Genomic DNA, 56,231 nt, shown 5'->3' with positions numbered 1-56,231 from the left:
GTGTTCGTCTTCGAAGTGCGGGGAGGGGCAGGGACCGATGCGCGAGCGGGAGCGGAGCAGATCGTCCGGAGACTGAGCGAAGACAGTACCGGCAAGGTGCTCACGCGGGCGCTCACAGCGATTGAGAAGGGGCTGGAGAAGGCCTCCGCGCAGCCGCGTATCCCGCCCCGACTCCTCGACGCGTGGGAGCAGGAACTCCTGAACGTCGCAGCTCCTCAACCTCTCGATCGCGGGTCGCATGCTCCGGAGCGGGCGAGGGAGATCGCGCGCGCGGTCACGTCTCCTGAGTCGATTCTTCCGCGGAACCGTCAGCGACTGCGGGCGGATCGTCGGCGCCCGAGCCGGCGGATAGTGACGACGGTCGTGACGCTCGCCGACGCCTCGAAGGAGTCCTCCAGGATCGCGTTCGCGCGGATCACGGCGGGGGTCCGGCGGCGACGAGGGCATAGCACGGGTGCGGCAGGGGATGCCGGAACGCGGTCGCACTCGCGGCGACGTCCGTTCATCCTGGCGGCAGCCCTGGCCGCCGTCGTGCTCGCCGCGGGGTTGCTCTGGCCGGAGGGTGGCGATCCGGGCGAGGCTGCTGATGCTCGAGAGCGGAGTGCGGAGGAACCGACCTCTACCGCTTCAGGGGGTGAGCCATCGGCGTCGCCCGCGTCGGAGGATGCCGGAGAGGGCGAGGGCGAGGAAGCCAAGGGACCCGAGGCGAAGACGGCCGCGGATGAGACCAGGGCGGCCGAAGATCCGAACAGGAGCAGCTCGTCGGGGGGAGACGATCCCGTGGCTGCAGCGGCTGCTTTGCTCACCACGATCACGGCATGCCGCACGCGGTCCGACTCCGTGTGTCCCGAGGCCGTGGCTTCAGGGTCTGACGGTGTGGTGAATGAGCTCAGGGCGGCGGAGGGGACCGCCGTCGAGCTGGTCGACGAGTACGGGGACGTCGCCGTGGTGCGGCTCGAGGTCGATCATGCGAAGGAGGAGACGGGAGGAGGCGATCCGCGAGAACCGGCGCACGTGATGGTCGTGCTCATCCGCGTTCAAGAGAAATGGCTGGTCCGCGACGTCTATGACGTCGCGGACCAGCCATGAGATGCTCTCTCGGGTCAGGCGCCGAGCTGAGCGGCGAACTGCGCCGACTCGAGGCGGGCCTTCACCGCACCCAGGAACCGTGCGGCATCCGCACCGTCGATGATCCGGTGGTCGTACGAGAGCGCGAGGTACACGTACGAACGGATCGCGATCGCATCCGCACCGCCGACCTTCACGAGACCGGGACGCTTGACGACCGTGCCGGTGCCAAGGATCGCGGACTGCGGAAGGAAGACGACAGGAGTGTCGAACAGCGCGCCTCGCGAACCGGTGTTGGTCAACGTGAACGTGCCTCCGGCAAGCTCGTCAGGCTTCAGCTTGTTGTCGCGCGTGCGGGCGGCCAGATCGGCGATCTCGTGCGCGATCTGTGCGATGTTCTTCGAGGCCGCGTCGCGGAGCACCGGCGTGAGCAGACCGCGCTCGGTGTCGACCGCGATCGACACGTTCTCGCTGGCCGGGTACACGATGTTCTCGCCGTCGACCGTCGCGTTCACGATCGGGAACGCCTGCAGTGCCTCGGCGGTCGCGAGCGCGAAGAACGGCAGGAACGACAGCTTGTCGCCGGTCTTCTCGAGGAAGGAGGCCTTCACACTGTCGCGGTAGTCTGCCAGCGCTGTGACATCGACCTCGACCACCGTGGTCAGCTGAGCGGTCTGCTGCATGGACTCGACCGCGCGCTTGGCCAGAACCTTGCGCAGGCGCGACATCGGCTGCGTGGTGCCGCGCAGCGGAGACACCTCGAGCGGTGCCGGTGCCGGCGCCGATGCGGCTGCTGCAGCGGGTGCCGCGGCGGTCTCCGCGGCCTTGAGGACGTCTTCCTTTCGGATGCGGCCACCCACACCGGTTCCGGTGACGGATGCGAGGTCCACGCCCTGCTGTGCGGCAAGGCGACGCACCAGGGGCGTCACGTACAGGTTGTCGTTCTCGGTGGGCAGCGCGAGCTTCTGCGCAGCCGGAGCAGCGGCAGGTGCCGGAGCGGCGGCGGGTGCCGGAGCGGCGGCGGGTGCCGGAGCGGCGGCCGGTGCGGCGGCGGGTACCGGTGCCTCGGCAGCCGGTGCCTCGGCAGCGGGTGCCTCAGCGGCCGGCGCAGCGCCGGAACCGACACGAGCGAGGACAGCGCCGACAGCCACGGTCTCATCTTCGCCGGCGACGATCTCCTGCAATACACCGGCGACCGGCGACGGGATCTCGGTGTCGACCTTGTCGGTCGAGATCTCCAGGAGTGCCTCGTCGACGGCGATGGTGTCGCCGACCTGCTTGAGCCAGCGGGTCACGGTGCCTTCGGTGACGCTCTCGCCGAGCTCGGGCAGCACGATGTCGGTCGCGTCTCCGGCGGGAGCGGATTCTGCAGCCGGCGCCTCCGCGGCGGGTGCGGGGGCCTCCGCGGCAGGTGTGGCCGCAGCAGGTGCGGATTCCGCGGGCGCGGCCTCGGCCTCGGCGGGCGCGGCCTCAGCGGGTGCAGCCTCGGCGGCAGCAGGAGCGTCTCCCGCAGGGGCCGATTCGCTGCCATCACCGATTCGCGCGAGAAGCGCACCGACCTCGACGGTCTCGTCTTCGGCCACGAGGATCTCCTCGATCACGCCGGAAACAGGGGAGGGGATCTCGGTATCGACCTTGTCGGTCGAGATCTCGAGCAGGCCCTCATCCGCCTGCACGGTGTCTCCCACCTGCTTGAGCCAGCGGGTGACCGTACCCTCTGTGACGCTCTCGCCGAGAGCGGGGAGGACGACGGATGTGCTCATGACTGAGTCTCCTTCAAGAAGTTGTATGACGCTTGTCTAGCTTAGTGACTCGGGCACCGGTTGGTGCTCAGAGGGCGTGCAGGGGCTTGCCGGCCAGTGCAAGGAAGGCTTCGCCGAGTGCCTCGCTCTGGGTCGGGTGGGCGTGGATCAGGGGGGCGATGTCCTCGGGGTGGGCCTCCCAGGCGACAGCGAGCTGCCCCTCGGTGATGAGCTCGCCGACGCGATCGCCGAGCAGATGCACGCCGAGAACAGGGCCGTCCTTGAGCTGGACGACCTTGACGAGCCCGCTCGTCCCGATGATCTCACTCTTGCCGTTGCCGGCGAGGTTGTATTCGTACGCCGCGACCGCGTCGGCGCCGTGCTCGGCGATCGCAGCCTCCTCGGTGACACCGACCGAGGCGACCTCAGGGCTCGAATAGGTGACCTTGGGGATCTGTACGTCGGGGATGTTCGCGGGGGACAGACCGGCGATCCGCTCGGCGACAGCGATGCCCTGCTGGAACCCGCGGTGCGCGAGCTGCAGGCCGGGAACGATATCGCCCACAGCCCACACCCCGGGGACGCCGGTGCGCAGGTTCTCGTCGACCGTCACGAAACCACGGTCGAGGGTGACGCCTGCCTCCTCGAATCCGAGGTCGGCGGTGACGGGGCCGCGCCCGACGGCGACGAGCAGGTAGTCGGCCGTGAACTCCTTGCCGTCTTCGAGCGTGACCGTGACGGAGGAGTCATCCTGCGTCGCCGTCTGGAAGCGGACACCGAGCGAGTACTGGATGCCGCGGCGACGGAATGCGCGCTCCAGGCCCTTGCTGAGGGCGATGTCCTCGTTCGGGACCAGGTGCGGCAAAGCTTCGATGATCGTGACCTCGGAGCCGAAAGAGCGCCACACACTGGCGAACTCGACGCCGATGACACCGCCGCCGAGGATGAGGACGCGCTCCGGGATGACGTCGAGTGCGAGCGCCTGTTCGCTGGTGAGAATCCGCCCGCCGATGTCGAGGCCGGGAAGTGAACGGCTATAGGAACCCGTCGCGAGCACCACGTCGGCGCCGACGTACACATCGTCGCCGACACTGACGCTGCGATCGGCGTTCAGCCGGCCGAGACCGGCGACGGTGGTGATGCCGCGAGCCTTGACGAGTCCCTCGAGACCCTTGAACTTCTTCGCGACGATGCCCTCGCGGTAGGCGCGGACACCTGCGGGGTCGATGCCCTCCAGTGTCGCCGTGACTCCGACGGAGGCGGCATCGCGAACGTGCTCGGCGACCTCTGCGGCGTGCAGCAGTGCCTTGGTCGGGATGCAGCCGCGGTGCAGGCACGTGCCGCCGACCTTGTCCTTCTCGACGAGTGCGACGGACTTGCCGAGTTCCCTCGCACGCAGAGCCGCGGCGTAGCCGCCGCTGCCGCCGCCCAGGACGACGACGTCGAAGGTGTGGGTTGTCATGTGTCATGCCTCCTTGTGGGATGCTGCGGCGAAGGCGACGATCGATCGGACCATCGCCCCCGTGGGGCCCTTCTCCGTGAAGCCGTACGGCGATCCGCCGTGCTCGCCGGAGCCGGCGATGTCGAGGTGGACCCAGGGGATGCGCGGTGCGTCCTCGGCCTCGGAAGTGCGGCCGACGAAGCGGCGCAGGAACAGGCCGGCGAACGAGGCGCCTCCCATCCGGTCACCCATGTTCGCGTTCTGCAGGTCGGCGATGGGGGAATCGAGCGACTCCTCCATGTAGGTCGGCAGCGGCATGTGCCAGGCGGGCTCGTCGACCTGCTCGGCCGCGGCGAGGAACTCGGCGACGGTGTCATCATCGCCGAAGACGCCCGTGTGGCGGTGCCCGAGGGCGGCGACGATCGCACCGGTGAGAGTGGCGACGTCGATGATCACATCCGGCTGCTCGCGACTCGCGGCGACCAGGCCGTCGGCGAGCACGAGCCGGCCTTCGGCATCGGTGTTCTGGACCTCGACGGTCGTGCCGTCGAGGATGCGGATGACGTCGCCCGGACGGAGGGCGCGCCCGGAGGGCATGTTGTCGGTGATGCAGAGCCAGGCCGTCACATGAACCGGGAGCTGCAGCGCGGCGATCGCGCGGAGCGCCGCGAGAGAGGTGGCCGCTCCCGCCATGTCGAATTTCATCCCGACCATCGATGCCGCGGGCTTCAGCGACAGGCCGCCCGTGTCGAAGGTGATGCCCTTGCCGACGAGGGCGATGTGGCGCTTCGCTCCGACGGGCGAGTAGTCGAGACGAACCAGCCGCGGCGGCCGGTCGGAGCCCTGTCCGACACCCAGGATGCCTCCGAAGCCCTTCTCCGCCAACTCCTTCTCGTCGAGGATCTCGACCGTGACGGCGAGGTCGGCGACGCTGTCGGCGGCACTCTGCGCGAGCTGCGCGGGGCTCTGCCACTCTGCGGGCACATTGACGAGGTCTTTGATCAGCGCCACAGCATCGCCGATGGCCTGGGCGTGTGCGGCCTCCGCATCGGTGAGCGCCGCGTGGAGGGTGACCGCGGTGGCACGGGTCTTGCCCTTCTCGGAACGGTATCCGTCGAAGCGGTGACCGCCGAGGACGGAACCCTCGGCCGCCGCAGCGGCGAACCCCTCGAGACCGTCGGCGAGACCGAGCGCGACGTGGTCGAATCCGGTGAGGGAGCGCAGCGCGGCACCGGCTGCATTGCGGACGGCGGCGGCGTCGGGCTTGTCGCCTGCTCCCACGACCGCGAACGGCACAGCGGCGACCTCGGGGAGGTGCACGCGGGCGAATGATCCGGTGGAGCCGGTGAATCCGATACCTGCTAGCGCGTCGGCCAGGCCCGGGTAGGAGGACAGCGATTCCGCAGACTCGGGAAGAGCGGCGACGACGAGCACTGCGGCATCTGCAGCGCTTCCGGGGAACTGAGCGGTGGTGTGCGAGAGCACGGGAAGCGTCATGTCTTCCATCCTAGGATCTTCGCCGCAGCATGGTCGTCCGCCGCCCATGGGAGTGTTCGCTCTCAGCATGATGCGTCGCGCCCCGGTATCCGGACCTGCTCGTAGCATGGAGGCATGCCCTTCTCCGGTGAGATCCACGAACGTGTCGCGAATGCGCCGACAGTGCCGCACGGCCTGCCCCTGGTGGTTCTCCTCACCGGTTTCACCGATGCGGGCAGCGCTGTCTCCGGGCTCATCGACCACCTGCGCGAGACCGCGTCGCCCGAGCCGATCGTCGTCTTCGACAACGATGCACTGCTGGACTATCGCGCTCGACGGCCGGTGATCTCCTTCGACCAGGATCACCTCACCGAGTTCCGTCCGCCCCGGCTCGAGCTCTCCCTCGCGACGGATGCCTTGGATCGGCCCTTCCTCCTCCTCGCCGGCTATGAGCCGGACTTCGCTTGGAACGCATTCGCGAGCACGGTGCTGGATCTGGCCGCGGAGTTCGATGTTTCCGGGCTCCACTGGGTCCACTCGATCGCCATGCCGGTGCCGCACACCCGTCCGATCGGCACGACGGTGAGCGGCAACCGTCGCGACCTCACGGTTGCGCATTCGGTGTGGAGGCCGCGGACCCAGGTGCCGGCCACTGCCGGGCACCTGCTCGAGTTCCGTTTCATCGAGCGCGATGAGCGCGCGGTCGGGTTCGTGCTGCTGGTACCGCACTATCTCGCGGAGACGGAGAATCCCGATGCCGTGATCGCCGCCGCCGAGAAGCTCATGGCCTCGACGGGCCTGGTACTGATGCTCGACGCGGTGCAGGAGCGGCGTGAGGACTACCTGACGCGCGTCGGGGAGCAGGTCGCGGGGAACGACGAGCTGCAGCAGATGGTGCACAACCTCGAGCGTCGCTACGACGCCTACATGGCGGGGCGCAACCCCGACGACGATTCCTATGACGAGGGCGGATTCAGCGAGCGCGACCTGCCCAGCGCCGATGAGCTGGCGGCCGAGCTGGAGCGCTACCTCGCCTCTCGTCCGTCCGGCGACGAGGACAAGCCCGGTCGCGGTTGAGATCGATACGGGAGAACTTCGTCGGAATGCGTCCGCATCGCCACACGTGTGCGATACTAGGACTCTGACCCGTTGTCAATCAGTGTTTTCGAGCGCTGGACTTGACAAGGGTCTTACTAGTGTCCGAAATGTCCCGGGGCTACACAGCAGCTCCGTGAAAGGCGAAACGTGACTCCTGCCACGACGAAGAACACCCGGACGAAGAAGGCTGCCGAAGAGACGACCGCCGACGCTCCGGTCGAGGCCGATGCGCCCGAGAAGCCCGCGCCGCTGAGCGCGGCGAAGCGTGCTGCCGCGAAGCGCGCCCCCGTCAAGAAGAAGAAGGCCGAGGACGTCGTCGAAGAAGACGAGGCTCCTGCCGTGGCCGCTGTCGACGACGACGAGGACGAAGACGCCAAGCCGAAGTTCACCGAGCCGCTGCCGACCGGCGCGATCGTCATCTCGTCGAACGATGATGAAGACGTTCCCGTCTACTCGACGCAGATCACCGGTGCTACGGCTGACCCCGTCAAGGACTACCTGAAGCAGATCGGAAAGGTCGCGCTCCTGAACGCGGCCGAAGAGGTCGAGCTCGCGATGCGCATCGAGGCGGGTCTGTTCGCCGAAGAGAAGCTGTCGGCGATGTCGGCGGCCGAGAAGACGAGCCAGCTCGGACTCGACCTGCAGTGGGTTGCCCGCGACGGCCAGCGTGCGAAGAGCCACCTGCTCGGCGCCAACCTCCGTCTCGTCGTCTCCCTCGCGAAGCGCTACACGGGCCGCGGCATGCAGTTCCTGGATCTGATCCAGGAGGGCAACCTCGGTCTGATCCGTGCCGTCGAGAAGTTCGACTACACCAAGGGCTTCAAGTTCTCGACCTACGCCACCTGGTGGATCCGTCAGGCGATCACGCGTGCGATGGCCGACCAGGCCCGCACGATCCGCATCCCGGTGCACATGGTCGAGGTCATCAACAAGCTCGCCCGCGTGCAGCGTCAGATGCTGCAGGACCTCGGTCGCGAACCCACTCCGGAAGAGCTCAGCCGCGAGCTGGACATGACACCGGAGAAGGTCGTGGAGGTGCAGAAGTACGGCCGCGAGCCCATCTCGCTGCACACTCCGCTCGGCGAGGACGGCGACAGCGAGTTCGGTGACCTGATCGAGGACACCGAGGCCGTGGTTCCGGCAGACGCCGTGGGATTCACCATGCTGCAGCGTCAGCTCGAGCAGCTGCTCGACTCGCTCTCCGAGCGCGAAGCAGGCGTGATCCGCATGCGCTTCGGTCTGGGCGACGGTCAGCCCAAGACCCTCGACCAGATCGGTGACACGTTCGGCGTGACGCGCGAGCGCATCCGCCAGATCGAGTCGAAGACGATGGCGAAGCTGCGTCACCCGAGCCGTTCGCAGTCCCTGCGGGACTACCTCGAATGAGCCAGGCGAACGACGGCAAGGCTCTCGAGGCGAGCGTCGACGGCAAGAGCTATGCGCGCATCCCGCTGCGCACTCGTGTGGTCATGCCCGAGGACGACATCGATGCGATCATCACCGAGTACGCCAAGGACGCGGTGCAGCCGGGCGACCTGCTGTTCGTGACCGAGAAGATCGTGGCGATCACGCAGGGGCGGTCATACCGTCTCGATGAGATCAAGCCGCGCAAGCTCGCGCTGTTCCTGTCGAAGTACGTCACTCGCACGCCGTACGGCATCGGGCTCGGCATGCCGGAGACGATGGAGATGGCGCTGCGGGAGTGCGGTACGCCGCGCATCCTGTTCGCATCTGCCGTGGCGGCGGTCACCAAGGCGTTCGGTCGCCGCGGTGACTTCTATCGCATCGCGGGAGACAAGGCCCGCGCGATCGACGGACCCACCAAGCACACGATCCCGCCGTACAACGAGGCGGTCGTGCTCGGACCGAAGGATCCTGACGGTGTCGCAGCCCGCCTCAAGAAGCTCATCGGCGGTCACGCGGAGGTCGCGGTGGTCGACATCAACGATCTCGGGGGCAACATCCTCGGTTCGACGCTCGACAAAGACGGTGAGCGTCGTCTGGTGAAGATCCTCGGCGACAACCCCCTCGGCCAGGGCCTCGAGTCCACGCCGCTCGGAATCGTCCGCGCGATCTGATCCCTCGGAACACATGAAGAAGGCCCCGGATGCTCGAGCATCCGGGGCCTTCTTCGTGTCTCAGAAGCCGATGACCTCGCGGTAGCGGGGCTTGTGACCGGTGCGGATGCCGGTGACACTGGGCTTGTTCTCATAGACGCCGGCGCCCCAGTTGCCCTCGACGAGTACGGGGCCGTCGGGGGACACGACGATGTCCCAGCCGACGTACTGCACCTGCGGCACGACGCGGGCGACCTCGTCGATGAAAGCCCGCACCTCTTCCATGTACGGCAACTGGAAGTCGGCGATGCGGAAACCGGAGTCGGGGTGCGTCTCGTGCACGTGCCCGTGCGAATCGTAGCCGGCGCCGATGGCGTGGCCGTTCTCGTCGAGCATCGTGTAGAAGCCACCGAAGGTCATCTGATCGCTGACCTCGCCGCGTCCGAACTTCTGCGCCATCGCGAGGATGTGCGCCTTCTCGCCATCGAAGAACGCGGTGATGCGGGTGGTGTTCACGGTGCCGGGGCACACGGCCGCCAGGGCATCGTGCTGACGGATCACCTCTTCGATGAGCAGTTCGCCGCGCTCCAGCAGTCCGCGGTGGAACTCGTCCCAATCGTCGACATCGGCGGCGTGGTAGCGGTGCACACCCGTGCCCGCCTGCCCCACCGGCTCCTTCGTCACGATCGTGCCGAGGCGTTCGGTGAGTTCACGGACGGCCTGAGCGTTGCCCTCTTCGACGACCATCCACTCGCGCTTCAGGAACGCGGAGAACTGCTTGTCGAACTCGACCTTGTCCTGGAAGATCCAGCGGTAGTCCGGGTGGTCGTACCGCTGCGAGAGCTGGTTCGACACCGGGTGCGTCATGTACGTCTCGCGTTCGGCCTTGGTGAGCATCGCGAAGTCGTAGTCGATGTAGTCCTGGAATCCGACGTTGTGGCGGGCGGCGGACCACAGCATGTCCACGACGATGCCGGGCACAGCCTTGTGGTGCTGCTCGGAAGCCTCTTTGGCCCGTTCCACCACCGATCCGACGTCGATGCGGCGGGCACGTCCCAGCAGGTAGCGGATGCGGGGCGTGAGGGAAAGACGAGACATGTGGCTCCTGGGTCGGGGTCCCCTTCAGTCTACGGGGGCGCGGCAGGTCGACCTGGGAGTCGGCGGCTAGGGTGGAAGACGTGTGGGAAACGACTTCCAGCTCGCTGCCGCGGGCGATGATCTCCCGGTCTGCGCTGGCCACGGCGGCCTCGGCGGCGGTCCGAGCCGGCGGCCGCATCGCCGACCTCCGTCGTGATGCCTGGGGGCACGGCGTGCTCGCCGTCGCCCAGGCTGTGACGGCCGCGGGCGCGGAAAGCGTGCGTGTCGATGTGCCGGGCGAAGTCGAAGCGCTCCAGCTGGAAGGGATCGTCGGAGTCACGACCGGAGAGCCCGACATCGACCCCGCTCTGCTGTACGGGCTGCCCGGTGCAGCAGGGGCTTCCTCGACGAGTCCGGTGATGCGGCTGACGGGTCGAGTCCTGTCGACCAAGCCTCTGCGCGCAGGGGACGCCGTGTCGTACGGGTACACATTCCGTTCCCAGACGGCGACGACCGTGGCGCTGGTGACCGGTGGCTACGCTCAGGGCATCGTGAGGGCGCTCGGGAACCATGCCCACGTCGAGATCGACGGGTCGGCCAGGCCGATCGTCGGACGCGTGGCGATGGACGTCTGCGTCGTCGACCTCGGGGGAGCGGCCACGGAGGTCGGGTCCGAGGTCACCTATTTCGGCGGCGACGGGCCGCTCGCCGACGGCATCGCACGGTGGGCCGAGGTCACCGGGATGGAGCCGGCGGAACTCATCACCGTCGCCGGATCGCACGCCGTCCGGGGGTGGGAGGCATGACCCGCCCGGAACTCCGGCTGAGCAGCAGCAGCCTTCGCGCGAACATCGCAGTGGTGCGTCGACGCATCTCTCCCTCGAATCTCATGTTGGTGCTGAAAGACGATGCCTACGGCCACGGCCTCGCTTGGGTGGTCGACACCGCGCTGCAGGAGGGCGTCGAATGGTTCGGCAGCTACGACATCCGCAGCGGGCTCGCAGTACGTCGGGTAGCTGGAGGAGATGTCAGGATCTTCGCCTGGGCGACCTCGACCGATGACGAGATCGACGAGGCGCTGCTGCACGACATCGATCTCGGCGTCGGCACGATCGAGTATCTGCGGCGGATCATCGCCCGTGCCGCGGTCGTGGGCGCGAGCGCCCGTGTCCACCTGAAGATCGACACCGGACTGCACCGCAACGGCGTTCTGCCTGCGGACTGGGCGACGGCCGTCGCCGAGGCGCGCGAGGCGGAGCGGAACGGCCTGGTGGATCTCGTGGGCGTGTGGAGTCACATCGCCGAGGCGAGCGATGCCGAGGACGACGCGGCCCAGGTGGTCTTCCTCGATGCCGTGCGGATCGTGGAGGAGTCGGGTCCGTCGCCCGTCGCGGTGCACCTGACGGCGTCCGCAGCCTCCTGGTGGAGGCCCGAGCTTCGCGGAACCGTGTCGCGCATCGGCGCGTTCTGCTACGGCATCCGTTCCGCAGACGGGCCCGAGCTCGAGGGGATCGTGCCCGTCGCGAGCCTCGTCGCCACCGTCACCGAGATGACGGACGACGGGGTATACATCGGCATCGGAAGCTTCGACGGCCTTCCCTCGACGCTGACCGGTGCGTCGGTCGGCACGCCCGCTGGCGCCAGAGTACTTCGTTCAGTGGGCCACACCGCATCGGTGGTGGAAGGGTGGCCCGGTGTGCGCGTCGGCGACGAAGTCGTGCTGTTCGGCGCAGGACCCCAGGGGGAGTCGTCTGCCACAACCCTCGCCGAGCGTATCGACACGGTGGGCGAGGAGATCCTCACCCGGCTGACCGCTCGGGTCCGCCGGGTCGTGCGGGACTGACGGCGTCAGACCGCCTGGATCAGGCGAGCAGTCTCGTCGTGCCAGCTGGTCGCGATGCTGCGGAGCTTCTCTTCGTACTTGCGGCCGTGGTGGGCGCAGAACAGGAGCTCGGAGCCGTTCACCTCGGCGGCGATGTACGCCTGAGCGCCGCACGAATCACAACGATCCATTGCCGTCAGACGGAACTCGATGGTGGAGGTGTCACGTTCGGTCGTTGCATTCATCTCGGTGCCTCCTCGGGTGTCGGCTTCGCTTGCTGATTTGGTCAATACAACCACGCTGCACCTGTGGGCATGCCCGGTTTGCGGCGTGTTTCGCTCAGCGCGTACGGGACGGGCACGGACTGGACGCGTACGGGGAGTGTCTGCGGCCGGAGTACAGGTCGCGAGAATAGACTCAGAGATTGTGAATGCCGAGTATTCTGCCCACCATCTCCAGGTGCTTGAGGGGCTCGAAGCTGTCCGCAAGCGCCCGGGCATGTACATCGGGTCGAACGGTTCGCCGGGCCTCATGCACTGCCTCTGGGAGATCATCGACAACTCCGTCGACGAGGCGGTGGCGGGCAACGGCACGAAGATCGACATCATCCTGCACGCCGACGGCAGCGTCGAGGTACATGACCGGGGCCGCGGCATCCCCGTCGACGTCGAGCCGCGCACCGGCCTCACCGGCGTCGAGGTCGTCTACACCAAGCTGCACGCGGGCGGAAAATTCGGCGGTGGCTCCTATGCCGCCTCCGGCGGCCTGCACGGCGTCGGCGCGTCGGTCGTGAACGCGCTCTCGGAACGCCTCGACGTCGAGGTGGATCGTGGGGGGAAGACGTATGCGATGTCGTTCCATCGCGGCGAGCCCGGCATCTTCAAGGATTCTGGCGAGAAGCGCCCCGACGCCCCGTTCACGCCGTTCCAGGACAACAGCGAGCTTCGCGTCATCGGCAAGGCGCCTCGCGGCGTCACCGGGACCCGCGTGCGGTACTGGGCCGACCGTCAGATCTTCACCAAGGACGCGGCGTTCCAGCTCACCGAGCTTGAGACGCGGGCGCGCCAGACGGCCTTCCTCGTCCCGGGGCTCGAGATCGTCGTCAAGGACGAGCGGGCTGCCGGTCAGGTCGTCCCGATTCCTGATTCCGAGGGCGAGACCACCACCCTCGGCCCCGTCGAGACCTCCTACCTGTACGAAGGCGGCATCTCGGAGTTCGTCGAGTATCTGGCGACCGATCCTCCTGTCACGGACACGTGGCGCATCCAGGGGGAGGGGACGTTCAAGGAGACCGTTCCTGTCCTGCAGGCCGACGGTCACATGGTCTCCACCGAGGTGGAGCGGACGTGCGCCGTCGACATCGCGCTGCGCTGGGGCACCGGATACGACACCCGCGTTCGTTCATTCGTCAACATCATCTCCACCCCCAAGGGCGGCACCCACCAGCAGGGGTTCGAGCAGGAGCTCCTGAAAGTGCTGCGGACGCAGGTCGAGCAGAACGCGCGCCGACTCAAGGTCGGCAACGACAAGCTCGAGAAGGACGATGTCCTAGCCGGCCTCACGGCGGTCCTCACGGTCAACGTTCCGGAGCCGCAGTTCGAGGGCCAGACCAAGGAGATCCTGGGTACGCCGGCCGTGCGGGCGATCGTCGCCCAGGTGATCCGCAAGGACCTGGGGGAGCGCTTCAGCTCGACCAAGCGTGACGATAAGAACCAGGCGTCGCAGTTGCTCGACAAGATCGTCTCCGAGATGAAGGCCCGCGTGTCTGCGCGCGCCCACAAGGAGACGCAGCGTCGGAAGAACGCTCTCGAGTCGTCGACGCTGCCGACGAAGCTCGTCGACTGCCGCACGAACGAGGTCGAGCGCAGCGAGCTCTTCATCGTCGAGGGCGACTCGGCACTCGGGACCGCGAAGAACGCACGCAACAGCGAGTTCCAGGCCCTGCTGCCGATCCGGGGAAAGATCCTCAACGTGCAGAAGGCCTCCGTCGGCGACATGCTGTCCAATGCCGAGTGCGCGTCGATCATCCAGGTGATCGGCGCCGGCTCCGGCCGGACGTTCGATCTCAGCGCCGCGCGCTACGGGAAGATCATCCTGATGAGCGACGCCGACGTCGACGGCGCGCACATCCGCACGCTGCTGCTGACGTTGTTCTTCCGCTACATGCGACCGCTGATCGAGGACGGTCGCGTTTTCGCCGCCGTTCCGCCGCTGCACCGAGTCATCGTCATGAACCCGGGGTCGAAGCCGAACGAGACGATCTACACCTACAGCGAGCAAGAGATGCACGCGCTGCTGACGAAGCTCCGCAAGGCCGGCAAGCGCTGGCACGAGCCGATCCAGCGCTACAAGGGTCTCGGGGAGATGGACGCCGAGCAGCTGGCCAACACGACCATGGACCGCTCCGGCCGTCTGCTGCGTCGCGTGCGCATGGAGGATGCCGAGGCCGCAGGCCGTGTCTTCGAGCTCCTGATGGGCAACGAGGTGGCCCCGCGCCGCGAGTTCATCATCGATTCGTCCGACCGGCTGTCGCGCGAATCGATCGACGCCTGACCCCGATCGGGTGAAGAAACGGGAGAGGGGCCGCGGATCGCCGCGGCCCCTCTCCCGTTCTCAGACGAGTGTGCGGCCGATGCTGCCGATCACGCCGTCGATGGGCTGACCCGAGGCGTCACGTCGTGCTCCGGCTTCAGGGAGCTTGCGCACGGCGCCGGTCGGGTCGACAGCCAAAGGCGGGTTCGGCCCCACCCAGGCGACGGTGAGCCGATCCTCGCCCTTCAGGAACGAGTGCGCGCGCACGCCGCCCGTGGCGCGGCCCTTCGCCGGATACTCCGCGAACGCCGACACCTTCGCGCGTCCCGGGTCGGTGCCGGGCAGGATGCTCTCGCCACCGGAGACCGTTGCGACGACAACCTCCGCTGCGGGATCGACGACGCCGAAGAACAGCACCGTTGCACCGGAGCCGAGCTTGACTCCGGCCATGCCGCCTGCCGGTGCTCCCTGAGGGCGCACGTTCGCGGCGGGGAAGTGGAGCAGCTGCGCGTCGCTCGTGACGAACACGAGATCGGACTCGTCGGTGGCCTCCGCTGCACCCACGACCGTATCGCCGGGCTTCATGCTGATGACCTCGAGATCGGGGCGCGCCGGCAGCGACGTCGGGACGATGCGCTTCACCGTTCCCTGCGCCGTGCCGAGCGCGATCGGCGTCTCGCTGTCGAAACGCACGAACCCGAGGATCCGCTCGTTCCTGGTCGTGATCCCGAGGTAGTCGCGCAGCGGTGTCCCCGCAGCGAGCTGAACGGAGGTCGCGGGAACGGAGGGCAGGTCGACGGGGGAGAAGCGCACGACACGGCCGAGGCTGGTGAGAGCCCCGATCTCCGCACGGACCGTCGTCTCCACCGTCGTCAGGATCGCGTCGTGCTTGCTGCGACGTGCCGGAACGGTCAGCTCCTGCCCCTCGCCGAGGTCGACCCGCACGGCGCGGCCCGTGGTGGACAGCACGAGGACCGTGGGCGCGTCGGCGATCTGCAGATCGACCGCTCCCTTGGTCGCTCGCGGCTTGGGCGGGGCGGCGTTCATGAGCAGCGTCCGGCGCGGCGTGCCGTACGCGTCGGCCGCCGCATCCAGTTCCTTGGCGACCACGCCACGCAGGAGCACCGGGCTGCCGAGCAGTTCGCGGAGGGCGGCGATCTCCGCCAGCAGCGCATCGCGTTCGGTCTCGAGTTCGATCCGCGAGAACTTGGTCAGGCGGCGCAGTCGCAGCTCGAGGATGTACTCGGCCTGCAGCTCGCTCAGGTCGAACACCGAGCGCAGGCGCGTGCGCGCCTGCTCCGAGTCGTCGGAGGAGCGGATGACCTGGATGACCTCGTCGATGTCGAGGATCGCGATGAGCAGGCCCTCGACGAGGTGCAGACGCTCTTCACGGCGCGCGAGGCGGTAGCGACTCCGCCGCGTGATCACCTCGAGGCGATGGCCCACGTAGACGCTCAGCATCTCCTTGAGGCCGAGGGTGCGCGGCTGGCCGTCGACGAGCGCGACGTTGTTGATGCTGAACGAGTCCTCGAGCGGCGTCAGACGGTACAGCTGCTCGAGCACGGCGTTCGGGTCGAATCCCGTCTTGACGCCGATCGCGACGCGCAGCCCGTGGTTGCGGTCGGTCAGGTCGGTGACGTCGCTGATCCCCTGCAGCTTCTTCGCCTGCACGGCGTCACGGATCTTCTCGATCAGCCGCTCGGGGCCGACCATGTACGGCAGCTCGGAGACGATGATGCCGGTGCGGCGCGGACCCAGCGGCTCGATGGAGGTCTTGCCCCGGACCTTGAGCGCTCCGCGTCCGTTCGTGTAGGCGTCCTTGACGCCGTCGAGACCCATCAGGATGCCGCCGGAGGGGAAATCGGGACCGGGGACGAACTCCATCAGATCTTCGGTGGTGGCGTCCGGGTTCTCGAGCAGATGCGTCGCCGCTGCCACGACCTCGATGAGGTTGTGCGGTGCCATGTTCGTCGCCATGCCCACGGCGATACCACTGGCGCCGTTGACGAGGAGGTTCGGGAAGGCAGCAGGGAGCACGGCCGGCTGCTGGAACTGGCCGTCGTAGTTCGGGATGAAGTCGACGACGTCTTCGTCGAGGTTCTCGGTGAGTGCGAGCGCCGCCGCCGCGAGCCGGGCCTCGGTGTATCGGGCGGCAGCCGGGCCATCGTCGAGAGATCCGAAGTTGCCGTGGCCGTCGATCAGGGGCACGCGCAGCGCCCACTCCTGCGCGAGACGAACCAGCGCGTCGTAGATGGCGGAGTCGCCGTGAGGGTGGAGCTTTCCCATGACCTCGCCGACGACGCGTGCGCTCTTGACGTGGCCGCGGTCGGGGCGGAGACCCATCTCGGCCATCTGGTACAGGATGCGGCGCTGCACCGGCTTCAGACCGTCGCGGGCATCGGGCAGAGCGCGGGAGTAGATCACCGAGTACGCGTACTCGAGGAACGAACCCTGCATCTCGGCGGAGAGGTCGATGTCCTGGATGCGCTCCTCGACGGGCTCGGGCGGCGGGGTTTTCGGCATGGACTTCCTGAGGGCGTACGGGAGCCTGTGTCAGACTGGCTCGGATGTCCCTCATGCTACCGTCCGCCTCGCCCAGTGCCCGGAGCGTCGTCGGGGTGGCGGACGACCTGTTCGCCGCGCTCCGAGGCGAGTCCGAGGTGCTGCCGCGTGCGGAATCCGTGGTTCTCGTCGTCGTCGACGGTCTCGGGGCGATCAGCCTCCGTGCCCACGCAGGGCACGCCCGCTCGCTGACGGCCGGGATGGCGAAGAAGGACGTCGCGCAGTCGGTGTTCCCCTCGACCACGGCCGCTGCGCTCACCAGTATCGTCACGGGCGTGTGGCCGGGTGAGCACGGCCTCGTCGGCTACCGGGTGCTCGATTCGAGCCGCGACGTGCTGGTCAATCAGCTCAGCGGCTGGGAGACCGACGGGATCGACCCGCTCACCTGGCAGCCGGTGCCGACCATCTTCGAACGCGCCGGTCATGACGGACACGAGAGTTTCGCGGTCGGGTTCGCCGGCTACGCACACAGCGGATTCACGAAGGCCACGCTCCGGGGCGCGGAGTTCGTCGCGGCGACGACGGCGACCGCGCGCATCGAAGCCGCGTACGCGCTCGCGCAGGCCCACCCCGGGTCGCTCGTCTACTGCTACCTTCCCGAGGTCGACAAGGCCGGCCACAAGCACGGCATCGCGTCGCGCGAGTGGGTCGCGGCACTCGAAGATATCGATGCCGCCCTGGCCGCTCGGGTGCCGCCGGGGGTCGGCGTGCTCGTCACTTCGGACCACGGGATGGTCGATGTGGCCGTCAATCGACAGGTCGTGCTGGAGGAGGTGCATCTGCGGGACGTGCGTCATGTCGGCGGCGAGCCGCGGATGCTGCATGTCTATCTCGAATCCGACGCCGACACCGCCGCGGTCACCGCCCGGTGGCGGCGAGACCTGGAGGGCGTCGCGGACGTCGTCACCCGGGATGAAGCCATCCACGCTGGACTGTTCGGGCCGACCGTCACCGCAGCGGCGTCGGCCCGGATCGGCGATCTGCTGGCCGTCGCCCGCGGTGCGTGGGCCGTCTATGACGGGACCGCTGCGGACCAGCGCGGGCGCGGCATGATCGGGCAACACGGAGCACTCACGCCCGAGGAGCGGCAGGTTCCGCTGATCAGGCTCGGCGCTTTCGCGCGCTGAGACAGCGAACGAGGAACGGTCGGGGAGCCGTTACTCGTCGGCACCGGTGTCGTCGGCGCCGGTCAGTCACTCGTCGGTGCGGGCTCCGAAGACGATCTCGTCCCACGAGGGCATGGCATTGCGGCGGCGACGGCGGCCGCCGGAGTCTGCGGGGTCGGACGGGGCGGCCTGGGCGGAAGGCTGCTCCGGCTCGGGTTCATCGTCGGGCTGCTCGAGCGCGTCGAAAAGTGAGATCGGGTCGGAGTGGTCGGCCTCGTCTGCGTCGTCGAGCAGGGGAGCCGTCTCGCGCTGGCCGCGACGGCGGCGGAGCGCCTCCAGCAGGTCGGCGGTCTCGGGGCTCGTGTTCTGTGCGGAGGGAGCGCGCTTGATGGCGGCATCCTGCGCGGCGATGTCGGAGCGCTCCGGGAGCGAGGGGTCTTCGAACTCCGCCTCGGGCGCAGGCAGTAGGCGCGGACCGAAGGCGCCCGAGTCGAACCGACTCTCGTCCTTGTACGGGGAGTTGATGCGTTCCGCGTCCACCGCACGCAAGCGCGGGATGAGACCTTCGGGCAACGAACCCTGTCGCGAGAGCTGGGTGGCGTCGGCGTTCAGCGGCGAGAGAGCACTGCGGCGAGGGTCGAAGCTCCAGCGGGCGTCATGGTCGACGTCATTCGCCGTGAACTCGAGCTTGATCGTCCAGCTGGAGTCTTCCTTCCAGCTCGCCCATCGCTCCGCCGTCGCTGCGACCTCGGCGAGCTTCGCGCGGACCGCGGCGCCGAAGGTCGGCTGGGCGTCGGGTTCCACCTCACTGCCGATCAGCACGGGAACCGCGAGTGCCTGGCCGATGATGTGCTCGCGCTCGGCAAGGACCGGACCCTCGAAGCGGGCGACGTCGTCGACGCTGATTCCCAGCAGCTCGGCGACCTCGGGAGCGGTGAGTCCGGCGCGGATCTGCGCCTGGATGTCGCGCGGGCTCGCGGCGAGCTTCTGCGCGGTGGGCTCTGCCTGGCGGGTGGCGCGACGGATCTCACGCTGCAGCACGTCGTCGATGGGCAGCGAGAACCGCTCGCCCGACTCGGTCGCGAGTACGAGGACTCCTGCTTCTGTGCCGACGATGGTGACGTTTTCCATGCGAATGCCCCTCTGATGGGTGTCCGTTCATGGTGTCACGCATGCGGCGTCCGGGCCGGGAATACCCTGGGCGTGCCGTGAGTTTGCTCTGTCGCACGGACCGCATTTGCGTTATGTCTCCGGGTCGTGCAAACTATGGCCGCCGATACCCGACGGCGCACCACCCACTCGCACCATGAAAGTGGAGATCTACCGCATGGCAACCGATTACGACGCCCCCCGAAAGAGCGAAGACGACTCCGAGTCGATCGAAGCCCTCAAGGAGCGTGTGCCGGACAAATCTTCCGGCTCAAGCGGGGACGAAGACTCCGACAACCCGTCGAACTTCGACCTTCCGGGTGCCGACCTCTCCGACCTCGAGCTCGACGTCGTCGTGCTGCCCGCGCAGCAGGACGAATTCACGTGCATGAGCTGCTTCCTCGTGAAGCACCAGTCACAGCTCGACCACGAGGGCGCATCCGGGCCCATCTGCAAGGAGTGCGCTGCGTAAGCAGTCCTCCGAGCGACGTCTCACGCGCCCCCGACCGTTCGGTCAGGGGCGCGCTGTCGTATGCGGGCGGTGCCCGTCAGGAACGCGTGGCGCGGTCAGGGACGGGCTGCACCCCGCAGGAGCGGCCGCGTCGTCAGGAACGCGCAGCGCGGATTGCCGCGGCCAGGCGGTCGGGGGTGCGGCTCGAGATGGTCCAGGAATCGACCGGGTCGTCCGCGTCGAGATTCGGAACGACGACGATCCCGTCGATCCCGCCGCGGATCAGGTGCCAGCCGCGTGCGGGAAGACCGGGACCGCGTGCCTGTCGGGCTTCCTCTCCGTCGAGTGCCAGCGGGTCGCCCAGATGTTCGACGTCGATGTGGGCGCGACCGGCACGCAGCGTACGGCCCTCCACCGACACGACCGGCGTCGCCGCGATGAAACCGAGCACGAGCAGTGCAGAGACGGCGGCGCCGACGATCAGCGCGACGGTCGACCCGATGGGCACGAAGACGAGAGACACCATCGGCCCTGCCACCGCGACGGTGACCAGCAGCCAGAGGCTGGGCGAGAGTCGTTCGCGGTAGTGGACACGTGCGTCTGTGGCGGGGTTCTGCATTAGCCTCATGGGGTGACCGATTCCGTTGATGTCCCCATTATCGCTGCAGTGGTGCCCGGATACGCACATCCGGGCGATGCCGGCGCCGATCTGGTCGCGGCCGAGGCTGTGCATCTGGAACCGGGCGAGCGCGCTCTCGTGGCCACCGGAGTCCGGATCGCGCTTCCCGACGGATATGCCGCTTTCGTCGTTCCGCGCAGCGGGCTGGCGGCCAAGCACGGGATCTCCATCGTGAACTCGCCGGGGACGGTCGACGCCGGGTACCGGGGCGAGATCAAGGTGAGCCTGATCAACACCGATAACAGGAGCGCGTACGATGTGGCCGTCGGCGATCGCATCGCACAGCTGATCATCATGCCGGTGACACGCGCCACGTTCATCCCGGTGGATGAGCTGCCGGACAGCGTCCGCGGCGCCGGCGGTTTCGGCTCCACCGGATACCAGGCGGGGCTCACGCAGAACGAAGCAGGGCAGAACAGATGACTGACAACAACGCGACTCCTTCGAAGTCGGCACCCGCGAACCGCGCCACCGACGGACCTTTCGACGACTCCGAGGCGAACCCGGTTCGCCCGTACATCGACCTCGGCGGGATCAAGATCCTGCCGCGCGAAGGGCTGAATCTCCGACTCGAGGTGGAGGAGCAGACCAAGCGCATCGTCGCCGTCGGCCTCGACTACGCGGACTCCTCCCTGCAGGTGCAGCCGTTCGCCGCCCCGCGGTCCGGCGGACTGTGGGATGAGACGCGCGTACAGCTGCGCGACCAGGTCAAGGCGCAGGGCGGCCGCGTGGAGGAGCGTGACGGGCCCCTGGGCAAGGAGCTCCTCGCCGAGGTCCCTGCGACCGCGAGCGAAGGTTCCGGTCTGCGGCTCGCGCGGTTCATCGGCATCGACGGCCCGCGCTGGTTCCTCCGCGGCGTGATCGGCGGAGCGGGTGCGTCGGATCCCGAGGCCGGCGCCAAGGTCGAGGACCTCTTCCGCTCGATCGTCGTCGTGCGCGGCGGCTCTCCGATGCCCCCGCGTGATCTGATCCCGCTCAAGATGCCGGCGACCCCGGGCTCCGCGTGAGCACTCCGGAAGCCGATCCGGAACGCGAGAAGAGCACCTCCGAGATCCTCGGGGCGGCTCTCGGCAGCGCGGCGCGCCGTGCGGGGCTCGACCCCGCGGAGACCGCCAGCACGCACAAGGTCGTCTGGTCGGCGATCGGCGGAGTCCGCGGCATCCTCGAATCGGTGCTGCCGAGCCTGGCATTCGTGATCATCTTCACGATCCGCCCGGAGCCGCTGATCCTCTCGCTCGGGATCTCGGTCGGCCTCGCCGCGGTCTTCACGATCATCCGACTGCTGCAGAAGTCACCGCCCTCCGCGGCGATCGGCGGACTCGTCGCCGCGGGCGCTGCGGCTGCGCTCGCACTGTGGACCGGTCGCGGAGCGGACAACTTCGTCCCCGGTCTCATCACCAATGCGGTCTATGGATCGGTCATCCTCGTGTCGGCACTCGTCGGCTGGTCGCTGATCGGCCTCGCGGTCGGCTTCCTGATGGGGGAGGGCACCACCTGGCGCAACGATCGGCGCAAGCGTCGCGCCTACTTCTGGCTCGGAATCGCGTGGGCAGCACTGTTCTTCGCTCGACTCGCCGTACAGCTCCCGCTGTATCTCGCGGGTGATGTGACCGCACTCGGCACGCTCAAGCTCATCATGGGGCTGCCGCTCTTCGCCCCGTTGATCGCCGTCACCTGGCTTGTGGTGCGTGCTCTCCATCCGCGCGGCCCGTCGCGCGAAGATGCCGCCGAGGCGTGATAGATTTATCTTGACATCAAGATAAATCGCAGGCTTTCGCCGGTGAGCTGCGCGGAGCAGACTGGTTAGGTCCGCCTTGCTAGCCGCAGGGGCTCGCTGGCGAGCAAGATGGAGGCGCCTGTCGCTCCCATCCGAATAGAAGGAGACGGATTCGTGTCCACGGTGAACAGCTTCGGTGCCAAGAGCACCCTGACAGTCGGCAGCACCGACTACGAGATCTTCCGCATCGACACGGTGCCCGGTTTCGAGAAGCTCCCCTTCAGTCTCAAGGTTCTCCTGGAGAACCTGCTTCGCACCGAGGACGGCGCGAATGTGACGAAGGCGCAGATCGAGGCGCTGGGTTCGTGGGATGCCGCGGCAGAGCCCAACACCGAGATCCAGTTCACGCCGGCCCGCGTGGTCATGCAGGACTTCACCGGTGTGCCCTGCATCGTCGACCTCGCCACCATGCGCGAGGCCGTCACGGCCCTCGGCGGCGACGCCAACAAGATCAACCCGCTCTCGCCCGCCGAGATGGTCATCGACCACTCCGTCATCGCCGACCTGTTCGGCTCGGAGAACGCTCTCGAGCGCAACGTCGAGATCGAGTACCAGCGCAACGGTGAGCGTTACCAGTTCCTGCGCTGGGGTCAGACGGCCTTCAGCGACTTCAAGGTCGTCCCGCCCGGAACCGGCATCGTCCACCAGGTGAACATCGAGCACCTGGCCAAGGTCATCTACGACCGCGACGTCGACGGTGTCCTCCGCGCCTACCCTGACACCTGTGTCGGCACCGACTCGCACACCACCATGGTCAACGGCCTGGGCGTGCTGGGTTGGGGCGTCGGCGGCATCGAGGCTGAGGCGGCCATGCTCGGCCAGCCCGTGTCTATGCTGATCCCGCGCGTGGTCGGCTTCAAGCTCTCCGGCGAGATCCCCGCCGGCGTCACCGCGACCGACGTCGTGCTCACGATCACCGACCAGCTGCGCAAGCACGGCGTGGTCGGCAAGTTCGTCGAGTTCTACGGCGAGGGCGTGGCCTCGGTGCCGCTCGCCAACCGCGCCACCATCGGAAACATGTCGCCGGAGTTCGGCTCCACGGCGGCGATCTTCCCGATCGATGATGTGACCCTCGAGTACCTGCGCCTCACCGGCCGCAGCGAAGAGGCCGTCGCGCTGGTCGAGGCATACGCCAAGGAGCAGAAGCTCTGGCACGACGCGAACGTCGAGCCCACCTTCAGCGAGTACCTCGAGCTCGACCTCGGCACCGTCGTGCCGTCGATCGCCGGCCCGAAGCGCCCGCAGGACCGCATCCTCCTCTCTGAGGCGAAGGCCCAGTTCGAGCACGACATCCTCGGCTACACGACGGCGTCGACCTCCGACGACATCGTCGACCTGGAGTCGAAGCACTCCTTCCCGGCATCCGACCCGGGCTCTGTCCCCGGCGAAGAGGAGCCGACTACGCGCCCGGTGCACATCAACAGCGGCGCTCCGGCGAACGCCTCGAAGCCCGTGCCGGTCACGACGCCGTCGGGGGAGAAGTACATCCTCGACAACGGCGCCGTCACGCTCGCCGCCATCACCTCGTGCACCAACACGTCGAACCCGTCGGTGATGATCGCCGCCGGTCTCGTCGCACGCAAGGCGCTGGCGAAGGGGCTGAAGCAGAAGCCCTGGGTCAAGACCACGCTCGGACCGGGATCGAAGGTCGTCACCGATTACTACGAGAAGTCCGGCCTCGACAAGGACCTCGAGGGCCTCGGCTTCTACACCGTCGGCTACGGCTGCACGATCTGCATCGGCAACTCCGGTCCGCTGATCGAAGAGGTGTCGGAGGCGATCAACTCGCACGACCTCGCGGTCACGGCGGTCCTCTCGGGCAACCGCAACTTCGAGGGGCGCATCAGCCCCGACGTGAAGATGAACTACCTCGCCAGCCCGCCGCTGGTCATCGCGTACGCGCTGGCCGGGTCGATGCACTTCGACTTCGAGAACGATGCGCTCGGCAAGGGCACCGATGGCGAAGACGTCTTCCTGAAGGACATCTGGCCGACGCCGGCCGAGGTGCAGGAGCTGGTCGATTCCTCGATCTCGCGCGAGCAGTTCATCAAGCAGTACGCGACCGTCTTCGACGGCGACGAGCGCTGGCGCAGCCTGCCCACCCCGGATGACGCGATCTTCCAGTGGGACGAGAACTCCACGTACGTGCGCAAGGCGCCGTACTTCGACGGCATGACGATGGAACTCACCCCGGTGAAGGACATCGAGGGCGCACGCGTCATGGCGACGCTCGGTGACTCGGTCACCACCGACCACATCTCGCCCGCCGGAAACATCAAGGCGGGCACGCCTGCGGCCCAGTACCTCACGGAGCACGGCGTCGACCGCAAGGACTTCAACTCCTTCGGCTCGCGTCGAGGCAACCACGAGGTCATGATCCGCGGCACGTTCGCGAACATCCGCCTGAAGAACGTCATGGTCTCGGCCGTCAACGACGGACAGGTCGTCGAGGGCGGTTTCACCCGCGACTTCACGCAGCCCGGTGGCCCGCAGTCGTACATCTACGACGCGAGCATGAACTACCAGGAGCAGGGTACGCCTCTCGTCATCTTCGGTGGCAAGGAGTACGGTTCCGGTTCGTCGCGCGACTGGGCGGCGAAGGGCACCAGCCTGCTGGGCGTCAAGGCGGTAATCACCGAGAGCTTCGAGCGCATCCACCGCTCGAACCTGATCGGCATGGGCGTCGTCCCGCTGCAGTTCCCCGCCGGCGAGAGCTGGGAGTCGCTGGGCCTGGACGGTACCGAGGTCGTCTCGATCTCCGGCCTCGAGGAACTGAACAACGGCGTCACGCCGAAGACGGTCAAGGTCACGGCCACCCCGAGCGAGCACTCGCCCGAGGGCAAGCAGCCGGTCGAGTTCGACGCGGTCGTCCGCATCGACACCCCCGGTGAGGCCGACTACTACCGCAACGGCGGCATCCTGCAGTACGTGCTGCGTTCGCTGGTCTGATCGCACAGACGAAGGGACTCCGATCCATGGATCGGAGTCCCTTCGTCATGTCAAGGGGGCGGTGCTCACCGGGTTCTCCCGCCCTGGCGCGGTAGGATCGACGGGCGCCCGTACCCTCGTCGGGCGCTTCTGGAGAAGCCTGTGAGGAGGCGCAGATGCCCATTCTTCCGAGCATCTCAGGACCCCGTGATCTGGACGCGCTCTCGACCGATCAACTGGAGGAGCTCGCCGCCGAGATCCGCACGTTCCTGGTCGACAACGTCTCGCAGACCGGTGGCCACCTCGGGCCGAACCTGGGCGTCGTCGAACTGACGATCGCTCTGCACCGGGTCTTCTCGTCTCCCGACGATCCGTTCATCTTCGACACGGGGCACCAGTCCTACGTGCACAAGCTCCTCACGGGGCGCCAGGACTTCTCCGGCCTTCGTGTGCGGGGCGGCCTCGCCGGCTATCCGCAGCGCGGCGAGAGCGCACACGACGTCGTGGAGTCGTCCCACGCGTCCAGTTCGTTGAGCTGGGCCGACGGCATCTCCCGCGCACTCACCGCCACGGGCCGCGCGGATCGACATGTCGTCGCGGTCGTCGGGGACGGCGCACTCACCGGCGGAATGACGTGGGAGGCGTTGAACAACATCTCCGACGACAACGATCGGAATCTCGTGATCGTCGTCAACGACAACGGTCGCTCGTACGCCCCTACCATCGGCGGGATGTCGCGGTACCTGAACCGCGTCCGCACCGCGGCGGCGTACAAGGATCTGCACCAGCGCTCCGACCGCCTGTTCCGCGCGTTCGGTCCTGTGGGACGCGCGGTGTTCCGCGGAGTTCGCGGCGGAACCCACGGCTTCCTCTCGCGCTTCACGAACAACGAGGCGCTCTACTCGAACCTCGACATCAAGTACCTCGGTCCCATCGACGGACACGATCTCCCGGCCCTGCTCGAGACGCTCGAGCTGGCGAAGTCGTACGGGGCCCCGGTGATCGTGCACACGATCACCGAGAAGGGGCGCGGATACCAGCCCGCGCGAGACGATGAGGCCGACCAGTTCCACGCGGTGGGGAAGATCGACCCCGCCACGGGTGAGACGCTGTCGTCCGGCGGTCGTGGGTGGACCGACGTGTTCTCGGAGGCCCTCGTCTCGGTGGGGGAACAGCGCAGCGATGTCATCGCGATGACGGCCGCCATGCTGCGACCGACGGGCCTCGCCCCGTTCGCCGAGCGGTTCCCCGACCGCGTGTACGACGTGGGGATCGCCGAGCAGCACGCGGTGGCTTCCGCCGCTGGGCTGGCGTACGGCGGACTGCACCCCGTCGTCGCGCTCTACGCCACGTTCATGGGCAGGGCGTTCGATCAGGTGTTGATGGACGTCGCTCTGCACCGTGCGGGTGTCACCTTCGTTCTCGACCGTGCCGGCGTGACCGGCCCCGATGGTCCCAGCCACCACGGGATGTGGGATCTCGCCATGCTGCAGATCGTCCCGCACATCCGCATCGCCGCGCCGAGGGACGGAGCCCGTCTGACCGAAGCGCTGAACGAGGCCGTCCAGGTCGACGACGCCCCGACCGTCATCCGCTTCCCGAAGGGCGAGGTCGCCGCCGACCTTCCCGCCATCGAGCGTCTGAAGGACGGTGTGGACGTGCTCGCGCGCGGGGAGTCGGAGGACGTGCTGATCGTCGCCATCGGCCCGTTCGCCGCACTCGCGCTCGACGTCGCAGAGCGTCTTCGAGCGCAGGGCATCGGAGCCACCGTGATCGACCCGCGCTGGGCGATCCCGGTGCAGCCGTCTGTCATCGAGATGGCGGCCCACCACCGCCTCGTCATCACGCTCGAAGACGGTATCCGTGTCGGTGGTATCGGCACCCGGGTACGACAGGTCCTCCGCGAGGCCGGCATCGACACGGCGGTGGACGAACTCGGCCTGCCCGACGAGTTCATCGATCATGCCTCGCGGGCTCAGATCCTCGCGGATGCGGGCCTCACGGCACCGAAGATCGCGCAGGACATCGTTTCCCAGGTACTCGGGACCAGGATCCCGAAGGCGCGTGATGCGGGCGAGACGGGCACGATCGACCTGCCCCTCCGCGAACGCCACTGATGCGCTGAAGGCGCCGCCGGTCCGGATGGGCTGACGGCGTCAGTTGAGTGCGTGCAGTGCGGCGACGGCCTGCGCGCCGCGATCCACGTCGCGGAGCGCGGTCGACATCAAGTAGCCGTCGGTCAGGGCATCGCCGGTGACCATCACGCGTACGAGCTCTACCCCGCATGCGCGACGCACCTCCTCGGCGCTGGCTGCGATCACGCGCGCATTGATCTCGTCGTTGTGCGGCAGCTCGGTGCCGTCGAGGCCCCTGATCACGTCTCTCAGTGCCGCGCCGACGATGTTCGAGGCGCGCTCCTTGACGTTCACGACGTCGAGCTCGAACACCCGGAGATCTCGCCCGGTCGGTATCGGGCGCCATTCGAACGATGCGTGCACGCGGTGCTGATGTCCGCTCGCCCCGCCCATCTCACGGACGGGAAGATCGGTCGCCCGGCAGCGCACATCGATGAGCCGATACCAGTAGAACAGGGGGAAAGCGCCGTGGGAGCCGGGGTCGAGGACGACGACCTCCCCGACAGCCCCGCCGCGAGCGGTCGGACGGCGCTGCGGACGATTGCGGATGATGGGCTTGCCGTTTCGGGTCCGGATCGCGGCCCAGCCTTCGTCGACCGTGACGACGAAGAGCTTGAGGAGAGCGGGAAGGACCAGGAGCAAGGTCAGAACTGCGGTGCCGGTCTTCAACAGCCCCGACATCCCCTTGCCGCCCAGCATCGTGAAGAGCATGTCCATGACACCACTGTGCAGGGTCGGGAGGCCTTCGGATGCTCGAGCGCAGTCTCGTCCGGGGGAGTTCATGCGCTGTTCCTCGCGCGTTCCCCGCGTCGCCCCTCGGAGGAAACGGGAGGGCCCGGATGCGATCCCGGCAGGCTCAGAAGAGGTCGGAGAGTGTGCGCTCGACGAGTTCCTCGACCGCGGGTCGGCAGCGCTCGCGATCGGCATCCACGAGCCCGACGCGGGTGCGTCGATCGAGGACGTCGGCGGCGGTCATCGCACCTTCGACGCGCACCGCGTACTCGACCTCCGCGCGTGACAGCCCGGTGCGGTCGTCGAGCAGCCCCTCGGAGGGAGGCACGATCCGATCGACGAGCCGAAGGGACGCCGTGCTGCTCCCTGTCGCGGGCAGCGCACGGGCGCGCACGGCGACATCGACCGCGTCTTCCGCCATCCGTCGGTATGTCGTCAGCTTTCCGCCGAGCACGGTGACGAAGCCGGCGTCGGCCGTCGCCACCAGATGGCGGCGCGACACATCGGACGTCGTCGCCGCCGCACTGTCGACCAGCGGGCGCAGGCCCGCGAACGCCCCGCGCACCTGATCGCGCCGGACAGGCGTGGCCACGACCCGGTTGAGGCTCGCCAGGAGGAAATCGATCTCGGCATCCGTGGGCTGTGCGACGAGGGGCACAGCGCCCGGAGCGTCCTCGTCCGTGAGACCGACGATCACGCGTCCGTAGGCCTGCGGCAGGGCGAAGATGTAGCGGCTGATGGACCCCTCGTGCGGGATGGTCAGTGCCGCGGTCGGTTGCCCGAGATCGTTCGCGTCGAGCACGATGTGCGTGCCGCGACTCGGCCGCACGCGGATCGCCTCATCGAGCGAGCCCGCCCAGACCCCGGTGGCGTTGATCACGGTGCGGGCGTCGATCTCGAAGCGCTCTCCGGTGAGTGCGTCCTCGACCGTCGCACCGTCGCCGCGGAGCCCGATCGCGCGCACCCGGGTGAGGATGCGCGCCCCATGCGCCGCGGCCGTGCGAGCGACCGTGACGACGAGACGCGCGTCGTCGACCAGCTGACCGTCGTACGACAGCACGCCGCCACGCAGGCCAACCGTGTCGAGGGCGGGCGCCAGACGCACAGCGGTGCGGGTCGACACGAGCCGCGGAGCAGGGAGTACGGAACGGGGCGTGTGCGCCCGCATACGCAGCAGATCGCCCATCCCCATCCCCATCGCTCCTGCGACCCGCTGACGCGGCGTCACGCCACGGCTGAACGGCAGGAGCTGACCGAGGGGATGGATCAGGTGCGGTGCGATCGTCGTCATGAGCAGGTGCCGTTCCTGCGCGCTTTCCCGCGCCGTGGCGACGTCGCCGGTCGCGAGGTACCGCAGGCCGCCGTGCACGAGCTTCGAGCTGAACCGACTGGTGCCGAACGCGAGGTCTTCCGCCTCGATCAAGGTCACGCTGAGTCCGCGCGACGCGGCGTCGAGAGCCACTCCCGCTCCGGTGATCCCGCCGCCGACGACGAGGACGTCCACCGTCTCCTCCGCGGCACGAGCGAGATCGATCGCACGGCGGGCGGCGTTCAGCGCGGACGACGGGCCGATCATGGCCGCAGCAGTCCGTCGAGTGTCATCCGCAACTCGCGCTCCCAGGCGGCTTCGGAGATGAGTTCGGACACCGTCCCCTGCGAGAGCACCGCCGACTGGGCCACGAGGAGCAGCATGACGGCGATCTCCCGAGGCGGATCCGTGCGGACCGAGCCCTGTGTCTGCGCTGCGGCTATCGCGGTGGAGAGCCACTGCAGGATCATGCGCTGACTCGACCCGACCCGCTGCAGCGTGTACCGGGTGAACGCCTCCGGCTCATCGGCGAGCAGGCGCGAGTACACGGCGTCGGCACGGAACAGCGCCGTGAACCTCAAGACGTCGTCGACAAGCGCTGCGCGTGTGCCCGCCGGGGTGGGGAACTGTTCGATCAGACCCGTGACGCGCCGGAGCAGAGCTGCGCGCACGACGTCGTCGGCGTCGGCCCAGTTGCGATAGATCGTGGGGCGGCTCAGGTCGGAGCGGCGGGCGAGTTCCGCGATCGTCACGCCGTGCACACCGCGGCGGATGATCAGGGCATCGGCCGCGTCGAGGATGCGGGTCTGCGTCCCATCCCACGACGGGGAGACGTCTTCGGTCGCCAGGGAATCCAGTTGACGTTCTTCCATGATGTGTCACACTGTAACGCATGGAGCTCGAGAGCGGCAGCGGTGCCGGAGATGGCGCGATGCGATGGAATGGCTGGGGCGATCCGGACCGGGCCAAGGATCTTCCGCGAGCCGTCCGGGCACTCCTGCCCTTGCTGCTCGGGCGTATCCGGCGACCGGAGGCGCCGGTCGATCTGTCCGCCGTGCAGATCGGGACGAGCGGCCTCACCGAGGCTGATGTCGCGGCCCTCGGCACCGCCGTCGGCGTCGATCAGGTGGATACGTCGGCGGAGGCGCGCATCCGTCATGCGGGTGGCCGCTCCACCCCGGACCTCCTGCGCCGACGCGAGCGGGAGCAGCGCGTGCCGGACGCGGTCGTCCGCCCCGCGAGCCACGACGAGGTGCGCGCGTGCCTCGACGTGGCCGTGGAGCGGGGGATCGCGATGATCCCGTACGGCGGCGGCACCAGCGTCGTCGGGGCTCTCGATCCGGAACGCGGCGCCCACCACGCCGTCGTCAGCCTCGACCTGCGTCGGCTGCAGGGAATCGTGCGGCTCGACGCCGTCAGCGGCGAGGCGGTGCTCGCATCCGGGACGACAGGCCCGGATGCGGAGATGCTGCTGTCGGCTCACGGCCTCGAACTCGGACACTTCCCGCAGAGTTTCCGCTACGCCACCATCGGAGGTTTCGCCGCCGCGCGCTCGTCCGGGCAGAACTCCGCGGGAAACGGTCGCTTCGACACGATGGTGACCGGGATCCGAGTGGCTACCCCGACCGGTGACATCGAACTCGGGCGCTCGCCCGGCTCGGCAGCCGGCCCCGACCTGATCCGGGTGTTCCTCGGTTCGGAGGGCATTTTCGGTGTGATCACCGAGGTACGGGTGCGAGTGCATCCGATCCCGCGCGAGCGAGTGTTCGAATCGTGGTCGTTCCCCGACTTCGCGAGCGGGCTCGAGGGCTTGAGGCGAGTGGCGCAGCACGGCGACGGCCCTACGGTCATCCGCCTGTCCGATGAAGCGGAGACCGCCGTGAGCCTCGCCCAGGTCGGCAGGATCGGCAAAGCCCTCGCGAAGGGCACCAGCGTCGTGACCGTGTACGAGGGAGAGGGCGAGGAGATCGCCGAGCGCCGCGCCAGGACGAGTGCCCATCTCGCCGCGGCCGGCGGCACCTCGGCGGGGGAGAGCGCGGCGGAGGAATGGCTGCGGAGTCGGTTCGACGGCCCCTATCTGCGGGACTCGCTGCTCGACGTCGGGGTGTTCTGCGAGACGCTGGAGACCGCCACGACCTGGTCGAACCTGCACGCGCTGCGATCCGCCGTCGAGATCGCGCTGAAGGACGGTTTCTCCGCCGCCGGAGCGAAGTCCTACGTCATGTGCCACGTGTCGCACATATACCCGACCGGAGCCTCGTTGTACTTCACGGTGCTCGCCGGCATCCGCACCGACCCGCTCGGGGTCTGGGAACCTGTCAAAGCGCGGGTCAACGACGCGATCATCGCCGCCGGCGGCACGATCAGCCACCATCACGCGGTGGGCCGAGATCACGCACCCTGGCTGAGTCAGGAGATCGGCGAGGCCGGCATGCGCATCCTCTCGGCGATCAAACGCGAACTCGACCCCACGGGCATCCTGAACCCCGGCGCCGTGATCCCCCTCGAACGGACCCGCTGACGTGGTCGAGCACATCGCGGTGCTCGCGAATCCGTTCTCCGGCAAGGGACGGGGAGGGAGAGCCGCCGAGGCGGCCGTCCTGCACCTGCGCGGGCGAGGGGTCGACGTGCGCACCTACGCGGGCGGATCCGCTGCCGACACCGCCCGACTCGCGGTCACCGCCCTCGCGGACGATCCGCGCGCGCTGGTGGTGGTGGGCGGTGACGGGACCCTGTCGGGGGTGCTCGACATCGTGTGCGCATCGACCATCCCGGTGGTCCTGGTGCCGGCGGGCACGGGGAACGACCTCGCCCGTGCGCTCGGCCTTCCTCGCGGCGATGCCGCAGACGCCGCGGAACTCGCGCTCACGGGGATGCGCCGTACGATCGACGTCGGCGAGGTGCGCACCGTCGCGGGAGCGCGCAAGTTCCTGACGATCGCTGCCCTGGGTTTCGATGCCAAGGTCAGCGACCGCACCAACCGGCTGCGCTGGCCGCACGGTGCCCCGCGCTACTACCTGGCGCTGCTCATCGAGCTCGTCTGCCTACGGCCGATGGACTTCATGCTCGCCGTCGACGGCGAAGATCCCCTGCGCTCACCCGGCACGCTCATCGCCGCCGGCAGCACATCGAGCTACGGTGGCGGCATGCCGATCTGCGCGGGTGCGGTGCCCGACGACGGACTGCTCGACGTCGTGCACGTGGCACCGCTCGGGCGGCTGCGTCTGCTGCGCCTCTTCCCGCTGCTGCTGCGGGGGACGCATCTGAATCGACCGGAGGTCATGCATCGCCGGGCTCGGACGCTGACCGTGTCCGCCCCGGGCCTCGTCGTCTATGCGGACGGCGAGCGCATCGGCGAGGACGAATGCACGATCTCGGTGCTGCCCGGAGCGCTGACGATGATGGTTCCGGGGGGAGAACGATGACTGAGTTCGATGAGGACGTCGTGATCGTCGGCTCCGGGTTCGGCGGCTCAGTGGCCGCGCTGCGCCTGCGGGAGAAGGGCTATCGGGTGCGTGTGTACGAGGCCGGCCGACGCTTCGAGGACGAGGACTTCGCCAAGACCAGCTGGAACCTGCGGCGATACCTCTGGGCTCCGGCTCTCGGCTGCTTCGGCATCCAGCGCATCCATCGGTTGCCGCACGTGATGATCCTGGCCGGCGCCGGTGTGGGTGGTGGCTCCCTCAACTACGCCAACACGCTGTACGAGCCCGGTACGGCGTTCTTCGAAGACCCGCAGTGGCGCGGCATCGCCGACTGGGAAACCGAGCTGTCGCCGCACTACCGCACCGCGAAGCGGATGCTCGGTGTGGTGGAGCACTACCCGCACACCGGACCCGTCGAGCGGATCATGGCGGGCGCTGCCGACGACCTGGGGGTCGGCTCGACCTTCCGGCACGCCCCGGTGGGTGTGTGGTTCGGGAAGCCGGGAGAGCGTACCGCTGATCCGTTCTTCGGCGGCGAGGGCCCGGAGCGCACAGGATGCACGCTGTGCGGCAACTGCATGGTCGGGTGCCGCGTCGGCGCGAAGAACACTCTGATGAAGAACTACCTCGCACTGGCAGAGCGGCGCGGTGCGGTGATCGAACCGTTGCGGACCGTCACCGAAGTACGAGAGCTGCCGGCCGGCGGGTTCGCCGTCACCACCCAGCGCAGCGGCGCCTGGCTGCGTCCGGCGCGCCGGACGGTGACAACACAGCAGGTGGTGCTCGCCGCAGGCACCTGGGGTTCCCAGCAGCTGCTGCACCGCATGAAGGCATCCGGTGCGCTGCCCCGGATCTCGGATGCCCTGGGTCAGCTCACCCGCACGAACTCCGAAGCCCTCGACGGCGCTGTTGCCGTGGAGGTACCGGAATCCTTGAACCTCGCCCGCGGCGTCGCGATCACGACTTCGTTCCATGTGGACGACCGCACCCACGTCGAGAACGTCCGCTACGGTCCCGGTTCGAACCTCATGGGGGCGCTCGCGACCGCTCTGGTTCCGGGGGATCGAGGCCTCGCGGCGCGATGGGGCAGCCTCGTGGGGCGGGTGCTCCGCTCCCCGGTGCGGCAGTTCCGACTCGGGAATCTGCACCGCTGGAGCGAGCGCGGCATCATCGCCCTCGTGATGCAGACCGCCGACAACTCCCTCACCCTGTCGCTCCGTCGACGTTTCGGACGGAACGTGATGACCAGCGCCCAGGGACACGGTGAGCCGAACCCGAGTCACCTGCCCCAGGCGCACCGGGCGGCAGCGGCGATCGCGGCGCGCATCGAGAGCTGCAGCGGCGTCGCTGCCGAGCCGCGCGGGTCATGGCCGGAGGTGTTCGGCATCCCGCTCACCGCGCACTTCCTCGGCGGGGCCGTGATCTCCGATTCACCGGAGCGGGGCGTCATCGATCCGTACCATCGCGTCTGGGGCCACCCGCAGCTGCATGTCGTCGACGGGGCGGCGGTGCCCGCGAACCCCGGGGTCAACCCCTCCCTCACGATCACTGCCCTCGCCGAGAGGGCACTCTCGCACTGGCCCCGTCGTGGGGAAGACGACCTGCGCCCTGGGCAGTCCGATCGCGCCGCCTGACGAAGAGACGCCCCTCCCGACTCGCAAGGAGTCGAGAGGGGCGCTTTCTCGGACTGGCGCTGCGATCAGCGGTGCTCGACGCCGCGGATCTGCGGAGTGTGGAACGAGCCGCCGAAGGCCCGCTCGGAGGCACCCTCGCGGTCGAGGTACGGGGAGGCCCCGCCATCGATGAACGGCCATCCGGCGCCGAGGATCAGGCAGAGGTCGATGTCTTCGACCTCGGGCACGACGCCCTCGTCGAGCATCAGCTTGATCTCCTGAGCCAGACCGTCTTGTACGCGCTGGAGGATGGTCGCAGCCGTTGCCGGGGTCTTGCCGACGGCGGGCTTCAGCACCTTCTCGGCCTGCTTGCTCCAGCCGACGACGCGCCCTCCCTTGTCCTTCTCCACGACCGCGTCGAGCTCGGCGAGAGCGTGGAAGTTCTCATTCGCATAGAACCGGTCGGGGAACGCCTGCACCATGGTGTCCTGCACATGGGCGGCGACCTTCCAGCCGACCAGGTCGATCAGCTGGAACGGGCCCATCGGCAGACCGAGCGGGCCGAACGCCTTCTCGACATCCGCGATCGGCGTGCCTTCGTAGACCGCACGAGCGGCCTCGCCCATGACCTTGGCGAGCAGACGGTTCACGACGAAGCCGGGCGCGTCGGCCGTGAGGACCGCATTCTTGCCCAGGTTCTTCGCCACGACGAAGGCGGTCGACAGCGCCGCCTCCGACGTCGTCGGTGTCTTCACGATCTCGATCAGAGGCATCACCGCGACGGGGTTGAAGAAGTGGAAGCCCACCAGACGCTCGGGGTGTGCGAGCTTCGAGCCGATCTCCTCGACGGACAGCGACGACGTGTTGGTCGCGAGGATCGCATCGTCGGCGATGATCTGCTCGATCTCACCGAACACCTGCTGCTTGACGCCGACCTCTTCGAACACGGCCTCGATGACGAAGTCGCAGTCCGCGTAGAGGCTCTTGTCGGTGGTGCCGGTGACGAGTGCGCGCAGCTTGTTGGCCGAGTCGGAGTCCAGACGGCCCTTGGCCTCGAGCTTGCCGATCTCCTCGTGGATGTACGCGACGCCCTTGTCGACGCGTGCCTGATCCAGGTCGGTGATGAGCACGGGCACCTGGAGCTTGCGGACGAAGAGCAGCGCGAACTGGCTCGCCATGAGTCCCGCACCGATGATGCCGACCTTGGTGACCTTCTTCGCGAGCTGCTTGTCGGGAGCGCCGACGGGTCGCTTCGCGCGCTTCTGCACCAGGTCGAAGGCGTACATCGAGGCGGCGAACTGGTCGCCGGTCACGAGTTCAGCCAGCGCCTCGTCCTCGCGGGCGAACCCTTCGGCCTTCGTACCGCTCTTCGCCTTGTCGAGCAGCTCGAGCGCGGCATAGGGCGACTTCGGCACGGTGCCGATCTTCGACTCGAGCATCCCGCGCGCCATCTTGATCGCGATCGGCCACTTGGTGAGGCGCTCGATCTTGCCCGGCTCGTTCTTGCGCTCGACCTTCTTACCGCCGAGAACATCGTCTGCCCAGGACAACGAGTTCTCGAGGTAGTTCGCCGCGGGGAAGATCGCGTCGAAGACACCCAGGTCGAATGCCTGCTGCGGCTTCAGCATCCGGTTCTGCTTGAGCGGGTTCGAGATGACGACCTCGAGGGCGTTCTCGATGCCGATCAGGTTCGGCAGCAGGTAGGCGCCGCCCCAGCCGGGGATGATGCCGAGGAAGACCTCGGGGAGTGCGACGGCCGCGGCGGAGGAATCGACCGTGCGGTAGCTGGAGTTCAGCGCGATCTCCAGGCCGCCGCCCAGGGCGAGGCCGTTCACGAAGGCGAACGACGGCACACCGAGGTCGCCGAGTTTGCCGAGGACCTTGTGACCCAGCTGCGCGATCAGGCGCGCGTTGTCACGAGAGCCCACCTTGCTGATGTCGGACAGATCAGCACCGGCGGCGAGGATGTACTGCTTGCCGGTGATGCCGACGGCCTGGATCTCGCCGGCTGCCGCACGTGCCTTGAGACCGTCGAGGGTCTCGCCCAGCTGCGTGAGAGTCGCCGGACCCAGCGTGTTCGGGCGCGTGTGGTCCCGACCGTTGTCGAGCGTGATCAGGGCGAGCACCTTGCCCGAGGCCAGGCGGATGTCGCGCACGGGCGACTGGGTGATGACCTCGCCCTCGGTGAGCGCCTGGATGGGGGAGAAGTCGATGTCGTCGTAGTTCGTCACGTTGGCGCTCACTTCTTCTTTTTGCCGTTGTAGTGCGGGTTCTCCCAGATGACCGAGCCGCCCTGGCCCAGGCCGACGCACATGGCGGTCAGACCGTAGCGGACGTCGGGGCGCTCGGCGAACTGCGCCGCGAGCTGGATCATCAGACGCACACCGGATGCCGCGAGCGGGTGCCCGAGCGCGATCGCGCCGCCCCACTGGTTCACGCGGGGATCGTCGTCAGCGATGCCGAAGTGGTCGAGCAGCGAGATCACCTGGATGGCGAATGCCTCGTTGAGCTCGAACAGGCCGATGTCGGCGATCGTCAGCCCGGCCTTCTTGAGGGCCTTCTCGGTCGAGGGGATCGGGCCGATGCCCATGATCTCCGGCTGCACACCGGCGAAGGCGAACGAGACCATCCGCATCTTCGGTGCAAGCCCGAACTCCTTCACCGCGCCACCGCCGGCGAGCAGCGACATCGTCGCGCCGTCGGTGAGGGGGGAGGAGGTGCCCGCGGTGACGCGCCCGTGCGGACGGAACGGCGTCTTCAGCGCCGCGAGGTCCTCCATGGTGGTCTGCGGGCGACGACCCTCGTCCTCGGTGGCAAGGCCCCAGGCACCGTCGGCACCCTTGGTGGCCACGGACACGAGGTCAGGCTGGATCTTGCCGGCGTCGTAGGCGGCCTGCACCTTGTGCTGGCTGAGCATCCCGAACCGGTCGGACCGCTCCTTGGTGAGGTGCGGGAAACGGTCGAAGATGCGCTCGGCGGTGACACCCATGTTGAGCGCCCCCGGGTCGACCATCTTCTCGGCGACGAAGCGCGGGTTCGGGTCGGCGTTGCCGCCGATCGGGTGATGCCCCATGTGCTCGACACCGCCGGCGAGGGCGAAGTCGTACATGCCGACGCCGATCGACGCGCCCATCGTGGTGACGCTGGTCATCGCGCCGGCGCACATGCGCTCGACGGCGAGTCCAGGGACCGTTTGCGGAAGCCCGGCGAGGATCGCCACCGATCGGCCGAGGGTGAGGCCCTGGTCGCCGGTCTGGCTCGTCGCGGCGATCGCCACGTCATCGATGCGGTCGGCCGGGACGGCAGCGTTGCGCTCCATCAGGCCGATGGTCGCCTTCACGGCGAGGTCATCCGCGCGGGTGTTCCAGTACATGCCTTTTTCGCCGGCGCGCCCGAAAGGGGTGCGTACTCCATCGACGAAGAAGACGTCCGAGATCTCGGCCACTCTGCCTCCAAGTTAGTGCGTGGCCTCAGTCTATGAAGCCCGCGAAACAGGGAGGAATCGGTTGGGTCGAACCTACGAAGCGTCCGCCGGGGTGGTGTCGGGCGATTGCGCCGCCTCTACAAAGGCGTCCGCGATCTTCTGTGCAGTCTGTGCAATCTGCCAGGGGCGAGCTCCGAGTGCGGCGAGGGCTGCGGCGATCTCTTCCGGAGTCTCACCGGGAAGGTCCCACGCGACGCGACGCAGGTACTCGGGCGTGAGCAGGTTCTCGGTGGGCATGCCCAGCTCTTCGGCAACCGCTTCGACGACGGGACGCGCAGCCTTCAGGCGGGCATCGGCCTCCGGATTCCGGTCGGCCCAGGCGCGCGGCGGCGGGAGGGTGTCGCTCGGTACGCGCTCGCGGGGCAGGTCCTCCGACGCGCGGCCGTCGACGATCGCCTGCCACCAGCGGTCGAGCTGGCTGCGGCTGGCGCGGCCCTGGAACTCTTTGACTCCGGCGAGCGCCTGCTTCGACGTCGGATTCGCCATGACAGCCGCGACCAGTGAGCGGTCGGGCACGAGCCTGCCGGGAGAGACGTCCTGAGCCTGCGCGTAGGTCTCTCGGGCCTGCCAGAGGGAGCGGGCCACGGCGAGGTTGCGGGAGCCGCGTACCTGGTGCAGTCCGCTGAGTCGACGCCAGGGATCCTCGCGCGGCGGCTTGGGGGCACGAGCGAGGGTTGCGGCGAACTCCTCGGCGGCGAAAGCGGTCTTGCCCTGCTCCTCCAGTTCCTGGACGAGGATGTCGCGGACATCGATCAGGTGCAGCACGTCGAGCGCGGCGTACTCGAGCCACGAGTCCGGCAGCGGACGGGTCGACCAGTCGGATGCCGAATGCTCCTTCTTGAGAACGATGCCCAACGTGTCCTCGACGACGGCGCCGAGTCCGACGCGCTCATGGCCGAGCAGTCGGGAGGCCAGCTCGGTGTCGAAGATCACCGGCGGCTCGAGGTGCAGCTCGCGCAGCGATGGCAGGTCCTGGCTGGCGGCGTGGAGTACCCACTCGACATCGCCGATCGCCTCCTGGAGCGGGGCGAAGTCGCCGATCGCCGGCGGGTCGAAGAGGAAGACGCCTGCGTCGCGACGGAAGACCTGCACGAGGTAGGCCCGCTGCGAGTAGCGGAAACCGGACGCACGTTCGACGTCCACGGCGACGGGGCCGGTGCCGGCGGCGAGCACAGCGCACGCCGCGCGGAACTCCTCAGCATCCGAGATCACGGAGTATTCAGTCACGTACAGCCTTTCGCGCGCCGATCACGGCGATGCCCTCGGAGCCGGGCGGAAGCCCCGCCAGCATTCCGACCAGCTCGGCCCATGCTTCGACGTGCGGTCGGAACGGGCCCTCCGGAGTCCAGGACGCCCGCAATTCTATCTGGGCACCGTCGCCTTCGACGGCGAGCCCTCCGAAACCCTTCGACAGAGTCTTCGTCGAGGTGCCCGATGCCGAGTGATAGACGGCATCGCGGGAGTCGAGTGCATCGACCAGCCAGGACCACGTCACGTCGGCGAGAAGCGGGTCGGTGCCGATCTCGGTCTCGAGCGGCGCTTGCGCGAAGATGACGATGCGCCAGGCCCCTCCCCACGCGCCCGGCTCGTCGGGATCGTGCAGCAGGACGAACCGACCGGTGCCGTACACGGACTCCCCGTGGTCTTCCGGTCGAACGTCGGCGGAGAGCGCGAGGGCGAACGGAGCGAGGCCCTGGGGGGTGGCGATCTCGCGCACCGTGATGTCATCGCGGAACGCGGTCTCGCGCAGCTCAGCCACAGCGCTGTCGAAGGGTGTCCCGGCTTCGGGGTGTGCGGTCACGGCAACAGGCTAGAGTCAGGAAGCGATGAAGAGTCTCAGGCACGCCGTTACGCTCCTTGTCCCTGCCCTGCTCGCCTTCGGAGCCGCATTCGCATTTCTCGTGTTCGCCGTCGCCCGACGGGTGGTCACGCCCATGCGCCGCCCGACAGACACGGAGATCCTGGCCGTCGACACCGGAGCCCAGACGATCGAGCTGCAGCGCACCCTCGACACCGAGCTGCCCGGACGATACGGCCTCTTCACCTCCGGAACCTACGGCTACGTCAAGCTCGGCGCCGTGCTCAGCGCCGACGCGAGGAGTGTGCGCCGCAAGCTGCTCACCCAGATCGAACCCGGTTCGCGCGTGGACCGCGCAGCCTCTTTCAGCGGGTACTACTACTCGTCGCCCAGTGAGCTTCATCTGCGCTGGGAGAACGTGCTGATCGGTTCTCCTGCAGGTCCCTGCCCCGCCTGGTACTTCCCTGCGTCGTCATCGACCTGGGTGATCCAGGTGCACGGGCGCGGGGCCACCCGTGCGGAGTGCCTGCGGGCCGTGCCGGTGCTGCATGCCGCCGGTCTGCCCAACCTCGTCGTGTCGTACCGCAATGACGGCGAGGCGCCCCGCACCAGGGCCGGTGCCTATGCGCTGGGCGCATCGGAATGGCGGGACGTCGATGCCGCGATCGCCTACGCGCTCCGCCACGGCGCCGAGAGCGTGATCCTGATGGGCTGGTCGATGGGCGGCGCGGTGTCGCTGCAGGCCGCTGTCACGTCCGGTCACCGCGACCGCATCGCGGGGATCATCCTCGAATCCCCGGTCGTCGACTGGCGGACGGTGCTGCGGTTCCAGGCCCGGATGGCCGGAGTGCGTGCGCCGTTGCCGGCTCTCGCGATGGGCGCGCTGCAGTCGCCGCTCACCGCACGCCTGAGCGGCGCCGACGAGCCGATCCTGTTCGACCGCCTCGACATGGTGGCCCGGGCCGACGAGCTGACCGCACCGATCCTCATCCTGCACAGTGACGACGACGGCTTCGTGCCCGCCGACTCCTCGCACGCGCTGCAGGAGGCACGCCCCGACCTCGTCACGATGCCGAGGTTCACCGTCGCCCGGCACACGAAGCTCTGGAACTACGACGAGACCGGGTGGAGCACGGCCATCACCGACTGGCTCGACGCCCAGGGGCTCAGCGCTTCTGAATGACCTGGTTCTTCGCGCGCATAAGCATTCCCGTCATGCCGCCGATCCGCAACGGTGAGACCGCCTTGGTGAGACCGATCGACTGCGGGTAGTCGTTCGGGATCGCGAGCACCTCGTCGGAGGTGAGTCCGGTGAGACCCTGCACCAGGATGCTCGCGAAACCGCGCGTGGTCGGAGCCTCCGGGGGAGCCGTGGCGTGCATCGTGACGACGTCGTCGTTCACCTCGATGTGGATGTACACGGGGGACTGGCACTCCGCGACCCGCTCGTACATCTCGGGGTGGGCGGCGACCTCGTCGGAGACGTCGGGAAGCTCGTCCGAGTATTCGAGCAGCAGCAGGAGCCGATCGGACTCCGGGGTCTCCAGGAAACCGTCGCGGATCTCGGCCAGTGCTTCAGGAACTTCGCTCGCGCTCATCCCTGTCATTGTCCCACGTTCAGAGGGATCCCGGCTCTGCCCCAGTGACGATCGGCACCCGCACCGCGCTGCCCCACTCCGTCCAGGAGCCGTCGTAGTTGCGCACATTCTCGAAGCCGAGCAGGTGCTTGAGCACGAACCAGGTGTGGCTCGACCGCTCACCGATGCGGCAGTAGGCGACGACGTCATCGCCGTCCTCGAGACCGGCGCCCTCGCGGTAGATGGCGTCGAGCTCGGCGCGGCTGCGGAATCCGCCGTCCTCGGCCACGGCCTTCGCCCACGGCACGCTCTGCGCCGTCGGGATGTGGCCGGCGCGCAGCGCGCCCTCCTCGGGGTAGGCGGGAGCCGTGGTGCGCTCTCCGCTGTACTCCTCGGGCGAGCGCACATCGATCAGCGGGTTGCCGATGTGCGCGAGCACATCTTCCTTGTAGGCGCGGATGACGGAGTCGTCGCGCTCCACGACCGGGTACTCGGTGGCAGGGCGGTTCGCGGGCTCGCGGGTCAGTTCGCGACCCTCGGCGATCCAGCGGTCGCGGCCGCCGTCGAGCAGACGGACGTCCTCATGGCCGAAGAGGGAGAACACCCACAGGGCGTACGCGGCCCACCAGTTGTTCTTGTCGCCGTAGATGACGACGGTGTCGGAGCGGGAGATGCCCTTGCGGCTCAACAGCGCGGCGAAGCCTTCGCCGTCGACGTAATCGCGCACGACGGGATCGTTGAGCTCGGTGTGCCAGTCGACCTTGACCGCGCCGGGGATGTGGCCCGTCTCGTACAGCAGCACGTCCTCATCCGACTCGACCACCACGAGTCCCGGCGTTCCCAGCCGTTCGGCGAGCCACTGCGTGGTGACGAGCCGACCGGGCTCGGCGTACTCGGCGAACCGGGGGGAGGAGGAATCGAACTCGATGGCCATGGGATCTCCGAAGCGTTGAGCGGGCGAGGGTGCGTGTGCAGACGGCGTAGTGTTGATCCGTCCCTTCGACGATAGATCCCCGCCGAGCACCCTGCGCCCGATTCGTAAGACTTCGACACAGGCAAGCACCCGATTCAGGACCGTGATGACCGACCCGACCAGCCGCACCGGAATCGTGCACCTCACCGAGCGTCAGCCGACGGTCACCGGACCGGAGATGCTCGCGAGCCTGGTGCCGCCGCCTCAGTTCGACACCGCGACGTTCGACAGCTACCGGGCCGATGCCGCCTATCCGTCCCAGGAGGAGGCGAAGGAGACGCTGATGCGCTTCTCCGGCCGCGGAGCCCCGGTCAAACGCGGCGGATTCTTCAGCCGCGCGAAGAAGGAACCCGAGCTCAAGCCGGGCGTGTATCTGGACGGCGGGTTCGGCGTCGGCAAGACCCACCTGCTCGCATCGATCTACCACGCGATGCCGGCACGCCGGAAGTACTTCGGCTCGTTCATCGAGTACACCGCTCTGGTCGGGGCGCTCGGCTACAAGAACACGGTCGACCTGCTCAAGGGCGCCGACCTCCTCTGCATCGACGAGTTCGAACTCGACGATCCGGGCGACACGATGGTGATGACCCGTCTGATCGGCGAACTCGTGCCGACGGGGACCCGCCTCGCCGCCACCTCCAACACCCCGCCGAACGCCCTCGGTGAGGGACGCTTCGCGGCGCAGGACTTCCTCCGCGAGATCCACGCCATGTCCGACAGCTTCCAGACGCTGCGCATCGACGGGGTCGACTTCCGTCAGCGCGCGCTCGACGGGCACGCCGTGGTGCTCGACGACGACGCGTATGAGGCCGCATCGGCCGCAGCCGCGCAGGAGAGCACAGCGTCAGACGACCGGTTCGACGACCTGATCCGCCACCTGGCCCAGGTGCACCCGTCGCGCTACATCCGTCTGATCGAGGGACTCGGCCAGGTCGGGCTGCGCGGCGTGCGTCAGCTCACAGACCAGTCCGAGGCCCTGCGGTTCGTCGCCTTCGTGGATCGCGTGTACGACGCGCAGCTACCGATCATCGCGACCGGCCTGAGCCTCGACTCGGTGTTCTCGGAAGAGATGCTCGCCGGCGGATACCGCAAGAAGTACCTGCGTGCCGTCTCCCGACTCAACGCACTGACGCATTCTGCGTAACCCCCAAGGCCCGCGTAACGCGATGTTCACACCAGGGACAGCCCTGTAACAGCGGGGAAACAAACCTCACGCATGCGCGAAACGGCGCGTCGTCACACTGAAGCTCTCAATTACTTCGGATGTGAGGTTTTCCTATGGATGCTCCCGGCAACATCTCGTGGGCGATCACCGCGACAGCGCTGGTCCTGCTCATGACGCCCGGCGTCGCCTTCTTCTACGGCGGTCTCGTCAAGGCGAAGAGCGTCGTCAGCATGATGATGATGAGCTTCGGCTCGATCGGTCTTGTCGCCGTGCTGTGGATTCTCTTCGGCTTCTCGATGAGCGCCGTCGACAGCCCGACCGCCTTCGCCGGCAACCCGTTCGCCGACTTCGGGCTCTCCAGCCTGGCGTCCGGTGAGGGATCGAACGTCGCCCTCCTCGGCGTCGCCTACGGTGCGACCTTCGCGATCATCACCGTCGCGCTGATCTCCGGCGCGATCGCGGACCGCGCCAAGTTCGGCAGCTGGCTGATCTTCGCCGGCATCTTCGCCACGGTCGGCTACTTCCCGGTCGCCGCGTGGGTCTGGGGTGGCGGCTGGATCATGAACCTCGGCACCACGCTCTTCGGCGAAGACAGTGGCATCGGCGTGATCGACTACGCCGGTGGTACCGCGGTGCATATCAACGCCGGTGCGGCCGCTCTGGCGCTGGCACTGGTCCTCGGCAAGCGCATCGGCTTCCAGAAGGGCATCCTCAAGCCGCACAACGTGCCGCTGACGCTGCTCGGCGCCGCACTGCTGTGGTTCGGCTGGTTCGGCTTCAACGCCGGTGCGGAGTGGCTCGCGGAGGACATGGGCGGCGTCGGACTCATCGGTCTGAACACCCTCGGCGCCACGGCTGCTGCGATCCTCGGCTGGATCCTGGTGGAGAAGATCAAGGACGGCAAGCCCACCTCGGTCGGCGCCGCATCCGGTGCGGTCGCGGGTCTCGTCGCCATCACCCCGGCGTGCGCCAACCTGACGCCCGGCTGGGCACTGCTGCTCGGCGCCCTCGCCGGCGTGGTCTGCGCCCTGGCTATCGAGCTGAAGTTCCGCCTCGGCTTCGACGACTCGCTCGACGTGGTCGGCATCCACCTCGTCGGCGGACTCATCGGAACCCTGTACCTCGGCTTCTTCGCGAGCGAGACCGGCCTGTTCGTCGGCGGCGACGCACGTCAGCTCGCGGTGCAGGTCATCGCGGCGCTCGGTGTCCTGATCTACTCCTTCGTGGTCGCCTTCATCATCGGCTTCGCCATCGAGAAGACGATCGGGTTCCGTGTCACGAACGAGGACGAGATCGCCGGTGTCGACCAGGTCGTGCACGGCGAGGAGGGCTACGCACTCGCCGACGCATGATCTGCGGTTAGGGTGACCGTGTGAGCAAGACCAACGGCATCCTGACAGCACTCGTGGACATCCTGCTCAAAGCAGTGGGGTCCGGCCGGGCGTCTCGGACGACAGATCCGAGACGCCCGGACGCGCGTCTGCGCACATCCCAGGAGCGCACCCCATCCGTTCCCTCGGTGGGGCCGGCGCACGACCGCGACACCGAGACCGTGCGTATCGATCCGGGCCGGATCCGCGACCTCCAGGTCGCATACTCACCCCAGCGGGATGGAGCTCCGGATGCGGGTGAGATCGTCTGGACCTGGGTCCCGTACGAGGAGAACGACGGACGCGGCAAGGATCGCCCCGTTCTCGTGATCGGACGCGAATCGGCGGACCGTGTGTACGCCGTACGGATGACGAGCAAACCGCACGACGGCGACCGCGACTACCTGTCGATCGGCACGGGCGCGTGGGATTCCCAGGGGCGCGAGTCGTGGGTCGACGTGGAGCAGCTGTACAGCGTGCACGAGCGAGGACTGCGGCGGGAGGCCGCCGTCCTCGACAGGCGCCGCTACGACCGGGTCGGAGCCGCTCTCACGCGGCTGTACGGGTGGTCTGTCGCGGTGTGAGCGCGGGGAACGCCTGGAGCACCATCTCGACGAGTTCGGACAGCGGACGCGTCAGCGGGTCGGTCGCCGGCAGGCCCGTGTCGAGTTCGATCTCGTCGATCGCCCCGGCCAGCTGATCCGCCGAGAGGTTCTCGTGGTTCACGGTCACGCCGATCACGCGAGTGTCGGCGAAGGCCTCGATCAGGGCGATCTCGCTCGTGACGGTCGGCATCGCGACCATCGGGAAGTCGCCCAGGACACTGCGACCCGGCGCGTGCTGCACGATCACTCCCTCGGGCTGGCTTCCGCGGAGAATGTGCGCCGAAGTGATGTACGCCGGGTGGCTGAGCGCGCCCTGGCCTTCGACGATGATCACGTCGGGGTTCTCGCCCTCGAACGCGGCGACGACCTGATTCTCGACCTCGCCCGAGCAGAACTGCGGCACGAGCGCGTCGAGCGCGACGCCGTAGCGACCGCCCTGGATGATCGTGGTCTGTCCCGTGCCGACCATGACGGCATGAATGCCGCGATCGTTGAGCGCACGAACGAGGATCGTGGCCGTGGTGCGCTTGCCGATCGCGCCGTCGGTGCCGAGGATGGTGATGCGCGGGCAGGTCACGTCGAAGATGCGCCCGGAGAAGAGGTGGAGATCCTTCTTGTCCTTGGGGCGGCGGATGTCGGTGATGGTCACCCCGGCGAGCAGGGCGGCGGCGACGAACTCCGCGTCGTCCGTGAGGAACTCGTGGAGCCCGTTGATGATGTGCATGCCACGGGCGATGCCGTCGAGCAGCACGGTGCGCTGGTCGGCCGAGAGCAGCCCGTCGGCGGGAGCGACTCCGCAGATCAGGTAGTCCGGGACGTGGCCGGCGTGCGCGATCGCCGTGGCGAGGCCGCCGAGGATCGGGATGCCGTTCGCGGTGCCGTCCAACAGCATCCCGGCGTCCGCGCCGGCGTGCGTGCTGTCGATGACGCTGAGGATCTCGTACTTCTCGGAGTGGCGGACGAGTCCGTTCGCGGTCTTGCCGTCCTGCTCGCCGAACTGGCCTTCGCAGTACACGATCGCCGTGGTGCCGACCGGGAGCGCGATGGGCTCCGCCCAGGCGTGCGCGGGGTCGATGGAAGAGGGAACTGACGGGGTGGGCATGACGCTCCTCGGGCTCGCACAGAGGAGGCGACGGAGAACGAAATGACCCAGAAGGCCCGTTGGTCGACGAGAAGTCTTCCCTGATGTCGGCAAGATGCCGACACCCTCACCGTAGCAGTGCTCGCTGGGACTGGGCCGTGGGTCGTCGCGGCCCCTCGCAGAGCGGGGTCAGGTGCTCTGAAAGGTCAGCACCCGGTCGATGTCGACATCCGGCTTCTTCTCGCCCGCCGCCACTTCGAAGTCCAGGTGGTTCTGGCTCGGCGGGAGGGGGCAGGTGACGAAGTTCGTGAACGCACAGGGGAGCGCGGTCAGATAGTTGAAGTCGATGTGGTCGATCTCCTGACCCGCCTCGTCCGCGAACTGCAGCTCGACGACCCGTCCGGCACCGTACGTCGTCTTCCCGCTCGTCAGGTCGCGGATGTGCGCGACGGGTTGCACGCCGTACGCGGCATCCTTGCCGATCAGTGCGAGCTCATACGTGCGGCCGCCGTGCTCGAACGCCAGCGTCCCGATGCGCGCCGTGGTCTCGCGGACCCCGGTCTCGACCGTGACCTGCTCGACGTCCTCCCGCACGGCCGGCGTGAATCGGGCGGGGATACGCCAGGTCGGGTCGTAGTCGTAGGCCGCGAGGCCGGAGAAGTCCTTGCGTGCGGATTCGCGGGGGTCCCGCACCCGCACCGCGAAGATGCGGTCGCCGTCGTCGGTCGTGCGCGGGATGGTCTCGACCTCGCTCACCCCGGAGTAGACGGGGACGCTGCGCCCGTGGCCGTAGGTCTGGTTGCGCCCGGGCACGATCTCGACGGTGCCGGTGGGGTACTCGCCGTCGACCGCGAGGTTCGGACCGTCGGTCGGCGGCGTGTACAGGACCTTGCCGTCCGACACGCCCCATGTGCCGGGAAGGCCGTCGAGGACGAGGCCGTCGTCGCCGTCGCGGAGCCAGTGCTGAGCGACCAGCGCCGTCCAGCCGTACGGGCGCGCGAGCTCTGAGACGCGGGCATGACGCCACTCGCGCCACTGGCCTTCCAAATGCTCCTTCGCGGGCATGACTACCGTCCTTCTTCGTGGGAGTGGGGTGCGTTGTCGGCGGCCGACGCCGTGCGTTCCGCCGTGCGGTGGATGAATGCGCAGACCTGTTCGAACGAGTCGGCGCCGGCGATGGCGATGCCGCGTGGCGTGCCGCCGTTCGAATAGCGCACACCGGAGACCGGGTGCAGGCGTTCGATGTCGGTGCTGGGGAGGTGGGGGAGCGCAATGCCGTGCCCGGCCTCCTCGTAGTCGAGGTGCAGGCGCTCCGCGGCATGCCCGTGTCTCGCCAGCGTGTCGAGCACGATGCGCGATGCCATGCTGGACGGCCACGCGCGATCGTCGAGCCCGGAGATGCATGCGACGGGGCCGGCAAACCGTTCGATCGGGATGCGTGACGCACGGGCGAGGTCGCGATCGTGGAGGCCATCGATGTACACGTCGCGGTGGCGTGTCGGTGCGGGCTCGTCGTTCCAGGGCTGCCAGGTCACGCCGGTGTTGTCGTGCCACAGATGCTCGAGCGGTTCGCCGTCGCGCGTCCAGGTCGGGCCGTTCCATCCTTCGGCGGGGTCGGCGGCGCCCTGCGCTCCGAAGGCGAACGCTGCGGGGACGAAGGCGGCGACCCCGAGGACGAGGTCGGGATAGGTCGCGGCCAGCAGCAGGGACAGTTCGCCACCGCGCGACTGCCCGCTCACGATCGGGCGCCCGCCGAGCGGTGAGAGCTCGGAGACGACGTACCGGAGGGCGCGCTCGAAGTACTCCAGCGGTGTGCGGGAGATGTGGTCGGGCAGACCGGGTGCCCGGAAGTATCCGAGCGCGAGCGCCTGTATGCCGCGGGAAGCATACTGCGCGGCGCGAGCCTCGTTGATGCCCCCGCCAGAACCGTTGAGCACGATTACGGTGGGAAGAGGACCGTCGTGCGGCGGGCGGAACAGCGTGCCGACGAGCCCGCCCGAGCAGACCTCGGCTCTCTCGACGCCGTCACCGCTGAGCCGCTGGGTCACCTCGATGGCGATCTCTGCGGCGCCGGCACCGTCGCCGGGTTGATCGAGGTATCCGGTCCCCGGTTCGGCCCAGGCGGTGAGGACGGTCGAGAGAGGACGCGCGACGTCAATGGGCTCAGCGGATCCCGTCGTGCCCTCCTCGCGGCGCTGCGACCAGAACAGGCCCATCGAGTCCGCCACGCGGTAGTCGCCGGACACCGGAGCCTGCGTCCCGAGGTCGATCTCCCCGTCGTCGTCGGCGAGGAATGTCGCCTGGGCCGCCCAATCGCCACCGTCGCGCGCCGTGACCGCGCGCACGGTGACCAGAGATCCCGGCACTGCGCCGCTGATGCGGATCTCTCGACGTTCCGTCAGGGGACCGATCTGCGGACTCACGCTGAGCGTCAAGGATGCAAGGGCGCTCATGTGCCGGGTGCTTCCGACGTTCGTGCGCGCAACCAGGATGCTGTCTCTTCGGAGACGCGGATAGCGTCTGGAAGGTCTGCCGGGTTGCTCGCGAGCGCATCGAAGCGCGCGGGGAGGTGACCGCCGGCGCCGCGCCACTCGCGATCCAGTGCGGCCGTGCCCTGCGCGATGTCGGCGCCTCCCGCACGAGCGGGGTCGAACGCGATGAGGACCGCGCCTCTGCTGGACGGGGCAGCGGGGTCGGTGACCCGCCCGCCGACGGCGACACCGGCCAGGAGCTCGACCACGAGTCCGGTGAGCGACCCGACGAGGCCCGCGGGGAGGAGAGCGGCGGCGGCGGCGGGATCCGTGGTGGGCTCACCGGCCGCGTCGACCGCACTGCCCTCCGGGAGGGACACGCCGGCGCCGCGAGCCTCGCGGACCGCGGCGAGCGTGAGCGTCGACGTGGCGTAGTCGACCACGAGCGGGGGAGCATCGGCACGGGGAACTCCGACGGCGAGTGGATTCGTGCCGATTGCGGCGGCTTGTCCACCCCACGGTGCGACGGTCGCCGGTGACTGCGCGGCGAGCAGGGCGACAGCGCCGCGCGCGGCGAGCGCGCGGGCCGCGAGTCCGAGGATGCCGAGTGCGCCGGCACCGCGGATGCCGACGATGGCGACTCCGTGCGCCTCGACGTTCCGTGCGGCGCGCCGCACGGCCGAGGCGAGTGCGACCACTCCGGGCACTCCGGTCGCGTCGACGGACCCGATCGGCGCGTCATCGGCGCCCGAGGGCGTGGCGGGCGCCGACGCCGATTCGTGCCCTTCGAGCCGCTCGAGGTCGCGCGCCAGCATCCGGATGCCGAACTCGGGAAGGCCGAGCAGCTCAGCCTGGATCAGCCAGAACGCCGCCAGCTCCACATCGGCCGGATCGCTGTGCGGCGCCGCCGCCCGGAGCACGGCGCGCAGATCGAAGAGCATCTCGTGAGCATCGAGGTCCATCGTGTACGTCCCGCCGTTCAGTACTTGACCCACGGCACGACGCGCCGCTCGAGCAGAGCCCAGAGCGCGGTCGCGCCGTAGCCGAGCACGGAGATCGTGACGATGCCGACGTACATCTTCGACACGGCGAACGTCCCCCACGAACTCCAGATCATGTAGCCCAGCCCGCTGTTCGCACCGACGAACTCCGAGGCCGCGATGATCACGAAAGCTCCACCCGTGGCGAGTTTGATGCCGGTGAAGATCGACGGCAGCGCATAGGGGAACGAGACGGTCAGCCACCGCTGCAGCCGCGTCGCGCCGTTGGCGTTGGCGACGTCGTTCAGCAGCGGCGGCGTCTGCATCACACCACCCAGCGTGTTGAAGAGCAGATAGAAGAACACACCGATCGCGACGATCACGTACTTGCTCGTCTCGCCGAGGCCGAAGATCAGCAGCAGCAACGGGAAGATCGCGACCTTCGGTACCGGCAGCAGAGCCGAGAAGATCGGATCGAGGAGCAGTCGCAGCGTGCGCACCGAACCCAGCAGGATGCCGAGGATGATGCCGGGCACCGCGCCCAGCACGAAGCCCACGGCGATGCGCGACAGCGTGATCCCGATGTTCTCCAGCAGGACTCCCGAGGCCAGCAGCTCGAAGAACGTCTCGATGATGGAGGTCGGCGCGGGGAAGAAGCGCGAATCGAGGAGCCCGGTGCGGCTCGCGATCTCCCAGACGAGGAGGATCAGCAGCGGTGTGTACGGGCCGAGCCTGCGCACCCACACGGATCCGCGTTCGGCCTGCACCGCCTCCTTCAGCTGCGCCTCGATCTTCGGGTCGGCGATCGTCGTCATGACGCCAGCTCCTGTTCCGTCGAGTTCTCCAGCAGTGACCACAGCCGCGCCGTGATCTCGCCGTAGCGGGGGTCGCGGCGAAGACCGGCGATGTCACGCGGCCGACCGAACGGCACCTCGATGTCGTCGATGATGCGTCCGGGGCGATGAGACATCACGACGACGCGGTCGGCGAGCATCAGCGCCTCGTCGACGCTGTGGGTGATGAACATCACGGACTTCGACGTGCGCTCCCAGATCTGCAGCAGCTCCTGCTGCAGCGTGACCCTGGTCTGCTCGTCGAGTGCTCCGAAGGGTTCGTCCATGAGCAGCAGGTCGCCGTCATCAGCGAGCGCGCGGGCCACCGAGGTGCGCTGGCGCATCCCACCGGAGATCTGCGCCGGGTAGAACCCGCCGAACTCGGAGAGCCCGACGAGGTCGAGCAGCTGATCGACCCGCTCGGTGCGCTGCACACGAGAGAGACCGCGCAGTTTGAGCGGGTACCCGATGTTCTGGGCGACGGTCAGCCAGGGGAACACGCCGTGCTCCTGGAACACCACCGACGGACGGCTCGAGGTCTCGATCGTGCCGAGACTCGGCTTCTCGAGGCCCGCCGCGAGCCGGAGCAGAGTGCTCTTCCCGCAGCCGGACGGGCCCAGCACACAGACGAACTCGTTGTCGGCGATCTCCAGGTCGATGTCCTGGAGGGCGACGAGAAGCTCGTCCTTGCGGTCGGCGTTCGCGTAGGCCTTCCAGAGCCCCTGGACGCGGAGGCCGCTCATTTCTTCGACGAGGCGAGGTCGCCGCTCTCCTGCAGGGCGATCGCGTCCTTCAGGATGTCTGCGCGGTAGATGTCCTCGATGCCGGAGTCGCCGTCGAACTCGAGCGCATCGCGGTCCCGGAAGAACTGCTCCTGCCGGGCGACGTCCTCCCAGTCGATGGCGCCGCTCGGGTCCTGCGTGGTGAGCGCGATGGAGGTCAGCGTCTCGACCGGCAGATCGGTGTACTCGGCGATGATCTCCTGCGTGGCCGGGTCGTCCCAGCCGCCGTCCTCGAGCTCGTTGACCGCCTTGAGGTAGGCCGCGGTGAACGCGGTGACCGCAGCGGGGTGCTTCTCGACGTACTCGGTGTTGAAGACCATGGCGCCCAGCTCGACGCCCGCTTGGTAGTCGATGGGCAGCAGCTCGTGCGCGATGCCCTGCGCGATGACGGCGGACGAGATCGGCTCGATCGACCAGCTCGCATCCACCGAACCGTTCGCGAGGGCGGCGGGGATGTCACCGGGGCTGAGGTTCACGAGCTCCACGTCGTCGACGCTCAGGCCGGCGGACTCGAGTGCGAGCGCGACGGAGTAGATGCCGAATCCGCCGTCGCCGGGGATTCCGATCTTCTTGCCCTTCAGGTCGGCGGCGTCTTGCACATCCGAGGCGTCGGAAGCGATCAGCGGCGACGGGTTCGCGCCGGACTCGGGGATGCGGGACACGCTGGCGATCACCGACAGCGACGCACCGGCCTTGGTGGCGTTGAACAGACCGGCACCCCAGGTCGCGCCGCCGGCGGTGATGTTGCCGGTGCTGACCTGCTGGTACGTCTCACCCGAGCTGCCGCCCTTCGCGACCAGCTCGACGTCGAGACCGGCGTCTTCGAAGTACCCGTTCTCCTCGGCGAGGAAGAAGGGCGCGTAATCCGCGTACGGCGAGTAGAGGAACGTGATCTTGGGGGCGTCCGCGGCAGTCTCGGTCGCTTCACCCGATCCGGACGAGCTGCAGGCGGTCACCAAGAGTGCGCTGGCGAGGACGAGAGCGCTGCCCGCGAGGGCGCGGCGACGAGAAGTCATGATCTTGCTCCAGGAGGTCGGGTGATGTGCACGGGAAGCACATGCTCCTGAATCTATCGATTCCCGCGATGGCCGATATCTCGGCGCCGTCACAATCCGTCACCGACGGCCTGGGGCAAGCCAATCCGATCCGGCGCGGGTGCCGAACCAGTGGGGAGTCGCATCCAGCGGCGACATACAAGGAGGAATCATGCGTTTCATCCCCACCAAGGTCCACGGAGCCCTCGACTACATCGTCGGCATCGCATTGATCGCCGCGCCCTGGCTGTTCGGCTTCGCGAGCGTGGGCGGAGCGGCGGTCATCATCCCCATCGTCCTCGGTGTCGGGCTGATCGTGTACAGCCTGTTCACGAAGTATGAATGGGGTCCCTTCGGTTTCATCCCGATGCCGGTCCACCTCGTGTTCGATATCGTCGCGAGCCTGTTCCTCGCGCTGTCGCCGTGGATCTTCGGCTTCGCGGGCGAGGCCCTCAACGTCTGGCTCCCGCACGTCGTCGTGGGCGCCGCAGTGATCGTCGTCGTGCTCTTCTCGCAGCCGCAGCCGGCGACCACGCGAGGACGCGTCGCCACCGCCTGACCCACTCCCGACGCGATGCCGGGCGACTGGACTTCTCGAAGCAGCCGCCCGGCATCGTCCTGCGTGTCTAGGGGAGTTCGTCGGCGCCCTGCAGTGCACGGCTGAGCCAGCGCGCGTACAGGAGCCAGGGGTCGCCCTCAAGGCGGAGTGCCGCCACATGCGCCCGCAGATCAGGGGTGAGGGTGAACCACTCACCGCCCTCGCGTATTTCCGCGAACTCCCGGTGGCGCTGCTGCTCGACGGATCGGTCGCCGCGTTCGAACGCGAGCAGCTCCTGGTGTCGGATGCTCGCGAGGCGCTGTCGCGGACGCCTGCTGGTGCCGATCTTCACCCGGCCGTCGTACCGGATGTAGTAGACGACATCGACGCGGGGGAGAGGGAGGTCGGGGTCGGGGGCATCGCCGTAGCGCCACCCGCAATCGGCGCAGCACCAGGCGCCCTCGATCCGCACTCCCTGCATGCTGCCGCAGAGCGCACAGGGACTCGGAAGGGCGCGTTTCGTCGGCACCGAAGCAGACTACGCGCGCCCTCCGACACCCGGATCGGCCTCAGCCGGCGTGCACGAGGATCTTCGCCCCGGCACCGCCGCGCAGCGCGTGGATCGCGTCGACGACGTTCTCGAGTGGGGTCTCCTGCACCCAGCCGGTCGTGTCGTAGACCCCACGGGACATGGCCTCGATCACGGCGTCGAAGTCCTCGGGAAGATACGCGAGCGCGCCGGCGATCTCGGTCTCGGCCATCACCAACTGCGTGGGGAGGAAGTCCATCGTGCGCTCGTGGATGGCGACCACCACGACGCGGCCGCCGGGGACCAAGCTGGCCAGCGACGAACTGATGGCTGCGCCCACTCCCGCCGCATCGAAGGCGACATCGACGCCTTCGCCGTCCGTCAAGGAGGCGACGGCGGCGGCGAGATCCTCATTCACCGGGTCGACCACGGTGGCGCCGAGGGCTGCGATGATCGCGCGACGCTCCGCACTGGGCTCCGAGACGAGCACACGCTCGACGCCGCGGGCCCGCAGGGCGAACCACACGCCGATGCCGATCGGTCCGGCGCCTGCGATGAGCGCGGTACCGCCCGACTCGACGCCACTGCGGGAGACCGCATGCCACGCGACCGACATCGGCTCGACGAGGGCGCCCATGCGCAGATCGACGTTCTCCGGCAGTACGTGCAGCTTCGTCGCGTCGACGGTCGTGAACTCCGCCATGCCGCCACCGTCGGAGCTGAGCCCGTGGAAGCCGATCTTCTGGCAGGCGTTGAACATGCCGCGACGGCAGGCGGGGCATTCGCCGCAGTAGTAGATGGGCCAGACGGCCACCCGGTCGCCCACCGCGACGCCGGTCACGCCCTCGCCGAGCTCGACGACCGTGCCGGAGAACTCGTGGCCGAGGATCTGGGGCAGTGTCGAGCCCGTCACGGGGTGCGGGTGGTCGAGGTCGAGCCCCGCGGCCTCGGGGGAGTAATAGACGTGGAGGTCGGATCCGCAGATCCCCGCATACGCGTTGCGCAGCTTGACCTGTCCTCGTCCCGGGGTGGGCTCGGGGACCTCTTCGATGCGCAGATCTTCCTTGGCGTGGAACAGTGCGGCCTTCATTGTTTTCTCTCTCCTTCTCCGGTGGCCGTCATCGCAGCCACCACTCCGGTGACGCCGCGAGGATCAGCCTCACGGCACGGTCGATGTCGTCGTCGTCGCTCCGCAGCCACTCCTCGATCGCGCCCACGGTGCCCGCAGCGGCGTATGCCACAGCGATCCGCATCGCGGACGCGTCCGCCGCGAACACGGGCGGAACGATCTCCGAGTGCAGCTCGGCCCACAGCAGCAGGCCGGAACGGATGGATGCCTCCAGGTTGCTGCGGACGGGGGCGGCCAGCAGGGGCTGCATCGCCCCGCGGTACACCGAAGCCCGTCGTCGGATGTGCTCCAGGAGAGCCCGTTCGCCATCGCCGATGGCATCCGTCTGCGGCAGGATCTCCATGGCGGCATCGATCTCGGCGGAAAGCGCGTCGGCGAGGAGCTGCACAGGATTCTCCGCGTGCCGGTAGAAGGTGTCTCGGGTGACACCCGCTGCTGCGCAGATCGAGGAGACGGTGACTTCGCTGATCGGCATCCGACCGGCGAGGTCGAGCACCGCGTCACGGAGGCTTTCTCGAGAACGTCGCGACCTCGCATCCATGGCAACAGCCTATCTGACAGTTGTCAGATAGGCGCCTCTTCTGCGTAAAGGATCACGCGCCTAGGCTCGACGGGAGCGGGACGTCGCGTCCGACAGCGACGACCGGTGCGGCGAGGGGAGCGGACATGGTGAGCACGTCCAAGCGCGGTCCGATTGCGTGGATCGTCGTGTCGGCCGCATCGATCGCTCTTGTGGCGTGCGCACCGACGATATCCACTCCGTCACCCTCGAGACTTCCCGACACTTCGGGGTCTGTCTCCGAGGGCACCGCGACCACGATCCTCGAGGATCTGGCGGCACCCTGGTCGATCGCCTTCCACGAGGGCGCGGCGCTGATCAGCGAGCGCGACAGCGCCCGGATCGTCGAGGTGTCGGACGACGGCGATGTCCGCGAAGTCGCGGTGGTCGATGGCGTCGAACCGGGTGGCGAAGGTGGCTTGCTCGGAATCGCCGTGCACGAGCGTTATCTGTACGCGTACTCCACCGGCGCGGACGAGAACCGCGTGCAGCGCTTCCCCCTCACCGGGTCGCCCGGCTCCCTCGGCCTCGGCGCGCCGGAGACGATCCTCGACGGCCTGGCCGCTGCGTCGAATCACAACGGCGGTCCCATCGCGTTCGGCCCCGACGGCACGCTGTACGTGACGGTGGGTGACGCGGGCGACCGGGAGAGTGCCCAGGATCCGGGGTCACTGTCGGGCAAGATCCTCCGCATAACCCCCGACGGCAAGGTCCCGGCGGACAACCCCATCGCGGGATCGCCCGTCTACAGCCTCGGTCACCGTAACCCCCAGGGGCTGGCCTGGGACGAGGGCGGCACGCTGTATGCGAGCGAATTCGGACAGGACACCTGGGATGAGCTGAACGTCATCGAACCCGGCGGGAACTACGGCTGGCCCGTCGTCGAAGGCATCGCGGATCGCGACGAGTTCATCGACCCGGTGCAGCAGTGGGCGCCGGATGCCGCCAGTCCGAGCGGCATCGCGATCGCGGACGGCGCGGTGTTCGTCGCGAACCTGCGGGGGGAACGGCTGCGCGAGGTGCCGCTGGACGATGTCTCGTCGTATGCGGAGCACTTCACCGAGGCCTACGGACGGCTTCGTGATGTCGTGGTCGCCCCCGACGGTGCGCTGTGGGTGCTCACGAACAACACCGACGGTCGCGG

Annotated in this window: 50 protein-coding genes (2 of these 50 cut by a window edge); 23 read left to right on the top strand and 27 right to left on the bottom strand. The window is 68.3% G+C overall.

What is annotated here, in order from left to right; all coding sequences use genetic code 11:
* On the top strand, positions 1-1,089 hold the 3' portion of the coding sequence (locus BQ2383_RS17140) for a hypothetical protein (protein WP_091036700.1). It extends 429 nt beyond the left edge of the window; only the last 1,089 of its 1,518 coding nucleotides appear in the window; its start codon lies off the left edge, out of view; the stop codon is at positions 1,087-1,089.
* 14 nt (positions 1,090-1,103) lie between these two features.
* Here BQ2383_RS17140 and sucB read toward each other — a convergent pair whose 3' ends face one another.
* The 3 genes from sucB to BQ2383_RS17125 form a co-directional block, all read right to left on the bottom strand.
* Positions 1,104-2,831 carry a 2-oxoglutarate dehydrogenase, E2 component, dihydrolipoamide succinyltransferase gene (gene sucB / locus BQ2383_RS17135; RefSeq protein ID WP_091036698.1) on the bottom strand — a complete coding sequence of 576 codons (1,728 nt, stop codon included), beginning with the start codon at positions 2,829-2,831 and terminating at the stop codon, positions 1,104-1,106.
* A 67-nt stretch (positions 2,832-2,898) separates the two neighbouring features.
* A complete protein-coding gene (gene lpdA / locus BQ2383_RS17130; protein ID WP_091036696.1) occupies positions 2,899-4,272 on the bottom strand; it encodes a dihydrolipoyl dehydrogenase in 1,374 nt (457 codons plus the stop codon).
* Between the two features lie 3 nt (positions 4,273-4,275).
* Positions 4,276-5,748: a leucyl aminopeptidase gene (locus BQ2383_RS17125; RefSeq protein WP_091036693.1), complete on the bottom strand. Its 1,473-nt coding sequence runs from the start codon at positions 5,746-5,748 to the stop codon at positions 4,276-4,278.
* A gap of 114 nt (positions 5,749-5,862) precedes the next feature.
* Between BQ2383_RS17125 and BQ2383_RS17120 the strand changes: the two genes are divergently transcribed.
* The 3 genes from BQ2383_RS17120 to BQ2383_RS17110 all read left to right on the top strand — a co-directional run bounded on the left by BQ2383_RS17120 (position 5,863) and on the right by BQ2383_RS17110 (position 8,903).
* Positions 5,863-6,804: a proteasome assembly chaperone family protein gene (locus BQ2383_RS17120; protein ID WP_091036691.1), complete on the top strand. Its 942-nt coding sequence runs from the start codon at positions 5,863-5,865 to the stop codon at positions 6,802-6,804.
* Positions 6,805-6,972: 168 nt separating this feature from the next.
* Entirely contained in the window at positions 6,973-8,211 is a 1,239-nt protein-coding gene (locus BQ2383_RS17115; protein WP_091036688.1) for an RNA polymerase sigma factor, read from the top strand.
* A complete protein-coding gene (locus tag BQ2383_RS17110) occupies positions 8,208-8,903 on the top strand; it encodes a coenzyme F420-0:L-glutamate ligase (protein WP_091036685.1) in 696 nt (231 codons plus the stop codon). The genes BQ2383_RS17115 and BQ2383_RS17110 overlap by 4 nt, the downstream gene beginning before the upstream one ends.
* A 60-nt stretch (positions 8,904-8,963) precedes the next feature.
* Here the strand turns inward: BQ2383_RS17110 and BQ2383_RS17105 are convergent, their stop codons facing one another.
* Entirely contained in the window at positions 8,964-9,980 is a 1,017-nt protein-coding gene (locus BQ2383_RS17105) for a sugar-transfer associated ATP-grasp domain-containing protein (RefSeq protein ID WP_091036683.1), read from the bottom strand.
* Positions 9,981-10,060: 80 nt separating this feature from the next.
* Here BQ2383_RS17105 and BQ2383_RS17100 point away from each other — a divergent pair, with 80 nt between their 5' ends.
* On the top strand, positions 10,061-10,765 hold the full coding sequence (locus BQ2383_RS17100) for an alanine racemase (protein WP_244176039.1): 705 nt from the start codon (positions 10,061-10,063) through the stop codon (positions 10,763-10,765).
* A complete protein-coding gene (locus BQ2383_RS17095; RefSeq protein WP_091036677.1) occupies positions 10,762-11,802 on the top strand; it encodes an alanine racemase in 1,041 nt (346 codons plus the stop codon). The genes BQ2383_RS17100 and BQ2383_RS17095 overlap by 4 nt, the downstream gene beginning before the upstream one ends.
* Before the next feature lie 5 nt (positions 11,803-11,807).
* On the opposite strand, the gene BQ2383_RS17090 is transcribed toward BQ2383_RS17095, so the two are convergent.
* A complete protein-coding gene (locus tag BQ2383_RS17090; protein WP_029263258.1) occupies positions 11,808-12,026 on the bottom strand; it encodes a DUF7455 domain-containing protein in 219 nt (72 codons plus the stop codon).
* Between the two features lie 181 nt (positions 12,027-12,207).
* Here BQ2383_RS17090 and BQ2383_RS17085 point away from each other — a divergent pair, with 181 nt between their 5' ends.
* Positions 12,208-14,334: a DNA gyrase/topoisomerase IV subunit B gene (locus BQ2383_RS17085; protein WP_432206351.1), complete on the top strand. Its 2,127-nt coding sequence runs from the start codon at positions 12,208-12,210 to the stop codon at positions 14,332-14,334.
* Between the two features lie 60 nt (positions 14,335-14,394).
* On the opposite strand, the gene BQ2383_RS17080 is transcribed toward BQ2383_RS17085, so the two are convergent.
* Entirely contained in the window at positions 14,395-16,836 is a 2,442-nt protein-coding gene (locus BQ2383_RS17080; protein WP_091036675.1) for a DNA gyrase/topoisomerase IV subunit A, read from the bottom strand.
* A gap of 44 nt (positions 16,837-16,880) precedes the next feature.
* Here BQ2383_RS17080 and BQ2383_RS17075 point away from each other — a divergent pair, with 44 nt between their 5' ends.
* Complete coding sequence (locus BQ2383_RS17075; RefSeq protein WP_167381654.1) at positions 16,881-18,002, top strand: alkaline phosphatase family protein; 1,122 nt, start codon at positions 16,881-16,883, stop codon at positions 18,000-18,002.
* 66 nt (positions 18,003-18,068) lie between these two features.
* Here BQ2383_RS17075 and sepH read toward each other — a convergent pair whose 3' ends face one another.
* Complete coding sequence (gene sepH / locus BQ2383_RS17070; RefSeq protein WP_091036670.1) at positions 18,069-19,112, bottom strand: septation protein SepH; 1,044 nt, start codon at positions 19,110-19,112, stop codon at positions 18,069-18,071.
* 196 nt (positions 19,113-19,308) lie between these two features.
* Here sepH and BQ2383_RS17065 point away from each other — a divergent pair, with 196 nt between their 5' ends.
* Entirely contained in the window at positions 19,309-19,602 is a 294-nt protein-coding gene (locus BQ2383_RS17065; protein WP_029263263.1) for a DUF4193 domain-containing protein, read from the top strand.
* Between the two features lie 133 nt (positions 19,603-19,735).
* Here the strand turns inward: BQ2383_RS17065 and BQ2383_RS17060 are convergent, their stop codons facing one another.
* Complete coding sequence (locus BQ2383_RS17060; RefSeq protein ID WP_432206350.1) at positions 19,736-20,209, bottom strand: DUF3093 domain-containing protein; 474 nt, start codon at positions 20,207-20,209, stop codon at positions 19,736-19,738.
* A 3-nt stretch (positions 20,210-20,212) separates the two neighbouring features.
* Here BQ2383_RS17060 and dut point away from each other — a divergent pair, with 3 nt between their 5' ends.
* From dut to dxs, 5 genes are all read left to right on the top strand, one after another.
* On the top strand, positions 20,213-20,683 hold the full coding sequence (dut, locus tag BQ2383_RS17055; RefSeq protein ID WP_167381653.1) for a dUTP diphosphatase: 471 nt from the start codon (positions 20,213-20,215) through the stop codon (positions 20,681-20,683).
* Positions 20,680-21,267, top strand: a complete 588-nt coding sequence (locus BQ2383_RS17050) for a DUF3710 domain-containing protein (protein WP_091036661.1) — start codon at positions 20,680-20,682, stop codon at positions 21,265-21,267. Before dut ends, BQ2383_RS17050 begins: the two co-directional genes overlap by 4 nt.
* On the top strand, positions 21,264-21,998 hold the full coding sequence (locus BQ2383_RS17045) for a DUF3159 domain-containing protein (RefSeq protein WP_091036658.1): 735 nt from the start codon (positions 21,264-21,266) through the stop codon (positions 21,996-21,998). The genes BQ2383_RS17050 and BQ2383_RS17045 overlap by 4 nt, the downstream gene beginning before the upstream one ends.
* Positions 21,999-22,151: 153 nt before the next feature.
* The gene (locus BQ2383_RS17040) at positions 22,152-24,986 is read left to right on the top strand and encodes an aconitate hydratase (protein ID WP_091036656.1); all 2,835 of its coding nucleotides are present in this window, start codon (positions 22,152-22,154) and stop codon (positions 24,984-24,986) included.
* Positions 24,987-25,141: 155 nt separating this feature from the next.
* Positions 25,142-27,082: a 1-deoxy-D-xylulose-5-phosphate synthase gene (dxs, locus tag BQ2383_RS17035; protein ID WP_091036654.1), complete on the top strand. Its 1,941-nt coding sequence runs from the start codon at positions 25,142-25,144 to the stop codon at positions 27,080-27,082.
* Positions 27,083-27,121: 39 nt separating this feature from the next.
* Here the strand turns inward: dxs and BQ2383_RS17030 are convergent, their stop codons facing one another.
* The 3 genes from BQ2383_RS17030 to BQ2383_RS17020 form a co-directional block, all read right to left on the bottom strand.
* Positions 27,122-27,817, bottom strand: coding sequence for an SPFH domain-containing protein (locus BQ2383_RS17030; RefSeq protein WP_029263270.1), 696 nt, complete (start codon positions 27,815-27,817; stop codon positions 27,122-27,124).
* Between the two features lie 139 nt (positions 27,818-27,956).
* Positions 27,957-29,408, bottom strand: a complete 1,452-nt coding sequence (locus BQ2383_RS17025; RefSeq protein WP_091036651.1) for a glycerol-3-phosphate dehydrogenase/oxidase — start codon at positions 29,406-29,408, stop codon at positions 27,957-27,959.
* Complete coding sequence (locus BQ2383_RS17020) at positions 29,405-30,013, bottom strand: TetR/AcrR family transcriptional regulator (protein WP_091036648.1); 609 nt, start codon at positions 30,011-30,013, stop codon at positions 29,405-29,407. Before BQ2383_RS17020 ends, BQ2383_RS17025 begins: the two co-directional genes overlap by 4 nt.
* Before the next feature lie 20 nt (positions 30,014-30,033).
* Here BQ2383_RS17020 and BQ2383_RS17015 point away from each other — a divergent pair, with 20 nt between their 5' ends.
* The 3 genes from BQ2383_RS17015 to BQ2383_RS17005 are packed head-to-tail and all read left to right on the top strand — an operon-like array spanning position 30,034 to position 34,200.
* A complete protein-coding gene (locus BQ2383_RS17015) occupies positions 30,034-31,662 on the top strand; it encodes an FAD-binding oxidoreductase (protein ID WP_244176038.1) in 1,629 nt (542 codons plus the stop codon).
* Between the two features lies 1 nt (position 31,663).
* Positions 31,664-32,566: a YegS/Rv2252/BmrU family lipid kinase gene (locus tag BQ2383_RS17010; protein ID WP_091036645.1), complete on the top strand. Its 903-nt coding sequence runs from the start codon at positions 31,664-31,666 to the stop codon at positions 32,564-32,566.
* Complete coding sequence (locus tag BQ2383_RS17005; protein WP_091036642.1) at positions 32,563-34,200, top strand: GMC oxidoreductase; 1,638 nt, start codon at positions 32,563-32,565, stop codon at positions 34,198-34,200. The genes BQ2383_RS17010 and BQ2383_RS17005 overlap by 4 nt, the downstream gene beginning before the upstream one ends.
* Before the next feature lie 65 nt (positions 34,201-34,265).
* On the opposite strand, the gene BQ2383_RS17000 is transcribed toward BQ2383_RS17005, so the two are convergent.
* From BQ2383_RS17000 to BQ2383_RS16985, 4 genes are all read right to left on the bottom strand, one after another.
* Positions 34,266-36,410, bottom strand: coding sequence for a 3-hydroxyacyl-CoA dehydrogenase NAD-binding domain-containing protein (locus tag BQ2383_RS17000; protein WP_091037636.1), 2,145 nt, complete (start codon positions 36,408-36,410; stop codon positions 34,266-34,268).
* Between the two features lie 8 nt (positions 36,411-36,418).
* On the bottom strand, positions 36,419-37,624 hold the full coding sequence (locus tag BQ2383_RS16995; RefSeq protein WP_091036639.1) for a thiolase family protein: 1,206 nt from the start codon (positions 37,622-37,624) through the stop codon (positions 36,419-36,421).
* Positions 37,625-37,696: 72 nt separating this feature from the next.
* Positions 37,697-38,890: a ribonuclease D gene (locus BQ2383_RS16990; RefSeq protein WP_091036637.1), complete on the bottom strand. Its 1,194-nt coding sequence runs from the start codon at positions 38,888-38,890 to the stop codon at positions 37,697-37,699.
* Positions 38,883-39,464 carry a DUF3000 domain-containing protein gene (locus tag BQ2383_RS16985; RefSeq protein WP_091036634.1) on the bottom strand — a complete coding sequence of 194 codons (582 nt, stop codon included), beginning with the start codon at positions 39,462-39,464 and terminating at the stop codon, positions 38,883-38,885. The genes BQ2383_RS16990 and BQ2383_RS16985 overlap by 8 nt, the downstream gene beginning before the upstream one ends.
* 25 nt (positions 39,465-39,489) lie before the next feature.
* On the opposite strand from BQ2383_RS16985, the gene BQ2383_RS16980 reads away from it, so the two are divergent.
* Positions 39,490-40,644, top strand: coding sequence for an alpha/beta hydrolase family protein (locus tag BQ2383_RS16980; protein ID WP_091036632.1), 1,155 nt, complete (start codon positions 39,490-39,492; stop codon positions 40,642-40,644).
* Here the strand turns inward: BQ2383_RS16980 and BQ2383_RS16975 are convergent.
* Together BQ2383_RS16975 and BQ2383_RS16970 are read right to left on the bottom strand one after the other, a co-directional pair.
* Positions 40,628-41,059: a SufE family protein gene (locus tag BQ2383_RS16975; protein WP_091036629.1), complete on the bottom strand. Its 432-nt coding sequence runs from the start codon at positions 41,057-41,059 to the stop codon at positions 40,628-40,630. The genes BQ2383_RS16980 and BQ2383_RS16975 overlap by 17 nt on opposite strands.
* Before the next feature lie 19 nt (positions 41,060-41,078).
* Positions 41,079-41,972: a sulfurtransferase gene (locus tag BQ2383_RS16970; RefSeq protein ID WP_091036626.1), complete on the bottom strand. Its 894-nt coding sequence runs from the start codon at positions 41,970-41,972 to the stop codon at positions 41,079-41,081.
* A 145-nt stretch (positions 41,973-42,117) separates the two neighbouring features.
* Between BQ2383_RS16970 and zapE the strand changes: the two genes are divergently transcribed.
* The 3 genes from zapE (at position 42,118) to BQ2383_RS16955 (ending at position 45,130) form a co-directional block, all read left to right on the top strand.
* Positions 42,118-43,155 (top strand): cell division protein ZapE, encoded by a 1,038-nt coding sequence (gene zapE / locus BQ2383_RS16965; protein WP_091036624.1) that lies wholly within the window; start codon positions 42,118-42,120, stop codon positions 43,153-43,155.
* Between the two features lie 134 nt (positions 43,156-43,289).
* Positions 43,290-44,528, top strand: coding sequence for an ammonium transporter (locus tag BQ2383_RS16960; protein ID WP_029263283.1), 1,239 nt, complete (start codon positions 43,290-43,292; stop codon positions 44,526-44,528).
* Between the two features lie 20 nt (positions 44,529-44,548).
* The gene (locus BQ2383_RS16955; protein WP_091036622.1) at positions 44,549-45,130 is read left to right on the top strand and encodes a type II toxin-antitoxin system PemK/MazF family toxin; all 582 of its coding nucleotides are present in this window, start codon (positions 44,549-44,551) and stop codon (positions 45,128-45,130) included.
* Here BQ2383_RS16955 and BQ2383_RS16950 read toward each other — a convergent pair.
* From BQ2383_RS16950 to BQ2383_RS16920, 7 genes are all read right to left on the bottom strand, one after another.
* A complete protein-coding gene (locus BQ2383_RS16950) occupies positions 45,096-46,253 on the bottom strand; it encodes a DUF1611 domain-containing protein (protein ID WP_208617692.1) in 1,158 nt (385 codons plus the stop codon). The two genes, BQ2383_RS16955 and BQ2383_RS16950, sit on opposite strands and share 35 nt — an antisense overlap.
* 168 nt (positions 46,254-46,421) lie before the next feature.
* Positions 46,422-47,297, bottom strand: coding sequence for a DUF1684 domain-containing protein (locus BQ2383_RS16945; protein WP_091036619.1), 876 nt, complete (start codon positions 47,295-47,297; stop codon positions 46,422-46,424).
* A gap of 2 nt (positions 47,298-47,299) precedes the next feature.
* The gene (locus BQ2383_RS16940) at positions 47,300-48,685 is read right to left on the bottom strand and encodes an acyl-CoA thioester hydrolase/BAAT C-terminal domain-containing protein (RefSeq protein ID WP_091036616.1); all 1,386 of its coding nucleotides are present in this window, start codon (positions 48,683-48,685) and stop codon (positions 47,300-47,302) included.
* Positions 48,682-49,698, bottom strand: coding sequence for an Ldh family oxidoreductase (locus BQ2383_RS16935; protein ID WP_140403377.1), 1,017 nt, complete (start codon positions 49,696-49,698; stop codon positions 48,682-48,684). Before BQ2383_RS16935 ends, BQ2383_RS16940 begins: the two co-directional genes overlap by 4 nt.
* A complete protein-coding gene (locus BQ2383_RS16930) occupies positions 49,683-50,498 on the bottom strand; it encodes an ABC transporter permease (protein ID WP_091036607.1) in 816 nt (271 codons plus the stop codon). The genes BQ2383_RS16935 and BQ2383_RS16930 overlap by 16 nt, the downstream gene beginning before the upstream one ends.
* Complete coding sequence (locus tag BQ2383_RS16925) at positions 50,495-51,259, bottom strand: ABC transporter ATP-binding protein (RefSeq protein ID WP_091036603.1); 765 nt, start codon at positions 51,257-51,259, stop codon at positions 50,495-50,497. Before BQ2383_RS16925 ends, BQ2383_RS16930 begins: the two co-directional genes overlap by 4 nt.
* Complete coding sequence (locus BQ2383_RS16920; RefSeq protein ID WP_091036600.1) at positions 51,256-52,314, bottom strand: ABC transporter substrate-binding protein; 1,059 nt, start codon at positions 52,312-52,314, stop codon at positions 51,256-51,258. The genes BQ2383_RS16925 and BQ2383_RS16920 overlap by 4 nt, the downstream gene beginning before the upstream one ends.
* 190 nt (positions 52,315-52,504) lie before the next feature.
* Here BQ2383_RS16920 and BQ2383_RS16915 point away from each other — a divergent pair, with 190 nt between their 5' ends.
* Positions 52,505-52,891, top strand: coding sequence for an SPW repeat domain-containing protein (locus BQ2383_RS16915; RefSeq protein WP_091036597.1), 387 nt, complete (start codon positions 52,505-52,507; stop codon positions 52,889-52,891).
* A 67-nt stretch (positions 52,892-52,958) separates the two neighbouring features.
* Here BQ2383_RS16915 and BQ2383_RS16910 read toward each other — a convergent pair whose 3' ends face one another.
* From BQ2383_RS16910 to BQ2383_RS16900, 3 genes are read right to left on the bottom strand one after another with little or no spacing between them, the layout of a single operon-like run.
* The gene (locus BQ2383_RS16910; RefSeq protein WP_244176037.1) at positions 52,959-53,399 is read right to left on the bottom strand and encodes a GIY-YIG nuclease family protein; all 441 of its coding nucleotides are present in this window, start codon (positions 53,397-53,399) and stop codon (positions 52,959-52,961) included.
* A gap of 40 nt (positions 53,400-53,439) precedes the next feature.
* Positions 53,440-54,489, bottom strand: coding sequence for a 2,3-butanediol dehydrogenase (locus tag BQ2383_RS16905; protein WP_091036592.1), 1,050 nt, complete (start codon positions 54,487-54,489; stop codon positions 53,440-53,442).
* Positions 54,490-54,517: 28 nt separating this feature from the next.
* Positions 54,518-55,069: a TetR/AcrR family transcriptional regulator gene (locus tag BQ2383_RS16900; protein ID WP_140403376.1), complete on the bottom strand. Its 552-nt coding sequence runs from the start codon at positions 55,067-55,069 to the stop codon at positions 54,518-54,520.
* Positions 55,070-55,194: 125 nt separating this feature from the next.
* Here BQ2383_RS16900 and BQ2383_RS16895 point away from each other — a divergent pair, with 125 nt between their 5' ends.
* Positions 55,195-56,231, top strand: partial view of a PQQ-dependent sugar dehydrogenase gene (locus tag BQ2383_RS16895; RefSeq protein ID WP_091036587.1) — the 5' portion only. It continues 49 nt past the right edge of the window; only the first 1,037 of its 1,086 coding nucleotides appear in the window; it begins with the start codon at positions 55,195-55,197; its stop codon lies off the right edge, out of view.

Origin of the sequence: Microbacterium oxydans (assembly GCF_900095745.1) — a bacterium.
Lineage (GTDB): Bacteria > Actinomycetota > Actinomycetes > Actinomycetales > Microbacteriaceae > Microbacterium > Microbacterium oxydans_B.
This window is presented reverse-complemented; position numbering and strand designations above follow the sequence as displayed.

What these genes read in the sequence shown, in the direction of transcription:
- BQ2383_RS17125 (WP_091036693.1), bottom strand. Translation starts at nt 5,748, where the DNA reads ATGACGCTTCCCGTGCTCTCGCACACCACCGCTCAGTTCCCCGGAAGC.
- BQ2383_RS16900 (WP_140403376.1), bottom strand. Translation starts at nt 55,069, where the DNA reads ATGGATGCGAGGTCGCGACGTTCTCGAGAAAGCCTCCGTGACGCGGTG.
- BQ2383_RS16945 (WP_091036619.1), bottom strand. Translation starts at nt 47,297, where the DNA reads ATGCCCGCGAAGGAGCATTTGGAAGGCCAGTGGCGCGAGTGGCGTCAT.
- BQ2383_RS17075 (WP_167381654.1), top strand. Translation starts at nt 16,881, where the DNA reads ATGTCCCTCATGCTACCGTCCGCCTCGCCCAGTGCCCGGAGCGTCGTC.
- BQ2383_RS16980 (WP_091036632.1), top strand. Translation starts at nt 39,490, where the DNA reads ATGAAGAGTCTCAGGCACGCCGTTACGCTCCTTGTCCCTGCCCTGCTC.
- dxs (WP_091036654.1), top strand. Translation starts at nt 25,142, where the DNA reads ATGCCCATTCTTCCGAGCATCTCAGGACCCCGTGATCTGGACGCGCTC.
- sucB (WP_091036698.1), bottom strand. Translation starts at nt 2,831, where the DNA reads ATGAGCACATCCGTCGTCCTCCCCGCTCTCGGCGAGAGCGTCACAGAG.
- BQ2383_RS17015 (WP_244176038.1), top strand. Translation starts at nt 30,034, where the DNA reads ATGGAGCTCGAGAGCGGCAGCGGTGCCGGAGATGGCGCGATGCGATGG.
- BQ2383_RS16920 (WP_091036600.1), bottom strand. Translation starts at nt 52,314, where the DNA reads ATGACTTCTCGTCGCCGCGCCCTCGCGGGCAGCGCTCTCGTCCTCGCC.
- zapE (WP_091036624.1), top strand. Translation starts at nt 42,118, where the DNA reads ATGACCGACCCGACCAGCCGCACCGGAATCGTGCACCTCACCGAGCGT.
- BQ2383_RS17025 (WP_091036651.1), bottom strand. Translation starts at nt 29,408, where the DNA reads ATGATCGGCCCGTCGTCCGCGCTGAACGCCGCCCGCCGTGCGATCGAT.
- BQ2383_RS17065 (WP_029263263.1), top strand. Translation starts at nt 19,309, where the DNA reads ATGGCAACCGATTACGACGCCCCCCGAAAGAGCGAAGACGACTCCGAG.
- BQ2383_RS16950 (WP_208617692.1), bottom strand. Translation starts at nt 46,253, where the DNA reads ATGCCCACCCCGTCAGTTCCCTCTTCCATCGACCCCGCGCACGCCTGG.
- BQ2383_RS17030 (WP_029263270.1), bottom strand. Translation starts at nt 27,817, where the DNA reads ATGGACATGCTCTTCACGATGCTGGGCGGCAAGGGGATGTCGGGGCTG.
- BQ2383_RS16915 (WP_091036597.1), top strand. Translation starts at nt 52,505, where the DNA reads ATGCGTTTCATCCCCACCAAGGTCCACGGAGCCCTCGACTACATCGTC.
- BQ2383_RS16975 (WP_091036629.1), bottom strand. Translation starts at nt 41,059, where the DNA reads ATGAGCGCGAGCGAAGTTCCTGAAGCACTGGCCGAGATCCGCGACGGT.
- BQ2383_RS17080 (WP_091036675.1), bottom strand. Translation starts at nt 16,836, where the DNA reads ATGCCGAAAACCCCGCCGCCCGAGCCCGTCGAGGAGCGCATCCAGGAC.
- BQ2383_RS16925 (WP_091036603.1), bottom strand. Translation starts at nt 51,259, where the DNA reads ATGAGCGGCCTCCGCGTCCAGGGGCTCTGGAAGGCCTACGCGAACGCC.
- BQ2383_RS17050 (WP_091036661.1), top strand. Translation starts at nt 20,680, where the DNA reads ATGACTGACAACAACGCGACTCCTTCGAAGTCGGCACCCGCGAACCGC.
- sepH (WP_091036670.1), bottom strand. Translation starts at nt 19,112, where the DNA reads ATGGAAAACGTCACCATCGTCGGCACAGAAGCAGGAGTCCTCGTACTC.
- BQ2383_RS17110 (WP_091036685.1), top strand. Translation starts at nt 8,208, where the DNA reads ATGAGCCAGGCGAACGACGGCAAGGCTCTCGAGGCGAGCGTCGACGGC.
- BQ2383_RS17005 (WP_091036642.1), top strand. Translation starts at nt 32,563, where the DNA reads ATGACTGAGTTCGATGAGGACGTCGTGATCGTCGGCTCCGGGTTCGGC.
- BQ2383_RS16940 (WP_091036616.1), bottom strand. Translation starts at nt 48,685, where the DNA reads ATGAGCGCCCTTGCATCCTTGACGCTCAGCGTGAGTCCGCAGATCGGT.
- BQ2383_RS16905 (WP_091036592.1), bottom strand. Translation starts at nt 54,489, where the DNA reads ATGAAGGCCGCACTGTTCCACGCCAAGGAAGATCTGCGCATCGAAGAG.
- lpdA (WP_091036696.1), bottom strand. Translation starts at nt 4,272, where the DNA reads ATGACAACCCACACCTTCGACGTCGTCGTCCTGGGCGGCGGCAGCGGC.
- BQ2383_RS17105 (WP_091036683.1), bottom strand. Translation starts at nt 9,980, where the DNA reads ATGTCTCGTCTTTCCCTCACGCCCCGCATCCGCTACCTGCTGGGACGT.
- BQ2383_RS16930 (WP_091036607.1), bottom strand. Translation starts at nt 50,498, where the DNA reads ATGACGACGATCGCCGACCCGAAGATCGAGGCGCAGCTGAAGGAGGCG.
- BQ2383_RS16960 (WP_029263283.1), top strand. Translation starts at nt 43,290, where the DNA reads ATGGATGCTCCCGGCAACATCTCGTGGGCGATCACCGCGACAGCGCTG.
- BQ2383_RS17060 (WP_432206350.1), bottom strand. Translation starts at nt 20,209, where the DNA reads ATGAGGCTAATGCAGAACCCCGCCACAGACGCACGTGTCCACTACCGC.
- BQ2383_RS17020 (WP_091036648.1), bottom strand. Translation starts at nt 30,013, where the DNA reads ATGGAAGAACGTCAACTGGATTCCCTGGCGACCGAAGACGTCTCCCCG.
- BQ2383_RS17095 (WP_091036677.1), top strand. Translation starts at nt 10,762, where the DNA reads ATGACCCGCCCGGAACTCCGGCTGAGCAGCAGCAGCCTTCGCGCGAAC.
- BQ2383_RS17090 (WP_029263258.1), bottom strand. Translation starts at nt 12,026, where the DNA reads ATGAATGCAACGACCGAACGTGACACCTCCACCATCGAGTTCCGTCTG.
- BQ2383_RS17120 (WP_091036691.1), top strand. Translation starts at nt 5,863, where the DNA reads ATGCCCTTCTCCGGTGAGATCCACGAACGTGTCGCGAATGCGCCGACA.
- BQ2383_RS16970 (WP_091036626.1), bottom strand. Translation starts at nt 41,972, where the DNA reads ATGGCCATCGAGTTCGATTCCTCCTCCCCCCGGTTCGCCGAGTACGCC.